General features: G+C 70.9%; 52 protein-coding genes and 5 pseudogenes (1 of these 57 cut by a window edge). 27 read left to right on the top strand and 30 right to left on the bottom strand.

The features are described from left to right. Both J7E93_RS22390 and J7E93_RS22385 read right to left on the bottom strand, forming a co-directional pair. On the bottom strand, positions 1–259 hold the 5' portion of the coding sequence (locus tag J7E93_RS22390; protein ID WP_251066909.1) for a hypothetical protein. Its footprint begins 236 nt before the window's first position; 259 of the gene's 495 nt are visible here — the first part of the coding sequence; the start codon lies at positions 257–259; the stop codon falls past the left edge of the window. 532 nt (positions 260–791) lie between these two features. Next, positions 792–1,217 (bottom strand): MerR family transcriptional regulator, encoded by a 426-nt coding sequence (locus J7E93_RS22385; RefSeq protein WP_215071715.1) that lies wholly within the window; start codon positions 1,215–1,217, stop codon positions 792–794. Between the two features lie 431 nt (positions 1,218–1,648). Here J7E93_RS22385 and J7E93_RS22380 point away from each other — a divergent pair, with 431 nt between their 5' ends. From J7E93_RS22380 to J7E93_RS22355, 6 genes are all read left to right on the top strand, one after another. Continuing rightward, a complete protein-coding gene (locus tag J7E93_RS22380; RefSeq protein WP_215071714.1) occupies positions 1,649–3,139 on the top strand; it encodes a SulP family inorganic anion transporter in 1,491 nt (496 codons plus the stop codon). A 430-nt stretch (positions 3,140–3,569) separates the two neighbouring features. Beyond that, positions 3,570–4,031: a CrcB family protein gene (locus J7E93_RS22375; RefSeq protein WP_215071731.1), complete on the top strand. Its 462-nt coding sequence runs from the start codon at positions 3,570–3,572 to the stop codon at positions 4,029–4,031. 25 nt (positions 4,032–4,056) lie between these two features. Continuing rightward, on the top strand, positions 4,057–4,389 hold the full coding sequence (locus J7E93_RS22370; RefSeq protein ID WP_215071730.1) for a DUF190 domain-containing protein: 333 nt from the start codon (positions 4,057–4,059) through the stop codon (positions 4,387–4,389). Beyond that, entirely contained in the window at positions 4,386–4,760 is a 375-nt protein-coding gene (crcB, locus tag J7E93_RS22365; RefSeq protein ID WP_215071713.1) for a fluoride efflux transporter CrcB, read from the top strand. The genes J7E93_RS22370 and crcB overlap by 4 nt, the downstream gene beginning before the upstream one ends. A gap of 38 nt (positions 4,761–4,798) precedes the next feature. After that, complete coding sequence (locus tag J7E93_RS22360) at positions 4,799–5,056, top strand: hypothetical protein (protein ID WP_215071712.1); 258 nt, start codon at positions 4,799–4,801, stop codon at positions 5,054–5,056. Positions 5,057–5,325: 269 nt separating this feature from the next. Beyond that, a complete protein-coding gene (locus J7E93_RS22355) occupies positions 5,326–6,066 on the top strand; it encodes a hemolysin III family protein (RefSeq protein WP_215071711.1) in 741 nt (246 codons plus the stop codon). Positions 6,067–6,368: 302 nt separating this feature from the next. Here J7E93_RS22355 and J7E93_RS22350 read toward each other — a convergent pair. Continuing rightward, a pseudogene (locus J7E93_RS22350) lies at positions 6,369–6,730 on the bottom strand (hypothetical protein). 300 nt (positions 6,731–7,030) lie between these two features. On the opposite strand from J7E93_RS22350, the gene J7E93_RS22345 reads away from it, so the two are divergent. Together J7E93_RS22345 and J7E93_RS22340 are read left to right on the top strand one after the other, a co-directional pair. After that, on the top strand, positions 7,031–7,663 hold the full coding sequence (locus tag J7E93_RS22345) for a carbonic anhydrase (protein ID WP_215071710.1): 633 nt from the start codon (positions 7,031–7,033) through the stop codon (positions 7,661–7,663). Next, entirely contained in the window at positions 7,660–8,304 is a 645-nt protein-coding gene (locus J7E93_RS22340; protein WP_215071709.1) for an L-threonylcarbamoyladenylate synthase, read from the top strand. The genes J7E93_RS22345 and J7E93_RS22340 overlap by 4 nt, the downstream gene beginning before the upstream one ends. 607 nt (positions 8,305–8,911) lie before the next feature. On the opposite strand, the gene J7E93_RS22335 is transcribed toward J7E93_RS22340, so the two are convergent. Then, positions 8,912–9,115, bottom strand: a complete 204-nt coding sequence (locus tag J7E93_RS22335; protein WP_019072426.1) for a cold-shock protein — start codon at positions 9,113–9,115, stop codon at positions 8,912–8,914. A 226-nt stretch (positions 9,116–9,341) separates the two neighbouring features. After that, entirely contained in the window at positions 9,342–9,680 is a 339-nt protein-coding gene (locus J7E93_RS22330; RefSeq protein ID WP_215071708.1) for a helix-turn-helix domain-containing protein, read from the bottom strand. A 914-nt stretch (positions 9,681–10,594) separates the two neighbouring features. Between J7E93_RS22330 and J7E93_RS22325 the strand changes: the two genes are divergently transcribed. Beyond that, a complete protein-coding gene (locus tag J7E93_RS22325; protein ID WP_215071707.1) occupies positions 10,595–10,984 on the top strand; it encodes an ATP-binding protein in 390 nt (129 codons plus the stop codon). Between the two features lie 466 nt (positions 10,985–11,450). Here the strand turns inward: J7E93_RS22325 and J7E93_RS22320 are convergent, their stop codons facing one another. After that, a complete protein-coding gene (locus tag J7E93_RS22320; RefSeq protein ID WP_215071706.1) occupies positions 11,451–11,825 on the bottom strand; it encodes an STAS domain-containing protein in 375 nt (124 codons plus the stop codon). A 472-nt stretch (positions 11,826–12,297) separates the two neighbouring features. Between J7E93_RS22320 and J7E93_RS22315 the strand changes: the two genes are divergently transcribed. Then, positions 12,298–12,789 carry a DUF2975 domain-containing protein gene (locus J7E93_RS22315; protein WP_215071705.1) on the top strand — a complete coding sequence of 164 codons (492 nt, stop codon included), beginning with the start codon at positions 12,298–12,300 and terminating at the stop codon, positions 12,787–12,789. Then, positions 12,789–13,010 carry a helix-turn-helix transcriptional regulator gene (locus tag J7E93_RS22310; RefSeq protein WP_054237256.1) on the top strand — a complete coding sequence of 74 codons (222 nt, stop codon included), beginning with the start codon at positions 12,789–12,791 and terminating at the stop codon, positions 13,008–13,010. The genes J7E93_RS22315 and J7E93_RS22310 overlap by 1 nt, the downstream gene beginning before the upstream one ends. Here J7E93_RS22310 and J7E93_RS22305 read toward each other — a convergent pair. The 4 genes and pseudogenes from J7E93_RS22305 to J7E93_RS22290 form a co-directional block, all read right to left on the bottom strand. Next, positions 12,952–14,384: pseudogene (locus tag J7E93_RS22305) on the bottom strand (aspartate ammonia-lyase). The gene J7E93_RS22310 and the pseudogene J7E93_RS22305 overlap by 59 nt on opposite strands. Before the next feature lie 58 nt (positions 14,385–14,442). Then, the gene (locus J7E93_RS22300) at positions 14,443–15,972 is read right to left on the bottom strand and encodes an APC family permease (protein ID WP_308368746.1); all 1,530 of its coding nucleotides are present in this window, start codon (positions 15,970–15,972) and stop codon (positions 14,443–14,445) included. A 147-nt stretch (positions 15,973–16,119) separates the two neighbouring features. Then, positions 16,120–17,466, bottom strand: coding sequence for an aspartate aminotransferase family protein (locus J7E93_RS22295; RefSeq protein ID WP_215071704.1), 1,347 nt, complete (start codon positions 17,464–17,466; stop codon positions 16,120–16,122). A gap of 91 nt (positions 17,467–17,557) precedes the next feature. Continuing rightward, positions 17,558–19,030: an aldehyde dehydrogenase gene (locus J7E93_RS22290; RefSeq protein WP_215071703.1), complete on the bottom strand. Its 1,473-nt coding sequence runs from the start codon at positions 19,028–19,030 to the stop codon at positions 17,558–17,560. Positions 19,031–19,275: 245 nt separating this feature from the next. Here J7E93_RS22290 and J7E93_RS22285 point away from each other — a divergent pair, with 245 nt between their 5' ends. Continuing rightward, positions 19,276–19,893 carry a TetR/AcrR family transcriptional regulator gene (locus J7E93_RS22285; RefSeq protein WP_215071702.1) on the top strand — a complete coding sequence of 206 codons (618 nt, stop codon included), beginning with the start codon at positions 19,276–19,278 and terminating at the stop codon, positions 19,891–19,893. 78 nt (positions 19,894–19,971) lie between these two features. On the opposite strand, the gene J7E93_RS22280 is transcribed toward J7E93_RS22285, so the two are convergent. From J7E93_RS22280 to J7E93_RS22255, 6 genes are all read right to left on the bottom strand, one after another. Beyond that, complete coding sequence (locus J7E93_RS22280) at positions 19,972–20,898, bottom strand: LysR family transcriptional regulator (RefSeq protein ID WP_215071701.1); 927 nt, start codon at positions 20,896–20,898, stop codon at positions 19,972–19,974. 47 nt (positions 20,899–20,945) lie between these two features. Further along, a complete protein-coding gene (locus tag J7E93_RS22275; protein WP_215071700.1) occupies positions 20,946–22,121 on the bottom strand; it encodes a M20 family metallopeptidase in 1,176 nt (391 codons plus the stop codon). Continuing rightward, positions 22,118–22,792, bottom strand: coding sequence for a DUF1028 domain-containing protein (locus tag J7E93_RS22270; RefSeq protein ID WP_215071699.1), 675 nt, complete (start codon positions 22,790–22,792; stop codon positions 22,118–22,120). Before J7E93_RS22270 ends, J7E93_RS22275 begins: the two co-directional genes overlap by 4 nt. Further along, a complete protein-coding gene (locus J7E93_RS22265; protein ID WP_215071698.1) occupies positions 22,789–23,259 on the bottom strand; it encodes a RidA family protein in 471 nt (156 codons plus the stop codon). The genes J7E93_RS22270 and J7E93_RS22265 overlap by 4 nt, the downstream gene beginning before the upstream one ends. 10 nt (positions 23,260–23,269) lie before the next feature. Beyond that, complete coding sequence (locus J7E93_RS22260) at positions 23,270–24,556, bottom strand: NAD(P)/FAD-dependent oxidoreductase (protein WP_215071697.1); 1,287 nt, start codon at positions 24,554–24,556, stop codon at positions 23,270–23,272. Positions 24,557–24,750: 194 nt separating this feature from the next. Beyond that, on the bottom strand, positions 24,751–25,395 hold the full coding sequence (locus J7E93_RS22255; RefSeq protein ID WP_215071696.1) for a TetR/AcrR family transcriptional regulator: 645 nt from the start codon (positions 25,393–25,395) through the stop codon (positions 24,751–24,753). A 68-nt stretch (positions 25,396–25,463) separates the two neighbouring features. On the opposite strand from J7E93_RS22255, the gene J7E93_RS22250 reads away from it, so the two are divergent. Beyond that, positions 25,464–26,297: a class I SAM-dependent methyltransferase gene (locus J7E93_RS22250; RefSeq protein WP_215071695.1), complete on the top strand. Its 834-nt coding sequence runs from the start codon at positions 25,464–25,466 to the stop codon at positions 26,295–26,297. Between the two features lie 243 nt (positions 26,298–26,540). Here the strand turns inward: J7E93_RS22250 and J7E93_RS22245 are convergent, their stop codons facing one another. From J7E93_RS22245 to J7E93_RS22235, 3 genes are all read right to left on the bottom strand, one after another. Further along, entirely contained in the window at positions 26,541–26,837 is a 297-nt protein-coding gene (locus J7E93_RS22245) for a DUF3303 family protein (RefSeq protein ID WP_215071694.1), read from the bottom strand. A gap of 174 nt (positions 26,838–27,011) precedes the next feature. Further along, the gene (locus J7E93_RS22240; RefSeq protein ID WP_215071693.1) at positions 27,012–27,278 is read right to left on the bottom strand and encodes a hypothetical protein; all 267 of its coding nucleotides are present in this window, start codon (positions 27,276–27,278) and stop codon (positions 27,012–27,014) included. 146 nt (positions 27,279–27,424) lie between these two features. Then, positions 27,425–28,003 carry a DUF5994 family protein gene (locus J7E93_RS22235; RefSeq protein WP_215071692.1) on the bottom strand — a complete coding sequence of 193 codons (579 nt, stop codon included), beginning with the start codon at positions 28,001–28,003 and terminating at the stop codon, positions 27,425–27,427. A gap of 281 nt (positions 28,004–28,284) precedes the next feature. On the opposite strand from J7E93_RS22235, the gene J7E93_RS22230 reads away from it, so the two are divergent. Both J7E93_RS22230 and J7E93_RS22225 read left to right on the top strand, forming a co-directional pair. After that, on the top strand, positions 28,285–28,773 hold the full coding sequence (locus tag J7E93_RS22230) for a DUF5994 family protein (protein WP_215071691.1): 489 nt from the start codon (positions 28,285–28,287) through the stop codon (positions 28,771–28,773). 169 nt (positions 28,774–28,942) lie between these two features. Beyond that, entirely contained in the window at positions 28,943–30,358 is a 1,416-nt protein-coding gene (locus J7E93_RS22225; protein ID WP_215071690.1) for an amidase, read from the top strand. A gap of 78 nt (positions 30,359–30,436) precedes the next feature. Here J7E93_RS22225 and thpR read toward each other — a convergent pair whose 3' ends face one another. Continuing rightward, the gene (gene thpR / locus J7E93_RS22220) at positions 30,437–31,054 is read right to left on the bottom strand and encodes an RNA 2',3'-cyclic phosphodiesterase (protein ID WP_215071689.1); all 618 of its coding nucleotides are present in this window, start codon (positions 31,052–31,054) and stop codon (positions 30,437–30,439) included. 267 nt (positions 31,055–31,321) lie between these two features. On the opposite strand from thpR, the gene J7E93_RS22215 reads away from it, so the two are divergent. The 7 genes and pseudogenes from J7E93_RS22215 to J7E93_RS38125 all read left to right on the top strand — a co-directional run. After that, complete coding sequence (locus J7E93_RS22215) at positions 31,322–31,717, top strand: hypothetical protein (protein WP_215071688.1); 396 nt, start codon at positions 31,322–31,324, stop codon at positions 31,715–31,717. Positions 31,718–31,795: 78 nt separating this feature from the next. After that, complete coding sequence (locus tag J7E93_RS22210) at positions 31,796–32,377, top strand: carbonic anhydrase (protein WP_215071687.1); 582 nt, start codon at positions 31,796–31,798, stop codon at positions 32,375–32,377. Between the two features lie 11 nt (positions 32,378–32,388). Then, positions 32,389–33,924, top strand: coding sequence for a SulP family inorganic anion transporter (locus J7E93_RS22205; protein ID WP_215071686.1), 1,536 nt, complete (start codon positions 32,389–32,391; stop codon positions 33,922–33,924). A 147-nt stretch (positions 33,925–34,071) separates the two neighbouring features. Beyond that, entirely contained in the window at positions 34,072–34,506 is a 435-nt protein-coding gene (locus tag J7E93_RS22200; protein ID WP_215071685.1) for a cyclopropane-fatty-acyl-phospholipid synthase family protein, read from the top strand. Positions 34,507–34,604: 98 nt separating this feature from the next. After that, a pseudogene (locus tag J7E93_RS22195) lies at positions 34,605–35,257 on the top strand (maleylpyruvate isomerase N-terminal domain-containing protein). Between the two features lie 610 nt (positions 35,258–35,867). Then, positions 35,868–36,134 (top strand): annotated as a pseudogene (locus tag J7E93_RS38395) (DUF4158 domain-containing protein); the annotation flags it as partial. A 274-nt stretch (positions 36,135–36,408) separates the two neighbouring features. Then, positions 36,409–36,996: pseudogene (locus J7E93_RS38125) on the top strand (recombinase family protein); the annotation flags it as partial. A gap of 178 nt (positions 36,997–37,174) precedes the next feature. On the opposite strand, the gene J7E93_RS22175 reads toward J7E93_RS38125, so the two are convergent. After that, positions 37,175–38,416, bottom strand: a complete 1,242-nt coding sequence (locus J7E93_RS22175; RefSeq protein ID WP_215071682.1) for an erythromycin esterase family protein — start codon at positions 38,414–38,416, stop codon at positions 37,175–37,177. Between the two features lie 200 nt (positions 38,417–38,616). Beyond that, the gene (locus J7E93_RS22170) at positions 38,617–39,009 is read right to left on the bottom strand and encodes a DUF6223 family protein (protein WP_251066904.1); all 393 of its coding nucleotides are present in this window, start codon (positions 39,007–39,009) and stop codon (positions 38,617–38,619) included. Between the two features lie 193 nt (positions 39,010–39,202). Between J7E93_RS22170 and J7E93_RS22165 the strand changes: the two genes are divergently transcribed. Next, positions 39,203–40,318 (top strand): sensor histidine kinase, encoded by a 1,116-nt coding sequence (locus tag J7E93_RS22165; RefSeq protein WP_215071681.1) that lies wholly within the window; start codon positions 39,203–39,205, stop codon positions 40,316–40,318. Next, positions 40,315–40,977, top strand: a complete 663-nt coding sequence (locus tag J7E93_RS22160; RefSeq protein WP_215071680.1) for a response regulator transcription factor — start codon at positions 40,315–40,317, stop codon at positions 40,975–40,977. Before J7E93_RS22165 ends, J7E93_RS22160 begins: the two co-directional genes overlap by 4 nt. A 35-nt stretch (positions 40,978–41,012) precedes the next feature. Here J7E93_RS22160 and J7E93_RS22155 read toward each other — a convergent pair whose 3' ends face one another. The 5 genes from J7E93_RS22155 to J7E93_RS22135 all read right to left on the bottom strand — a co-directional run bounded on the left by J7E93_RS22155 (position 41,013) and on the right by J7E93_RS22135 (position 49,160). Further along, positions 41,013–42,539, bottom strand: a complete 1,527-nt coding sequence (locus J7E93_RS22155) for a hypothetical protein (protein WP_251066903.1) — start codon at positions 42,537–42,539, stop codon at positions 41,013–41,015. A gap of 128 nt (positions 42,540–42,667) precedes the next feature. Next, on the bottom strand, positions 42,668–45,661 hold the full coding sequence (locus tag J7E93_RS22150; protein ID WP_215071726.1) for an NHLP bacteriocin export ABC transporter permease/ATPase subunit: 2,994 nt from the start codon (positions 45,659–45,661) through the stop codon (positions 42,668–42,670). A 13-nt stretch (positions 45,662–45,674) separates the two neighbouring features. After that, positions 45,675–47,984 carry an NHLP family bacteriocin export ABC transporter peptidase/permease/ATPase subunit gene (locus J7E93_RS22145; protein WP_215071679.1) on the bottom strand — a complete coding sequence of 770 codons (2,310 nt, stop codon included), beginning with the start codon at positions 47,982–47,984 and terminating at the stop codon, positions 45,675–45,677. Next, positions 47,981–48,787 carry an HlyD family efflux transporter periplasmic adaptor subunit gene (locus tag J7E93_RS22140; RefSeq protein WP_215071678.1) on the bottom strand — a complete coding sequence of 269 codons (807 nt, stop codon included), beginning with the start codon at positions 48,785–48,787 and terminating at the stop codon, positions 47,981–47,983. Before J7E93_RS22140 ends, J7E93_RS22145 begins: the two co-directional genes overlap by 4 nt. Before the next feature lie 121 nt (positions 48,788–48,908). Continuing rightward, on the bottom strand, positions 48,909–49,160 hold the full coding sequence (locus J7E93_RS22135) for a hypothetical protein (protein WP_215071677.1): 252 nt from the start codon (positions 49,158–49,160) through the stop codon (positions 48,909–48,911). Between the two features lie 1,018 nt (positions 49,161–50,178). Here J7E93_RS22135 and J7E93_RS22130 point away from each other — a divergent pair. Next, positions 50,179–51,360, top strand: a complete 1,182-nt coding sequence (locus tag J7E93_RS22130; RefSeq protein WP_215071676.1) for a hypothetical protein — start codon at positions 50,179–50,181, stop codon at positions 51,358–51,360. A gap of 242 nt (positions 51,361–51,602) precedes the next feature. On the opposite strand, the gene J7E93_RS22125 is transcribed toward J7E93_RS22130, so the two are convergent. After that, positions 51,603–52,019: a CBS domain-containing protein gene (locus J7E93_RS22125; RefSeq protein ID WP_215071675.1), complete on the bottom strand. Its 417-nt coding sequence runs from the start codon at positions 52,017–52,019 to the stop codon at positions 51,603–51,605. 198 nt (positions 52,020–52,217) lie between these two features. On the opposite strand from J7E93_RS22125, the gene J7E93_RS22120 reads away from it, so the two are divergent. Further along, positions 52,218–52,790 (top strand): antibiotic biosynthesis monooxygenase, encoded by a 573-nt coding sequence (locus J7E93_RS22120; RefSeq protein WP_215071674.1) that lies wholly within the window; start codon positions 52,218–52,220, stop codon positions 52,788–52,790. On the opposite strand, the gene J7E93_RS22115 is transcribed toward J7E93_RS22120, so the two are convergent. Together J7E93_RS22115 and J7E93_RS22110 are read right to left on the bottom strand one after the other, a co-directional pair. Next, positions 52,791–53,732 carry a ketopantoate reductase family protein gene (locus J7E93_RS22115; protein ID WP_215071673.1) on the bottom strand — a complete coding sequence of 314 codons (942 nt, stop codon included), beginning with the start codon at positions 53,730–53,732 and terminating at the stop codon, positions 52,791–52,793. It abuts the gene before it with no gap. After that, positions 53,729–54,292 carry a helix-turn-helix domain-containing protein gene (locus J7E93_RS22110; protein ID WP_215071672.1) on the bottom strand — a complete coding sequence of 188 codons (564 nt, stop codon included), beginning with the start codon at positions 54,290–54,292 and terminating at the stop codon, positions 53,729–53,731. The genes J7E93_RS22115 and J7E93_RS22110 overlap by 4 nt, the downstream gene beginning before the upstream one ends. 196 nt (positions 54,293–54,488) lie before the next feature. Between J7E93_RS22110 and J7E93_RS22105 the strand changes: the two genes are divergently transcribed. Next, positions 54,489–55,781: an ROK family transcriptional regulator gene (locus tag J7E93_RS22105; protein ID WP_215071671.1), complete on the top strand. Its 1,293-nt coding sequence runs from the start codon at positions 54,489–54,491 to the stop codon at positions 55,779–55,781. Positions 55,782–55,870 lie beyond the last annotated feature (89 nt).

The following is a 55,870-nucleotide window of genomic DNA, read 5'->3' as shown; positions in this document are numbered from 1 at the left end:
GCCGTGTACTGTCCAACTGCTCCTCAAGCTCCTTGACGCGCTGCTCCAGCCGCTCGATGCGGGACTTGGAGAAGCTCGCGCTACTTTCGCTTCCCGACTTGTAGCCCTCGTTCCACCCGCGTCGGTGGGCCTCGGCTACCGCTTTGTCCTGCTCGGTGGCGTGCGTGCCGCACGCCACGTCGGAACCTGATATCCGGATCTTGCAAGGGCTGCCCGAGCGGGTGGGTCGCCCACAGGTTCGGTCTGGCTGGTAGGTCACGCGTAGCAGTCCTCTCGGTTGTCCCTACTGCGTTGCGTCGCAGGTCTTGCAGCGGCTCACGGCCGCCCGCTCTGTGTTGCCCTGCGTGGCGGGGAGCGGGTAGGAGGGCGCGAGGCGACGCCATGCTCCGGGTGAGGGGGTGAGCACCCAGCCATATAGGGGTGGTCGGATGTCGGCCGGGAGGATGTGCCCGCAGCCGGGAAGGTGGGCCTTGCCGCTGACGTGGATGATGATCGCAGCCGTCGGCCACTCGTCCCATTCGCTGGTGGGCGCGCCGCTGCGAGGTGCGCGCGGGGCGCAGTCCGCACAGTTGTGCATTTCGTGGCGTTCGCAGTACTGCATCGCCCTCTCCCCGTCAGGTCCGACAACGCAGCCTACTTGTCCCGAGCTTGGCACCAGGCCGCTTCCCGGGCATGCACGCCGACATGAAGGGGAATGGTGCGGGTCATGGGAAATGAGTCTCGCGATGCGACACAGCCTCGCGCCCCTGCGCCGCGAGCGCCGCGTGGAACGGTCTCCGGTCAGGGCAGTCCTAGGTCTGGATAACTGCGGGAGCGGTCGCGACGTCGCTGTCCACGCGGGCGCGGAGGGTGGCTTCGAAGTCTTCGGCTCGGGCGAGCTGGACGCGGAGCTTGGCGACCTGCTCGGCGGCGGCCTGCTGGTAGGAGCGGACCCGCTCCAGGAGGGCTTCGCGTTCGCCGGCGTCGAGCTGGGCGTCCGCGTCGAGGCGGTCGGTGGCGTCGAGGAGGTCGCGCATCTGGTCCAGGGTGAAGCCGAGGGGCTTCATGCGCCGGATCACCATGAGGCGGGAGACGTCGTTCTCGGTGTAGAGGCGGAAGCCGCCCTGGGAGCGGGCGGAGGGGATGACAAGGCCGGTTTCCTCGTAGTGGCGGATGGTGCGCAGGGACAGCTCCGTACGCGCGGCGACCTCGCCGATCTGCATGTGCTTGCCGTCCACGCCCGTTTTCCCAGCCTTTCGCGCCAAGGGTGGGTGCATTTGCACCCATCCGTATCTACTCTAACGTTAGGGTAGAGTTGTTGGTGGTGAGAGTGACGTGCCGCTGCTCCACCGTTGCCGTGTCGGGGCCGATGGTGCCCCCGGCGGAGTTCCGATTCTTACAGGGGAGAAGCGTGCGCGAGCCCATGACGCCCGGCGCCGCCGCCTGCCCGCCGTGATGCCCCGCCCCGGGATATGAGCCCGGCGGCGGCCGCCCAAGTGCGCGGCGCCCACCTCGCTCACTCCCCGTCCGACTTCCGGCTCCGCGTCTCGGGGCCGTCCGCGGGGTGCCGGCCCGGTACCACCGCGCCCTCCCGCACGCCCCGGTCTGCCCCGACGGGTGTGCCCGAGTACGACAGGTTCTTTCTCCCTTGTCTTCTGCTGTCACCGCTGTGTCCACGGCCGCGCGGCTGCGCGGCCTGCGCCCCGACTGGCTCTCCGATGCGAAGGTCTGGCGCACCGAGGTCCTCGCGGGCCTGGTCGTCGCCCTGGCGCTGATCCCCGAGGCGATCTCGTTCTCGATCATCGCCGGGGTCGACCCCGCGGTCGGCCTGTTCGCCTCCTTCACGATGGCCGTCGTCATCTCGATCGTCGGCGGCCGAAGGGCGATGATCTCCGCCGCCACCGGCGCCATCGCCCTCGTCATCGCGCCGCTGAACCGTGAGCACGGCCTCGGCTACCTGATCGCCGCCGTCATTCTCGCCGGTGTCTTCCAGGTGATCCTGGGCGCGCTCGGGGTGGCGAAGCTGATGCGGTTCATCCCGCGCAGCGTGATGGTCGGCTTCGTGAACTCCCTTGCCATCCTGATCTTCATGGCCCAGGTACCCGAGATGCGGAACGTGCCGTGGGCCGTCTATCCGCTGATCATCGGCGGGCTGGCGCTGATGGTGTTCTTCCCCAAGATCACCACCGTGGTCCCGGCCCCGCTGGTCTCCATCGTCATCCTGACCGTCATCACCGTCGCCGCCGGACTCGCGGTCCCGACCGTCGGCGACAAGGGCCAGCTGCCGTCCTCCCTCCCCGTGCCGGGCCTGCCGGACGTGCCCTTCACCCTCGACACCCTGACGACGATCGCCCCGTACGCCTTCGCGATGGCGCTCGTCGGTCTGATGGAGTCCCTTATGACCGCCAAGCTGGTCGACGACATCACCAACACCCACTCCAACAAGACCCGGGAGTCCATCGGTCAGGGCATCGCCAACATCGTCACCGGCTTCTTCGGCGGCATGGGCGGCTGCGCCATGATCGGCCAGACGATGATCAACGTGAAGGTCTCCGGCGCCCGCACCCGGCTGTCGACGTTCCTCGCGGGCGCGTTCCTGATGGTGCTGTGCATCGTCTTCGGCCCGGTCGTCTCCGACATCCCGATGGCCGCCCTCGTCGCCGTCATGATCATGGTGTCCTTCGCGACCTTCGACTGGCACTCCCTCGCGCCGAAGACCCTCAAGCGGATGCCCGCCGGCGAGATCATCGTCATGTCCGTGACCGTCGTCTGTGTGGTCGCGACCCACAACCTCGCCATCGGCGTGGTCGTCGGCTCGATCACCGCCATGGTCATCTTCGCCAAGCGCGTCGCCCACCTCGCCAAGGTCACCGCCGTCATCGACCCCGACGGCAGCACAGTCGTCTACCGGGTCACCGGCGAACTCTTCTTCGCCTCCTCCAACGACCTCGTCGGCCAGTTCGACTACGCGAACGACCCGAAGAGGATCATCATCGACCTGAGCGCCGCCCACATCTGGGACGCCTCCTCCGTCGCCGCCCTCGACGCCATCGAGACCAAGTACGCCCAGCGCGGCAAGATCGTCGAGATCACCGGCCTGAACGACCCCAGCGCCGACCTCCACGGCAAGCTCAGCGGCGAACTCGCAGCTGGCCACTGACCGGACGGACCCTGCCTGCGGAGCAGCCCACGCCTTGCCGACGTCCACCCGGTCATCTGTAGCTTGACCAGCGGAAATGTGCCCTGATGGGGCGCTGCCCGGTGACACCTGGCTTGACTGCTGTTCACGGCTCCGAAGGGCATGTCGGCGGCCCGGGTGGGGTGCGGGGGTGCCGTCAGGCTTGAGCCCGCATGGCTGCGGGGCTCTGCGGAGGCGCCCGAGCATGGACCTGGCGCGCGTCATAACGGGCGTGGGCGTTGGCCTGGTGGTCAGCTGTGATTCGTGATCACAGCGCGGCGGTGGGGCTTGCCGTACCCCGAACCGTGGCGTCGACGCCACCGACAGTCCCTACTTGCGATGGCGTGTGCCCGCGTGCGCGCGGGACCTGCGAGTAGGAGGCGTGCGTTTCATGACAGGCCTTTATTCCAAGATGGTGGGCGCGCCCACGGATCCTGATGTTGATCTGCGTGTGCCCGCCCGACGGCAGTCCTGGCGGGCGCAGGGGCCGATCGTGGCGGTGGTGGCCCTCGGCGGCGGCATGGGAGCCGGGGCCCGCTACGGAGCCGGGTTGTTGTGGCCCACCGCGGCCGGGGCGTTTCCGTGGACCACGCTGTGGGTCAACGCTCTCGGCTGCGCGGTGATCGGTGTGTTCATGGTCGTGATCAGCGATGTGTGGGCGGCGCACCGGCTGGTGCGGCCGTTCTTCGGAACCGGCGTGCTCGGGGGGTTCACGACGTTCTCGACGTACGCCGTGGACATCCAGAAGCTCTTGGTCGGCGGGCGCCCGGGGACCGGTCTGGCGTATCTGGCCGCGACGCTGCTGGCGGCGCTCGTGTCGGTGTGGCTCGCGGTGACCGCCGCACGCCGCGTTCTGGGCCGGAGGCAGGGGTAGTGATGACGAGGCGACCGGCAGGGCTCTGCGGGTGACGGTCTTCATCGGGGAGAACGACGTCTGGCATCACCGGCCGCTGTACACGGAGATCGTGCACCGCGCACACCAGGCCGGCCTTGCCGGCGCTTCGGTGTTCCGCGGGATCGAGGGCTTCGGTGCCTCTTCGCTGATTCACACCTCCAGGCTGCTGTCGCTGAGTGAGGACCTGCCGGTGGCGATCGTGGTCGTGGACACCGAGGAGCGGGTGCGGGCGTTCCTGCCCCAGCTGGACGAGCTGGACGAGCTGGTCGGGGAGGGGTTGGTGATCCTCGACGACTGCGAGGTCATCCGGTACGTGGGCAGGGGACAGGACGCGTGAACTGGCTGCTGGTGGTGGCGGGCGGCATGATCGGCGCGCCGTTGCGGTACCTGACCGACCGGGCGGTGCAGAAGCGGCACGACACTGTCTTTCCCTGGGGCACCTTCACCGCGAACGTCGTGGGGTGCCTGGTACTGGGGCTGCTCACCGGGGCCGTGGTGGCGGGGGCGGCCTCGTCGCGGGTGCAGTTGCTGGTGGGCACCGGGCTGTGCGGGGCGCTGACGACGTACTCGACGTTCTCTTTCGAGACGCTGCGGCTGGCCGAGGACGGGGTGCGGTTCTTCGCTGCGGCCAACGCCGTCGTCAGCGTGGTGGCGGGGCTGGGGGCGGCGTTCGTCGGCGCCGCGTTCGCCCAAGCGCTCTGGGCGTGAGGATGCCGGGGGAACCGGAAGCGGTACGGCCGGTGGGGATGGGACCGTGGCGGTTCGTGCTGTGGTTCGGCACGGTCAGCCTGCTCGCGGACTTCGTGTACGAGGGTGCCCGGTCGGTCACGGGGCCGCTGCTGGCGTCGCTGGGGGCGTCCGCGCTGGTCGTCGGCGTGGTCACGGGAGCCGGTGAGACGGCGGCGCTGGGCCTGCGGCTGCTGTCCGGCCCGCTGGCCGACCGCACCCGCCGTTCTGGCACGTTGTGGCACGGCTGCGCGTGGCGCACTTCAGCGGTTCCGTGAATGCCAGTGGCCCGAGCAGCACCAGCCGCCAGCGCTCGGTGGGCGCCCAATGCGCGACTTCCATGGCCCAGTCATTGGGCGGCAGCCAGGACCCGGAATCGTGAGGCGACTGAACCGGCTATTTGCGATGAGGTGGGCCTCTGGGAATCCCGTTTCGGGCCGGTTCCTAGCATGTGCACATGGTTGCCAGAGAAACTCAGCAGTCCGATTCGGGACGGGAAGCAGTGTCCCGAGACGGCGCCGAAGCCACCCGGCCTGCTTCCGTGCCGATGGGGGAAGGACGAGAGTCCGCTTGCCCTTCCTCCGGATCGCACCGAGACAAGACCGCCGAGAGCTCCCGCCCTGTCGCGGATCTGGTCGAGCGGGCGGCCGATCTTGTGGAACCGATCAAGCCGAAACTACGTGGCTGGCTCCATGCCGGCATGGTCCCCGCGTCGCTGGCCGCGGGCATCGTCCTCATCTGCCTGGCAGGGACACCGCAGGCTGTGCTGGCCTGCACCGTGTACTCGGTCACGGCCTGGCTGCTGTTCGGGACCAGCGCCGTCTACCACCTCGGCACCTGGGGACCACTCGGCGAGGCCGTTCTCCGCCGCCTCGACCACGCCCACATCTTCCTGATCATCGCCGGCACCTGCACCCCGCTCGCCGTGCTCCTCCTCTCCCGCGACCAGTGGTCCTTCCTGCTGTGGATCGTGTGGACAGGTGCTCTGGTCGGCATCGCCTTCCGTGTCCTGTGGGTCGGGGCTCCCCGCTGGCTGTACACCCCGTGTTACCTGGCCCTGGGCTGGGCGCCTGTGCGATACCTGCCCGAGTTCCTCCACAGTGGCGGGGTGGCGGTGGTCTCCCTGATAGTGGCCGGCGGGCTTCTCTACAGCGCGGGCGCGGTCGTCTACGCCCTCCAGCGCCCCAACCCCTCACCCCGCTGGTTCGGCTTCCACGAGGTCTTCCACGCCTTGACCGTGGCAGCCTTCAGCGCGCACTACATCGCCATCTTCCTCGCCGCGTACTGAGAGGCCGTGTCTCACCGGGACATGATCGCTTGAGACACGGCTTCTGACCACACGAGGATGTTCTGGCCACCTCGCCATAGGCACCGAAGCCAAGGCAGGACGACGGAGTGCGAGGGGACGGCAACAGCGACCGACGGGCAGGAACGTACTCCGGTCTGGTCGCCTTCCTCGGCCGTCGGGAAGTTCCGCTCACAGGAATCGGCTACGGAACCGTGAGGGGCCTCAGCTGGGGATCTGAGGGCCTCTCACGGACTTCGAGCGCGTGCTGGTAGTCGGCATGCGGTCCGTGACGCGGCGCGGCGTCAGTGATCGGAGTAGCTGCAGTCGTCCATGGTCCAAGCGCTGACGTCCGCGATCGAGACGCGGTACATCCCGCCCGTCTCCGGGATCCCCACGGTGCCCTGAAGGATCCGCGCCATGTGGAAGTGCGGATACGCGGGCGGCCCGTCCCTCCGTGTCGGTGCGGTGAAGACGGCAGAGAACTCTCCCAGGTGGGCGGAGTCCCCCAGGACCTCTGGGACCCGCTGCCTCCACACCGCTTCGGGCGCCAGCCGGCCGGTGATGACAGCGCCACCGGTGACCACGGTCAGGGATATCTGAGATTGCTCTGTCCGGACTCCACCAGCGTGGCAACGTCAACGAGCAGCTCGTCACGCTTCGGCATGAGAGCCGATCCTATTCACGGGCCATCCCCGTCCCCTCAACCGGTCGTGGCACCGGGCGAGAAGGGCCGTTACCGCCTGGCCACCAGAAGCACGCCGCCTGAGCATCGAGGCATCCCAGGGGACCGCCGGCCGTCTCCTCTTCCCCTCCTGCGGGTGCTTGCTGCTGAACGTCAGCTTACGAAGGGGTGGCCAGCCGCTGACCGCGTGGCGTGGCAGGAGTGCGCCGCCACTGAACGTGATGGATGTGGGTACGGGGCCCCTCCGGTGTGTGGGCGGAGGACGGATTTTATGCTGCTGTCATGCCGAGAACTTCACCTCACGTGGCCTTCGACGCTCTCCTGTCGGGCAACAAGCGTTTCGTCGCCGGGGAACCGGAGCATCCCAATCAGGATGCCGCCCGGCGTTCGGAGCTCGCTCCCGGGCAGGATCCTTTCGCCGTTGTGCTGGGATGCTCCGACTCGCGTCTGGCCGCCGAGATCATCTTCGACCAGGGACTCGGGGACCTCTTCGTCGTCCGCACCGCCGGGCACGTCCTGGGCTCGGAGGTGCTGGGGAGCGTGGAGTACGCGACCAGCGTGCTTGGCGCCCGCCTCGTCGTCGTCCTTGGCCACGACTCCTGCGGCGCCGTCGCGGCCGCCCGCGCGGCCGTGGAGGACGGCCTGTCGGTCGGCGGCTTCGTCCGGGACGTCGTCGAGCGAGTCACCCCGAGCATCCTGGCCGCCCGCGCGGCGGGACTGACCGCCGACAGCGACGTGGACGAGCACATCCGCCACACGGTCGACCTGCTGCTCGACCGCTCACGCCTGCTCTCGGAGCAGGTCGCGGCGGGGGAAGTGGCCGTGGTGGGCCTGGGCTATCAGCTCGCCGAGGGCAGCGCCCGCCTCGTCACGTCACGCGGCGACATCACCGAAGGGGGCGAAGCAGGCTCATGACGCAGTACTTCGACTGCACCGAGCCGACGGCCCGCGCTACCGGCCTCAGGGCAGCCGTCGCGGCGGTGCGCCAGGGCCGGCTCGTCGTCCTTCCCACGGACACCGTCTACGGCCTGGGCGCCGACGCCTTCGACCCGCGCGCCGTCGCAGCCCTGCTCACCGCCAAAGGGCGAGGCCGGCACAAGCCCTCTCCAGTGCTCGTTGACTCGGCCGACGCCCTGGGGGAGTTGGTGGACGAACTTCCCCCAGGGGCACGTGAGCTGATCGAGGCGTTCTGGCCGGGCGGTCTGACTCTGGTCGTGCGCCACCGGTCGTCCCTGGGCTGGGATCTGGGCGAGACAAAGGGCACCGTGGCCGTTCGCATGCCCGATCACGCTCTCGCGCTGAGCCTGATCGCCGCAACCGGTCCCATGGCGGTCTCCAGCGCCAACCTCACCGACCGACCCTCCCCGCAGGACTGCGCGGCAGCCCGAGAGATGCTCGGCGACGCGGTCTCCGTCTACCTCGACGGCGGACAGACAGCGGGAGTGGTCTCGTCGTCGATCGTCGACCTGAGCGGCCCGGTACCAGCCCTCGTCCGGGAAGGAGTGGTAGCCGGGGCACAGCTCCGCTCTGTGCTCCCCGACCTGGTCGTGCCGTGACCTCGCCTCCCCGAAAGCTCCGGCGGACCGGTTCAACAAAGCGGTGTCACAGCAGGTTTCCTTGGCCTTCCACCTGCAGCCGACGCTCAGGTCCCCCCGTTCGGCGCGAGCCGTGACTCCGACGCTCTCGTTGTCCCTCGTGGGGAAGCACCCGAGGGACAACGCGTCGACGGGGAGAGCCTCAGCGCGCCGGGGCCCGTGGGCGGACACGCCTACTGCGCAGACCTGGCTCGCCGCGCCCGCGTACCGGGCGGCCAGGCAGCAGCGGGCCGGGGCTGGGGACTGCGCCGGGACGTCGGCCGGGTGACCAGTGGCTGACTGCCCACGCTGTCCACGCAACGCCAATGCCACCCGCAGCCAGGAGAGGCTCGTATGTCACTGCTTGAGCAGGTCGATGGCCTGGTCGGTGCCGGCCTCTTTACGGGCTATCCGGCGCAGGGGACTGGCCGTAACTCCGGCCGAGGTCTGGGGGAGTGGGGAACTCCGTAGGGCCGGCGCTCGATGGTTCACCCGATCGTGGGACATCCCGGGGGCACTCGGCCGGGGAGCGCGAAAGCATCAGCGCCCCTTGTCGGTGCCCCCGGTTCCGCGACGATGTGGGGGAAGGTCAGGCGGGGTTGATGTTCTCCGCCTGGGGGCCCTTCTGGCCCTGGGTGACGTCGAACGTGACGGCCTGGCCTTCCTGGAGCTCACGGAAGCCCGAGGAGTTGATCGCCGAGTAGTGGGCGAAGACGTCCGGGCCGCCGCCGTCCTGGGCGATGAAGCCGAAGCCCTTCTCCGCGTTGAACCACTTCACAGTTCCCGTAGCCATGTCTCATGCCTTCCAGTCGATGGACGCCTCCCGCACCCTGCGGAAGGCGGAGGTGATCGCCCTGGTTCCTGCGGCACAGCACAGCAAAACGCCCACGCCGAGGCGTGGGCAAAGGGAACTCCCGAACCACGACAGCTGACGCAGACGGTACACGCCCGCACACCCCGTCACCAGAGGAAACGTATCCGTTGGGTGAGTGCGCGGTGCCCGGCCGACGGGTGCCGTCTCAGGCTGCGGTCGGCGGATGGGCCGTTTCGGTGGCGTGGCGGTATTCGGTGTTGATGCGCTGGGCTTCTTCGAGCTGGTCTTCGAGGGCGATGATGCGGCAGGCGGCCTCGATGGGGGTGCCCTGGTCGACGAGTTCGCGGGCGCGGGCGGCGATGCGCAGCTGGTAGCGGGAGTAGCGGCGGTGGCCGCCCTCGGAGCGCAGCGGGGCGATCAGACGGTGTTCGCCCAGGGCGCGCAGGAAGGCGGGGGTGGTGCCGAGCATCTCGGCGGCCCGGCCCATCGTGTAGGCGGGATAGTCGTCGTCGTCGAGACGTCCGCGTGTGTCGTCTGCTGTCATCTGCACCTCTCTCTGAAACGCGTGGAGGGGCCCTGGTGCCTTATGGCACCAGGGCCCCGAAGGAACTTCTACACCACGTGCCGACCCTGATACCGCGCCGGCCTTTTGTGTCCGCGTACCCGACCCAGTCGCTGTCGGGCGTGCGGGGATCGCGGTTGCTTGACCGGAGACCACCTCACTATCGATGTCCTGCGGTACCCGGACTCAAGACTTCCGTCCGGGCGATCCTGATGGTGCTTCGTTCCTCCGTTCTTCCCTCGGTGATCAACTTCCTACCGTCGGGGTACTGCGTACTGCTGGTACTGCGTACTGCGGGTGATGCGAACTACTGAACGACCTGTGACGGCGTCGCTCTTCGGCAGCCAGCCCCGTTGCCCGTCCTGCGTCTGCTCTGGCTTAGAACCCCACTGCCGAACTTCCCGGTGCGCGCGTCCGCAGCCGACGCCTTCACCGAGGTACTGCTCACTGACTTCACTGCTGGGTACTACGCACTGCACTCGCGGGTACCGCGTCTGCCATGACCGCGGTCCCGCCGCCGGTGGCCCCTGATCACTGCGGGCCACCCGGTCCGGCCGTCAGTCCCGTCGCCGTCCTGCAACAACCCTGGCTTCGAAACTCCACCGCCGCACCGTCCTGCGTACTGCGACTACCTGTACTGCTGATACCGCTTGCCGGCAGTTCGTCTCTGCCCGGCCCTGCTGTCTTTCTTGGCTACGAGAGAAACCATAGTGACGCCACTATCCAATGTCTACTCCGGCCGATACAGATTTCTGTGTGTCCAGCGACGAGGTAGTCGGCCTCGAACAGTGACGCGGGTGGGTGCAGGGCGGTCGTACTGGGTTAACCGTCGCTTGTCGGGGCAGGTGCGGCGGGCAGGGAGGAACGGGCACGGGTGATCCAAACAGGGGGAACTGATGGACGCGATGAGCGTCGATGTTGCGACCGACCGCCCTGCCGGTTCCGTCGCCGTAGCACGTGACAGCGCCCGATCCTTCCTCGAAGGGCTTGCGCCGGCGCTCGCATCCGAGGCCGCCGACACCGTGGTCCTGGTGGTATCGGAGCTCGTCACCAACGCCCTGCGCCATGGCGGCGGCACCTGCACCCTCGACCTGACCGCCCACCCGGACAGCATCGAGGTGGCCGTGCACGACCACAGTCCCGATGCCCCGCGCATGCGCACACCCGACCTCGATGTCGGCACCGGAGGCTTCGGCTGGCCCCTGGTCAACCGACTCGCCACAGCGACCGCGGTCACTCTCCGGGCAACCGGAGGAAAGACCGTGAGCGCCCTCCTCTCTCGGTAGCACCAAGGTGCTGGCATCGGCTCGGGCCCACCGGTCGGCCCGGAGGCCCCCAGAGTGCTCGCTCATCACCGCTGTCGACGCGGCCGAGCTTGCCTGTGGCTGTGGCCAGGAACTGTCCTCGCCGCTCGTCGACCGGACCACACCCACGGACGCCGACCAGCTACCAGGGTGTCGCCTGCCAGGGCCCTTGCCTTGCTGGGTCGTCTCTTGTGTGACCCGGTGTACTGGAGCAGCGTCAGTACGGCGCAGCGGGTGAGTGGTGAAGGCGTGAAGGTATGGGTTGCCTGACACCGGCCCCCACACCTTCACTCTGCCTATGCCGCAGCCCCCAGAAGCGGGAGCGCCAGGCGGCAATGGATCAACGTCCTGCGAGGTGTCGGCCGGGGAAGGCATGCCGGACGGCTGTGGGGCGGCTCACGGTGCTCCCACTGGACAAGGAGAAGCGCCGTGAACATGGGGACGCAGGTCAGGAGCATGAACGTCGTGACGTGGCCGCTGCCGTCGGCGAGCCGGCGTGGACCGTCTGCCGACCCGCGGCGGCAGCCGCGTCCAGGAGGCGCTGAACGGCCCGGGAGCGGTTTGCGAGTCTGAGGCGACGTCCGTGCCTGGGCCACCGGTCGAGGACCGAGATGAAGCCGGAGTCGCAGAAGGTGACCCGGGCGGTGTCCAGCACGAGGCCGGTGCAGCCGTTGTTTGCGGCCGAGGCCAGCAGTGCCCACAGCGGGGCGGCGCTGTAGTGGTCGATCTCCCCGGTGAGGTGGATGACCAGGGTGCTGCCGAGGGTGGTGCAGGAGGCGGTGACTTTGACGCCGGGCGCGATGTCCGGGCCCGAGTCGTGCACGACAGCAGGAGCAGGAGCAGGGGAGGCGAGGGGAGCGGGCAGTATCGGGGCGGTGCTTGGAGTACTCACATCCCCATCAACGCCTCCCACCTGGGGACGGGAAACGCGCCACGCGGCCCTCTCACCCCATGTGGCCAGCATCGATCGCCGCTAAGAGGGAAAGATTTCACCTGTATGAGGCAGGCGGAGCCTGCTATCCGAACAGCGCTTCGCTGTTGCGAGGTCGCCTGAAAACAGCCTGCGGGGCGGCCAGGCGGGGCAAGGCTTCGGCGTAGTCGGATGGCGTCCGATTTGTGGCCAAGCGAGGCCGACTTCGACAAGATCAAGAATCTTCGCGTGCACGCCATGTCGAGGGAGGGGGGCGGCGGCGTCCCGCCATGGTGCGAAATCGCCGCCCGCCCTCCGACCCAGCCCTTGCTTCACCTATCGAGATTCGATAGATTCCCATCGTAGCTCGATGGAAGGGTGAGTCATGGGAAAGCTGACAATGGGTGCGCTGCGCGCCGTGCTCGTGGTGGTGCTCGCCGGCACCGTGTTCGTACAGGCAGGGATGGTGTGGACATTGGCCAGCGGGAGCGACCCGGAGGACGGGTCGCTCCCGCTGACCTCGTTCCGCGTGATCACGATCCTGGGCATGGTGTCGGTCCAGGTCGCCGGGGTCTGCGTATGGCGGCTGGTGACGATGGTGCGCCGCGGAACCGTGTTCTCCCACGCCGCCTTCCGGTACGTGGACGCCGTGATCGGCGCCATCGTGGCGATTGCCCTGCTGTGGTTCGCGGTCACGGTTCTCAATGCGCCGGGCCAGCGGGACGACCCGGGCGTCACCGTCATCATGGGCGGGATCGGCCTGGCCATCCTGGGAGTCGCGCTCATCGTGCTCGTACTGCGGATGCTGCTCGCCCAGGCCGTCACGCGCGACGTCGAAGCGGCGCAGATGCAGGCCGAGTTGGACGAGGTGATCTGATGCCGATCGCCGTCGACATCGACGTGATGCTGGCCCGGCGGAAGATGTCCGTGGGCGAGCTCGCGGACCGCGTAGGGATCACGCCCGCCAACCTGGCGGTACTCAAGAACGGCCGCGCCAAGGCGGTGCGCTTTGCGACGCTCGCAGCACTCTGCGAGGTGCTCAAGTGCCAGCCGGGCGACCTGCTGCGCTGGGAGGCCGAGGACACCGCGGGCGAATGAACCGTGCCTGCCGACGCGTCATCGCCGATCCCGCTTGCCTTTGACCAACTCCGCGAGCATCCCGGGGCCGTACTCGGGGAGATGCCGGGCCTGCTGGAGCGTCTGGCTGAGGTGCCCAACCCTCGCGATCCGCGCGACGTACGGCACCTCTGGTCGTCATGCTTGCGCTGACCGCGTGCGCGGTTCTGGCCGGAGCGACCTCCCTGCTGGCGGTGGGTGAGTGGATCACCGATGCCCCGCCGTCCGTCCTAGAGCGTCTCGGAGTACGGCCCGATCCGCTGAACGCGTTGAGCTGGAGCTGCCCCGCTTCGGCGGCCATGGTGACCGTGACGTCGTTGCCGATGACCTTGAAGGCGACCTGGTTGACGACCTCGGGCACGACGGGGTTGACCTTGCCGGGCATGATGCTGGAGCCGGCCTGGACCGGCGGCAGGTTGATCTCCGCCAGCCCGGCTCGCGGGCCGGACGACAGCAGCCGGAGGTCGTTGCAGATCTTGGACAGCTTCACGGCCGTGCGCTTGAGCCCGGACGAGAGGTGGACGAACGCGCCCACGTCCTGTGTGGCATGGACGAGGTCGGCCGCCGTGGTGACCTCGATCCCGGTGATCTCCCGCAGGCGGCGGCACACCGCCTCCGGGTAGTCCGGGTGGGCGTTGAGTCCCGTGCCGATGGCCGTTCCGCCGAGGTTGATCTCGGTGAGCTGGGCCGCGCTCTCCGTCAGCCGGACGGTGTCCTCCTCGACCGTCAACGCGAAGGCCCGGAATTCCTGGCCCAGGGTCATGGGCACCGCGTCCTGCAGTTGCGTGCGCCCCATCTTGAGCACCCCGGCGAACTCCTCCGCCCTGCCGTGGAACGCCGATGCGAGATGTCCCAGTGCGGCGTGGAGCCGGCGGACGGCGAACCGCAGTGCGATCCGCACCGCCGTGGGATAGGCGTCATTGGTGCTCTGGCTCATGTTGACGTCTTCCAGCGGGTGCAGTCGGTCGTACCGCCCGCGCGAGAAGCCGAGGTGTTCGAGAGCCCGGTTGGCGATCACCTCGTTGGCGTTCATGTTGGTCGAGGTGCCGGCACCGCCCTGGATGACGTCGACGACGAAGTGGTCGTGGAACCGGCCGTCCCGGATCTCCTCGCACGCCTTGACGATCGCCTCCGCCTTGCTCCGGTCCAGGCCGCCCAGGTCGTGGTTGGCCTGGGCCGCGGCCTGCTTGACGCAGGCCAGGGCGGCGACGAGGTCGGTGGAGGCGGCGATCGGTGTCCCGGTGATGGGGAAGTTCTCGACCGCGCGCAGGGTGTGCACCCGTAGTAGGCCTCGGCCGGAACGGGCCGGTCGCCCAGGAGGTCGTGCTCGATGCGTACGGGTGTCTTCGCGGTCACGGCGCATGCTCCGGAGAAGCGGGAGAGGAAGGGTTCGGGTTGTCGTGGGCGTCCGGCGTCATGCGTGGAGGGGCTCGGTCTCGGCGACCGGTGCTTCGTACGTTCCGGCTCGTCGGTCCTGGGCCGCGGCAAGGACCCGGCCCAGTCCGCCGACGGAGAGGAGCAGTACGACGGTTCCGAGGGTGAAGAGTTCGAAGGTCGGGCGGCTGACACCCCATGTGCCGGTGAAGTCGTACGTCACGCCCAGGAGCGGTTCGAGCGTGCCGGGGAAGAGCGCCGTCCATGATCCGAGCGCGATCCAGGCGTACACCAGGCCGGCGCAGACGAGGAAGCCGACGGTGCCGAAGGGGACGGTGTAGGGGCGCGGGACGTCCCTGTGCTTGCGTCGCAGCACGACCAGGGAGGGGATCACGACGAGGTAGGACAGCAGCAGGGTGGTCACGGCGACGGTGAGGACGACTCCGAAGACGGCCGCGGTGTCGCCGTGGACGAGGGTGGTCGCCGCGACCATGAAGAGGGTGGCCGTCACACCGGACACGAGGTTCATCCGCAGGGGGGTGCCGAGCCGGTCGTGGAAGGCGCCGAGTCCGCGGTGGAAGAAGCCGCCGTCGGCCGCGGCCATGGCCTGCATGCGGTCGCTGACGATCATCCACGCGCTGCCCTGGGTGAGCAGGGTGAAGACGAACAGGACGGCGGCCGTGGTCAGCAGGGGCGTCCCCCAGCCGCCGTAGACGTCGAAGACGAGCTTCGCGGCGTCGAGGAAGCCGCCGACGCCGGTCACCTTGTCGGCCGGGGTGACGGAGAGAATGGCGAGGACGGGCAGCAGGTAGGAGCAGGCGGCGACGGCCGCGGCGACGCCGATCGAGACGGGCACGTCCTTCTTGGGGTCGTGCATCTCGTCGCCGGCGGCGTTGGGGGCCTCGAAGCCGACGTAGGCGAAGAGCAGGATGGGGACCAGGGCGAGGAAGCCGGCGGTCGTCGGGGAGAAGTCCGCCTGGTGCAGCCCCTGGAAGCCGTGGCGCAGGCCGTAGACCAGTGCGGTGCCGGTGAACAGCAGGACGAGGAACACCTTGGCGACGGCGCCGGCCGTGGTGATCCACTTGCCCCGGCGCAGCGACACGACCGCCGTGAGGATGGAGACCCAGATGAAGACGAGCTTGAAGACGTAGTCGGCGACGGTGCCGCTGCCCAGATGGAGGACGAACCGGTCCCAGGCCTCCGTCGCCGCGAAGACCAGCGAACCGCCGAGCCAGACGGGGTTGGTGACCCAGTAGAAGAGGGTGGTGAGCGCGGCGGCGAGACGCCCGAAGGCGAGCTTCACCCAGACGTAGGGGCCGCCTTCCTGGGGGAAGGCCGCGCCGGTCTCGGCGAAGATCAGGGCGTAGGGGACGAGGAAGAGCAGGGCGAGGGCGCCGGTCCAGGTCAGGGCCTGGCCGCCGCCGGTGGCGATCTGCCCGACGACGTCGAAGGAGATCACGGCCGCGATGCCCATGGCCATGATGTCGAAGCGGCGCAGGCTGCGCTTGAGGTGGGGTACCGGGGCGGGTGCGGCGGATGGTCCTGGCGGGGTGGAGGGTGTTGCGGGCACGAGGGTCCTCCTGGCTGAGCGGTACGCGCGGGGGATACGGCGTCGGGGATGAGGGTGAGCGGGGGCGTGCGCCGACGGAGAAGCGATGCGGGGGTGGTGGGGGCGCCGGCCGGGGTCCGCGGTCACGCGCGGACCCCGGCCGGGGGTTCACGCGCGGATCTCGCCGCTGGGCAGGGTGCGTTCGAGGACCGAGCGCATGGCGCCGACAGCTTCCTTGGCCTCGGCCTCGGTCATGATGAGCGGCGGGGACAGGACCAGGCTGTGGGCGCAGTCGCGGACGATCACGCCGGTCTCGCGGCGGATGACGTCCGGCAGCAGCGGCTGGAGCATGGGCAGGGGCTCGCGGGTCGCCTTGTCGGCGACGAGTTCGACGGCGAGCATCATGCCCACCGACCGGACCTCCCCGACGATCGGCAGCTGGGAGAGCTCGCTCTCCAGCTCGCGGTGGAGGAATCCGCCGATCTCGACGGCTCGGCTCAGCAGGCCCTCGCGTTCGATGATGTCGAGGTTGGCCAGGGCCACGGCGGCGGCGACCGGGTGGCCGTTGTAGGTGTAGCCCATCGGGAAGCCGTGGTCGCGCAGCAGCACCTCGGCGACGTGGTCGCCCACGAGCAGCGCGCCGAGCGGGATGTAGCCGGAGGTGATGCCCTTGGCGGTGACGATGATGTCCGGGGTGAACCCGAAGTGCTGGGCGGCGAACCACTGGCCGACGCGGCCGTAGGCGGTGACCACCTCGTCGAGGATGAGCAGGATGCCGTGCCGGTCCAGGACCTCCCGTACCCGCGGCCAGTAGTCGGCCGGCGGTACGAGCATGCCGCCGACGCCCATGATCGGCTCACCGATCATGGCGGCGATGTTCTGTCCGCCGATGTCCGCGATGCGCTCCTCCAGTTCGCGGATCAGGAAGTCGGTCGGGTCCTCGCCGCCGTACAGCTCGCTGCGGTACGGCCACGGCGGGGTCAGGTGGGAGACGTGCGGCATCATCGGGGCGAACCCCTCGTGGTACACGGGGAATCCGGTGGCCGAGCCGCCGCCGTAGCCGATGCCGTGGTACGCCTTGTGGCGGGCCAGGATCCAGGTGCGGGACGACTCGCCCCGGCGGTGGTGGTAGTAGCGGGCCATCTTGATCGCCGCCTCGTTGCCCTCCGAGCCGCCGGACGTGAAGTAGACGTGGCCCAGCCCCTCGGGGGCGAGGGTCGTCAGGCGGGCGGCGAGTTCGATGGCGCGGTCGTTGGAGAACTCCCAGAAGCTGGTGAAGTACTCCAGTCGCGACATCTGGCCGTGAGCGGCGTCTGCCATCTCCTCGCGGCCGTGACCGATCTGGGCGAGCCAGAGCCCGCCGGTGGCGTCGAGGTAGCTGCGGCCCTCGGTGTCCGTGAGCCGGCAGCCCGAGCCCTCGGTGATGATGACCCGTTCCTCGACGCTGCCCGGCAGATACGGGTGGATGATGTGCGCGCGGTCCAGCTGGGTGAGGTCTGCGGCGTTGAGGGTCATGAGCGGTGCGTCCTTTGTCCGGTACCGGTGGTGGGTGTCGTGGCCGGGAAACCTGGTGTCGCGGCCGGGAGTTCCGTCGTCGCCGACGGGGTCAGGAGTGGGCGATCCAGGTCGTCTTCAGGCCGGTGTACTTGTCGAAGGAGTGCAGGGAGAGGTCGCGGCCGTGGCCGGACTGCTTGAACCCGCCGAAGGGGGTGAACGGGCTGAGGGCGTCGACGGTGTTGACCGAGACGGTGCCCGCCTGCAGGGCGTCCGCGACACGGTGGGCCCGGCCCAGATCCCGCGTCCACACGGACGCGGCCAGGCCGTAGGCGGAGTCGTTGGCCAGGCGGACCGCCTCGGCCTCGTCGCGGAACGGCAGCACCGTCAGCACGGGGCCGAACAGTTCCTCCCGTACGAGTGGGGCGTCCGGTCCCAGGCCGGTGACGACGGTGGGTTCGAGGTACGCGCCTTCCCGGTCCGGGCGCGTGCCGCCGCACACGAGCGTGCCGCCCGACGCCTCCAGAGCGGCGAGGATGCGGTCCACCTGGGCCTCGTCGACGAGCGGTCCGAGCCGGGTCGCGGGATCGAGCGGGTCGCCCGGCAGCCAGGTGCGGGCGTGCTCGGCGACCCTGGCGGTGAACTCCTCGGCGATGCGGGCCTCGACGAGCAGCCGGGTGTTGGCCGAGCACACCTGCCCGGCGTTGTAGGCGAAGCCCCAGGCGGCGCGTTCCGCGGCGGCCTCCAGGTCGGCGTCGGCGAAGACCAGGTTGGGGCTCTTGCCGCCGGCCTCCGGCCAGACCTGCTTCATGTTCGACTCGGCCGCGTAGGCGAGGAACCGTCGGGCCACGGCTGTGGAGCCGGTGAAGACCAGGGTGTCCACGTCCGGGTGGAGACCGAGCGCACGTCCCGTGGTCGCCCCCGGGCCGGGGACGACGTTCAGCACTCCATCGGGAAGGCCGGCCTCCGAGGCGAGTTCGGCCAGTCGCAGGGCCGACAGCGGTGACTGCTCGGCCGGCTTCAGTACGACGCTGTTGCCCGCGGCCAGAGCGGGCGCCAGCTTCCAGCTCGCCAGATCGAGGGGGAAGTTCCAGGGCACCACCGCGCCCACGACACCCAGCGGAGCACGGCGTACGAGGGCGAGATTGCCGGGCGGGGCCGGAGCGATCTCGTCGTAGAGCTTGTCGACGGCCTCGGCGTACCAGGCGAACACGCCGGCCGCGCCGGGCACGTCGGTGCCGTGGGACTCCGCGATGGGCTTGCCCATGTCCAGGGTGTCGCAGAGAGCGAGTTCCTCGCCGTTCTCCTCGATGAGGCGGGCGAGGGCGAGCAGCACCCGCTTGCGTTCCGCCGGTGCGGTGCGCGACCAGCGGCCGTCCTCGAAGGATGCACGGGCCGCGCTCACGGCCCGGTCGACGTCGGCGGCCGAGCCCGCCGCCACGCGGGCGGTGGTCCTGCCGGTCGCCGGGTTCACGGTGGGGAACCACTGCTCGTCGGCGGGGTCGGTCCACGCTCCGTCGATGAAGAGGCGCGTGCGGGGCACGAGGTCTGAGGCGCGCTGCCGCCAGTGGGAGTACGTCTGCATGCTGTGGCCTTCGATTGCGTCGTGGGACGTGGGCGAACCGGTGCCCGTCGGGAACTCGTGCGGGCCGGGCCGTCTCAGGGGCGCTGCGGTCGAAGCAGCGGGCGCGGAGGGGCGAGGTGACCTCGCGGTGCGCGCCTGCGCCGGTTTCTTTGAGTCGGTATTCAAACAATAGGTGAACCGGCCGTCAATGCTCCGGGCGGGAACTTCTTGCGGAGATTGATGCGGGTATCAGAGAATGGGGCACCATGAGGAAAGCGGGCAGACCACGCAACCAGACCGCACGCAGGCAGGCTCTCGTCTCCGCCGCGGGGCAGGCCATCACGGAGCGCGGACTGGAGGGCCTGCGCATCAAGGACATCGCGGACGCGGCGGGCGTCTCCCAGGGCTCGGTCCTGTACTACTACCCCGAGCTCGACGACCTCGTCCTGGAGGTGCACCGGGGCGCGGTCGAGAGCTACCTGGCCTCTCGGCAGCGGTCCTACGACGAGGCGCCCGCCGAAGATCCGGCGGCACGGCTGCGGGCCCTGCTGCACAGCGGCCTGCCGAGCATGACGGACGATCCGGTCCACGCGCTGCTGTACGAACTGCACCGGCGCGCCGGCCGCAGTCCTGGCCACGCCGAGCTGATGACCTCCCTCTTCGCCCGGGAGATCGCGCTCTACACGACCGCCCTCGAGGTCGGCGCCGCGACCGGTGCGTTCTCCCTCGCCGCGTCCGCGCAGGATCTGGCGCACGGGCTGGTGGCCCTGGAGGACGGCTACGGTCTGCACATCGTCAGCCGCAACGTGGCTCTTCACCCCGACAGAGCCCGCGAGCTGATTCTGGCCCATGCCCGCGTGGTGACGGGCTGCGCCGAACTGTAGAGCGCGACGGCCACCGCTCGGGCGTTGCCCGGTCCGACGGCCACCGCTCGGGTTCCTCCCCGGTCGGCGGCTGCCGGCTCAGGCCTCGGCGGACCCGGCGGCGACCTCCCTCAGCAGGTCCATCACCGCCAGGGCGCGGGCCGTCTGGGTCACGCCCTCCACCGAGGCGATCCTGACGTCGAGCGGGGGGCCGCCGTCCCGGAGCCGGAGCTCGGCGATCTCGCCGCCGCCGTAGGTCTGGCTGGTCGCCGGCCGCTGGTTGAGCACGGAGTAGCCGAGGCCCCTGGCGACCAGGGAGCGCACGGTCTCGTAGCTCTGTGTGCGGTAGCGGACGTCGGGCGCGGTACCGGTGGCAGCCACCAGGGAGCGGAAGTAGTCGCGGCTGTGGGGGAGGTCCAGCAGGACGAGCGGTTCCGTGGACAGTTCGGCCAGCTCCACGCTGCCCTGCCCGGCCAGCGGGTGATCGGCCGAGACGATGACGTACGCCGGGGCGCGGGCGATCGTCTCGCTGTGCAGGGCGGGTTCGGCCGACAGACCGAGGTCGTAGGTGAGAGCGAAGTCGACGCGTCCCGCCGTCAGGGCGTGGACGAGCTGGTCCGCCTCGGCCTCCACCACATCGATCTCGATGCCCGGATAGCGTCTGGTGCACTCGCTGAACAGGGACGGCAGGTAGTAGGGGGCCAGGGTCACGAAACAGCCGACGGCCACCGGCCCGGAGAGGGTTTGGCCGTCTCCCCTGGCCTCCCTTTCGACCTCGCGGGCGCGGGCGAGCAGATCACGCGCCTGCTGCCGAAGCCTCTCCCCGGCGGGTGTGAGGGTGAGCCCCCGGCCCCGTCGGCGGATGAACAGCTGCACCTGCAGGTCCCGCTCCAGGTTGTAGACGGCCGTGGACACGGCGGACTGCGCGATGTGCAGCTCCGCCGACGCCTCGGTCATCGAACCGCGTTCGGCGGCGACGAGGAAATAGCGGAGCTGAACGAGCGTGAAACCCACTGGTGACGTCATGCCGGTACGTGTCCCTGTGCGCCTGGTGATCCGTGTCGATGCCGACCTTATGCGGCGCCGTCACACGGCCGCCCCCCGCTCGCCGTTCCCCTCGCCGCCGCGCTTCGGTCCACGCCGGTCCAGGCCAGGGCGATCGCCCCGTCGAGCAGGGCCCGTTGCGCCGTCCCGCCCACGCAGTACGCGGCGAACTCGTGCTGGTGGTTGGTGGCGGGCAGGGATCCGATGCCGATGTAGGGGTGGATGGCCGGCACCACCTGCGAGACGTTGCCCATGTCGGTGGAGGCCCGGTTCATCCGCACGGCCTGGCCGGGCGGCGCGAACTCCCGTCCCAGGGCGAGGGCGTTGGCGCGGTAGTGCCCGAGCGCCGTCCCGTCCGTGCGGAACTCCGCGTACGGCTTGCTCTCCGGCTCGATCTCCAGCGCGCAGCCGGTCGCGAGGGCGCCCGCCTCGAACGCCCGCATGATCCGTGGCTCCAGCTCGGCCAGTTCGGCGAGCGTCTCAGCCCGCACGTACCAGCGGCCGGTCGACCGCTCCGGAATAGCGTTCGGCGCGTCCCCTGCATGGGTCACCACACCGTGCACCCTGGCGGAGGCCGGCAGCTGCTGACGCAGCAAGCCGATCGCCACCTGGGCCACGGTGAAGGCGTCGGCCGCGTTGACCCCGCTCTCCGGGTAGGCCGCGGCGTGCGCGGACTTCCCGGTGTAGGAGATCCTTGAGTGGCTGACCGCGAAAGGGCGCGCCTCGGCGACGTCGACCGGCGCAGGGTGGACCATCATCGCGAGATCCACTCCGGCGAAGGCGCCCCGGTCGAGCATCTCGATCTTGCCGCCGCCGCCTTCCTCCGCCGGTGTGCCGTAGACCTCGACGGTGAGGCCGGCGTCGTCGGCGACGGCGGCCAGGCCGAGCGCGGCCCCCACCGAACTCGCCGCGATGAGGTTGTGCCCGCACGCGTGGCCGAGGCCAGGCAGCGCGTCGTACTCCGCGCACAGCGCGATCCGGACGGGCCCGCTCCCGTACCGCGCGAGGAACGCCGTCTCCAGGCCCAGGTAGGACGAAGTGACGTCGAAACCGGCGCGGTCCAGCAGTTCCGGTACGGAGGCAGCGGCCCGGTGTTCCTCCCAGGCGGTCTCCGGGTCGGCGTGCAGCCGCTCGGAGAGGCCGATCAGCTCCTCGGCACGGCGGTCGACCGCCTGCCGGGCCGCCTCTTTCAGTGCGCCCGTCACAGGTCCCCCGGGACGCCGTACGAAGGAGCGGAGGCGGGGTCGAGTCCGCGCCGGACGTAGTCGTCCCGCTGCGGCAGCCAGACGTCGAGGAGTTCGCCGAGCCGGTCCACAGGATCATCGGCCCAGTCCACGCGCAGGTCGGTCACCCGCCAGTCCACGTCCGCGACGACCGCCAGGCCCGCGGAGCGCACCGGCCCCTCCTCTCCACCGGCCGCGACGGCGGCCTTCAGGGCGGTGAGCAGCCGCTCCTCGAGCTCCCCGCCGGCGGTGGCGTAGGCGTCGAGGAGAACACCGGGGATGTGCTCGCCGGACAGCATGTTGCCGGCGGCCACCGCACCGTCCGCGGTGGCCGAGGCATGCGTGCCCAGCGTCCGCGAGCCGCTGTGGGCGAAGCCGGCGCCGGAGCGGCCCAGCACGGTCAACTGCCGGTACGCGATGGTCTCGGCGTTCCGCGCCGCGCCGGTGACATCGGCCAGGGCGCGTTCGGCGTCGCCGTGCTCCGCCAGTCGCTCCAGAAGGCTGGTCCCGAGCGTCGGGTCGGTGACGTTCTGCGAGGCCGCCGCGCCGACCCCGGGCCGCAGATGGACGACCCGGGCGGCGACCGCCGGACTCGACGAGCTGGCCACGATGCCGAACCGCTCACCGTCGCGTACCACCAGGGAGAAGGTCATGCCCGCTCCTCCTCGGGGATCACAGCGATCACGTCGATCTCGCACAACCACTCCGGGCGGGCGAGGGCGGAGACCACCAGGCCGGTGGAGACGGGGTGCACGCCCTCGGTCCAGCGGCCCACCGTGCGGTACACCGCCTCGCGGTAGCGCGGGTCGATCAGGTAGACGGTCAGCTTGACCACGTGCTCCATCCGGCTGCCCGCTTCTTCGAGCAGCATCTTGATGTTGGCCATGGCCTGCTCAGCCTGGGCCTCGGCATCGCCGATGCCCACGGACTCGCCGGTGTCGAGGTTCTGGCCGATCTGGCCCCGGACGTACACCGTGCGGCCGGCGACGACGGCCTGGCAGAGGTCGTTGTCGAGGTTCTGTTCGGGATAGGTGTCGCGCGTGTTGAACGGACGGATCCGGGTGTGCCCGCCGACGACGATCGGGGCCTTCACCTGACGGCCCTCGCTCGTGGACGTCATCATCTGCTCCTCAGTTCTTCCGGGTGGCCGGCGCGGCGCCGGGCCGGTCGGTGGTGCCGTACGCGAGGTAGCGCCGCTGGGTCGTGATGTGGTCGGCGACGTACCGGGCGTCGTGCCACACCCCCCAGATGAAGCTCGATCCGCGGCGCGACAGCCAGGGCAGGCCCAGGAAGTAGACGCCGGGCTCGCAGGACACTCCTCGTCGTTGGTCGGGCCGGCCGTTCACGTCGAACGCGTCGACCTCCAGCCAGCTGTAGTCGGTGGCGAAGCCCGTCGCCCAGACGATCGAGGTGACGTCGGCCTCGGCCAGGTCGAGCTCCAGGCGCGGACCGGTCACGCAGTCCGGGTCCGGCCCGAGGATGTGGGCCTGCGGCTCCTCCGGGAGGCCGAGCCCATTGCGCTCGACGTACGCGTCGGCCGCCCGGAGGAACTCCAGGTACTTGGCGTCTCCGAGCGCGATGTTCGTGGCGAGATCCGGCGCGAAGCGCAGTACCCCGTCGTCGTAGGACGCGGTCAGGCCGACGAGCTCGACGCCGGCGGCCGCCAGGGCACGGAAGTCCACGGTGTGGCCGCCGCGGGCGCCGCTGACCGCGATGGTGACATGTCCGGCGCCCTCGGGAGGCGTCTGCGCGTCCCAGATCCCGAGCACACCGAGCCACCAGCAGAAGTCCCGTCCGCGGTACGCGCGGGGAGGACGGTCGTGCGGACCGACGGAGAGGAAGACCTGCCGGCCGGACCGGCGCAGCTCGTCGGCGATCTGGACCCCCGAGGAGCCGGCCCCGACCACGAGGACCGCGCCCTCGGGCAGTTGCTCCGGGTTGCGGTACCCGCTGGAGTGGATCTGCAGGGGGACGGCGCCCTCCGGGACGACGGGCGGGATCACGGGCCGCTGGAACGGTCCGGTCGCGGCCACGACGAAGCGCGCGTCGATGGAGCCCTGCGACGTGTCGACCCGGAAGCCGGGCCGGCCGGTGTGCCTGCGCACCGAGGTCACCTCGACACCGCACCGGATCGGGGCGCCGATCTTCTCGGCGTACGCGACGAGGTAGTCCGCGACCTGCTCCTTCGAGGCGAAGGCATCGGGGTCGACGTCGGCGAACTCCAGCCCGGGGAACCGGTCGTGCCACGCGGGCCCGTTGGCGACCAGGGAATCCCACCGCTCCAAGCGCCACCGCTCGGCGATGCGGCGCCGCTCCAGGACGATGTGCGGTACGCCCTGGGCTCCCAGGTGCTCGCTCACCGCCACGCCGGCCTGGCCCGCACCGACGACGACTACTTCGGTCTCTTCACTCGGCATTTCCGCCTCCACTCAGGCGGCAGTCCATCCCTGTGTCGCATTGACTGGCTGCCGCACGAGTCATCCTCGGAGGCGCCGGAAAACCTGTCCAACAGAAGTTTCCGGTGAAGGCGATCTGATTTTTAGATCCAACGCGCGCCGGGTGAGGTACGGGTGGGGGCCGGCCGGTGAACGGCGATGAGCCCGCGCTGGTCTCACTCGCGGTCGGGCTCGGCCGGGGCGAGGAGCTGGGTGGCGAGGGTGTCGGCCGCCCAGCGTTCCCATGCGGCGGGCGTCCAGGCGCGGTCGCGGGTGAGGATGAGGAACAACTCGGGGCTGAGCAGGGCGTAGAGGATGTCGGCCGCCTCTTCGACGGTCAGGCCGGGGCGGGCGCCGGGCTTGTCCAGCAGCGCTTCGGCTGCCGCGGTATGCACGGTGTGGCGCGGATCCTGGCGTTCGGGCCACACGTCGCGCAGCTCGGGATGGGCGGCGGCTGCGGCGCGGACCATCTCGGAGACGGCGGCGGCGCGCTCCAGGACGGTGCGGCTGCCGGCCACGAGGGCGGCCAGGCCGCTGCCGGCGTCCGGCGCATCCACCACCTGCGCGAACCACGGCCGGTCCATCGTCGCCACCGGCGCATCGTCGCCCGCGATGGCGACATCGACCAACTCCTTCAGCAGCCCGGGCTTGTTCCGGAAGGTGAAGTAGATGGTCTGGACGGCCACGCCCGCCTGGTCGGCGACCTGTTGGAGCGTGGTTGCGCCGTAGCCGTTGAGCAGGAACAGCTCGGTGGCGGCGGCGATGATCCGGCGACGTGTCCCCTTGGCCCGGTCGGACCGGGAGCCCTTGACATCACTCATGGCTAGAGCTTACCTCTAGAGCTGAACACTAGAGGTCAACTCTAGAAGCCTGAGTGAGGGGAACCGCTATGTCGGCGATCGCCAACCACCAGCAAGCCAAGGCGTGGAACGACTGGGAGGGCCGGCTCTGGGCCGACCACCCCGAGCGCTACAACGCGATGATGGACGGCTTCAACGCGCCGCTGTTCGCCGCGGCCGACATCGCCGCCCACCACACCGTCCTGGACGTGGGCTGCGGCACCGGGCTCACCACCCGCCTGGCCGCCCGCCGCGCCCACCGCGGCCACGCGCTCGGCGTCGACCTGTCCGCGGCCATGCTCGAGCGGGCGCGCCGAGACGCGGCCGCCGAGAACCTCGCCAATATCGCCTTCGAGCAGGGCGACGCGCAGGTCCACCCCTTCGCCGGACCGGGCTTCGACACCATCATCAGCCGCGGCGGCGTGATGTTCTTCGCCGACCTGGTCGCGGCGTTCACCCACCTGCACGACGCGCTGGTACCGGGTGGGCGCCTGGCCTTCCTCGGCCCGCAGCCCGCCGGTCCCCACAGCCCCTTCGCCCGGGCGACGGCGGCGCTCGCGCCCTACATGCGCGAACCCTCACCCGCGGCGCAGGGCATGGGTTCCCTGCTCGACCCGGCTCGGATCAGCGAGGTGCTCACAGCAGCGGGCTTCCACGCCATCGAGATCGCCCCCGTCCACGCCGACATGGGCTTCGGCAGGGACGCGCACGACGCGACCGACTTCGTCTTCACGATGGGACCCGCGCACCACAACCTGCGTGACGTGGACGCGGCCACGCTGGCCGCACTGCGCACCCAGGTGCAGGACGCCCTCGGCGAGTTCGAGACGCCGCAGGGCGTGCGCATCCCCGGTGCCGTCTGGATCGTCACCGCCACACGCTGAGGCCCGACCGGCGGCGGCCGTGTGCTGTCGACGGGCGGGGTGGAGGCCAGTCCGGGTTGTCGACGGTGCCGGGCAAAGGTCACCGCGTCATGCCCGCAGGTGCGGCGTGGGGCGGCCGCGTGTACGGCATAGGCCGCCCTACGCCGACCTCAGGGGCACGTGCGCGCCCTGGCGGTCCAACGCTCCCGCGCGCGCATCGCGACCTCGGGTCACCGGACCGGGCGTTGTGGGCGGCCGAAGAGGTCAGCCCCTCTGCAGGGCGGCAAGACCCTTCTGCAAGTCTTCGCTGTTCATCACCGGCTGGATCTCGATCTTCGCGCCGAGGCCCTGGAGCAGCGGCTCCGCGATGGTGGGCAACTGTGAACTGTCCTGCATGTCGAATACGAAGGTGCAGTGCCGCCCGCCCTCGCAAGGGCCGAAGTAGGCCGCCTCGGGCTTGAGCCGTTCCGTCACCGTCTGCACGAGCTCCTGCAGCGTGCCGTTCTTGATCGCTTCATTCGAGATCTGGGTGTCCAGACGCGCTCTCAGCATGACCCTCATTGCACCGCTCCTTCCGTCCACCACGACCGGCGCGGTCCCGTCCGCGCTCGCTGAGACCCGGTGACGTTGCGCTCAGCCTCACCTCGGGTGATCAGGGCGGCAACATCTTGTCCTCCGTCCGTGCCGCCGTGGACGCCTGTGGTGCGGGCGTTTCCGCTCAGGTCCTGCCGCCTGTCAGACCTCGTCCACGTGAGTGCCGTTGCCGACGGACGGTCTACTGGTGGTGAGCCAGGAGAGGGCGGGTTCTGCGGCGCACTCGGTGTCCACGGTCAGGCGGAGCCGGGTGCCGCCTTCGGGGCCGGGGTAGCTGCGCTGTTCTGTCCCGGCGAAGGCGCGGCGGATCACTTCCGCGACCGCGCGGGCGGCGTCGGGGGTGGCAGCGACGATACGGATCTCGGCGTGTCCTGCCTGCGGCAGGGGGTCGTTCTCGACGGCGTACAAGACGGTGTGTTCCCTTCGGGGCCGAAGCGAGAGGCCGGCGGGTGGGTTGTCCCGGGTGTCGGGTGCCCCACCCGCGGCCTTCGGTCGGAGAAGTGGTCCGAGGTCAGGGCCAGGTGCCCGTGAGCGTGATCAGGGTCTCCATGCCGTCATCTGCGCATGTTCCCCGGCAGGGGGATCATCCGTGCTCCGACGACCGGGTGCCGGACGGGCGACGGGAAGGACCCGCCGTCGGTCTCCCAGGAGTCCTCGCCGCTCCGGGCGTCCCGCATACGGCGGCCGGTCGCGGCTTCGTCGGACAGCAGGACACCGGCGGTGAGCACACTGCCGGGGACGGCGGCGGCGGTCATCAGCCGGGCGGCCGCGGCCGGGTCGGTCTCGGGAGGGATCACCAGCAGATCGCAGCGGCCGACGGTGTAGGAGAGCAGGATCATCTTGTCGAGATCCTGTTCGGTGAACCAGCCCACGTGCACGGTGTGCCCAGTGACGGCAACCTTGTGCGGGACGACGGGCCAGCGGACGGGGTTCACCGTGACGCGCGTGATGCGTCCGAAGCGCCCGCGCAGCGCGTTGACCAGTGGTGGGAGCTCGGCTTCGAGGTCGCGCGAAAAGGGCCACCAGGAACCGTCCAACTGGCCGGCGAGGGCGGTCTTCGGCGTCAGGGAAAGCCGCGTCGGGAGCGGGGTGACAGGCGCCCCCGCCACTGCGCGTTCGACGATCGTGGCCATGATGCGGACCCGTCTCCGGGCCGCCCTGCAGGGCGGCCCAGCGTCTTGACCGCCCGAAACGACGTCCGCGTGGGGCCGGGTGTACGAGTTACTCCCGGTACCTTCGGCGTACTGCGCCCGGTGGTCCGACGAGCGGCGTCCGACCAGGCGGCTTCCCGTCGGGGACACCGCCGGGCCGATGACCGCAGACGTGACCGCGGGCGCGCGGAGTACCGTGGGACCACGGCGGTTTCGCGCCGGCCATGAGGTGTCGGCGGCCCCGCGCAGGGAGGCGGACCACCATGGCCGAATCAGGCGCTCCCACCTCGCGGAAGCTCCTTCCGGACGAGATCCACCGAGCGGTGAAGCCCGGCGCGGCCCTGCTCCGGCTGCAGACGACGCACTCCCGCGAAGGCGTCCTCGACGGTGCGTGGTGGCCCCGCTCCCGGGACGTCGCGACCGAGTTGCCCGCCCTGGTCCAGGCGCTCACCACGCACCTCGGCCACATCACGCGGGTCGGCCTGGACACCGCCGCCTGGGAGGAGGTCCCGACGCGTCTGGTGGTCGACGACTGGGTCGTGCACCTCGACTCCTTCCCCGTCGGCGACGACACCGTCCTCATCACACGCGGCGACAACGACCACTTCGTCCTCTTGGTGGTGCCCCCGGACACGGCACCTGACGCGGCACGTGATGCCATGGCTCGTGCGGTCGACGCCGGTAACGTCACCCAGGCTGCCGAGATCCTTGTCGCCACCCTCCCGGTGACTGACCGCGAGGAGCCGACATGATCCGGACGGGGGCCACCACCCCCGCTCCCACCGTCACGTGGTGACACGCCCGTCCGTCATCCGCGCCTCAAGCTGGTTCGCACTGGCGAAACCGCGGACCCCTCGCGTGTTACCTGCCGGTAAGGAATGATGGCGGGCAACCATCCAACGGTCGGGGGCTGAGGCAGCGGTGACGACTTTCGAGGAACGGACCAGGGTGCACGCCTTCCGGGACGACGCCCTGGGCGAGCACGACGCCGTCGGTCTCGCCGAGGCGGTGCGGCGGGGAGAGGTCGGCGCCGACGAGGTCGCCCGTGACGCGGCCGAGCGGGTACGGGCGGTCGAGGCACGGCTCCACGCGGTCCAGGCGCATGTCGAGATCCCGGCACACGCCACCGGGGCGGGCGGGGCGTTCGCCGGTGTGCCGACCTTCGTCAAGGACAACACCGACTACCTGGGACTGCCCACCGGACACGGCAGCGCGGCCTTCACCCCGAGGGCCGCGCGGCGGCACGCGCCGTTCGCCGGGCAGTTCCTGAGCAGCGGTGTCACGGTGCTGGGCAAGACCCGGCTGCCCGAGTTCGGGTTCAGCCCGACCACGGAGTACGAGAGCGGCGAGCCGGTGCGCAATCCGTGGAACACGGGCTACTCGGCGGGTGGTTCGTCGGGCGGCAGCGCAGCGCTCGTCGCTGCCGGGGCGGTGCCGATCGCGCACGCCAACGACGGCGGTGGCTCCATCCGGATCCCCGCCGCCTGCTGCGGACTCGTCGGTCTCAAGCCGACCCGCGGCCGGGTCGTGGCGAACGCCCAGAGCCGTCAACTGCCGCTCGACATCGTCTCCGACGGCATCGTGAGCCGTTCCGTGCGGGACACCGCCGCGTTCCTCGCCGCCGCAGAGACGTACTGGCGCAACCCGAAGCTGCCGCCCCTGGGCCTGGTCGAAGGCCCGTCGGGGCGGCGACTGCGCATCGGGTTCCTGCTGGACTCGCCCAACGGCGTTCGCTCCGACGGCGCCACCCGGGCGGCCGTCACGGAGACCGCGGCGACCCTCGAACGGATGGGTCACACCCTGGAGCCGGTGGAGCTGGCCATCGACCCCCAATTCACCGACGACTTCCTCACCTACTGGGGCCTGCTGTCGTTCCTCATCGGCGCCACGGGCCGGACCCTCGGCGCGGGCTTCGACCGGCGCCGCATGGACGGCCTCAGCCTGGGGCTGCGCGAGGCGTACCTCAAGAGCTGGCGGAGCACTCCGGGGGTGCTGCGGAGGCTGAAGCGTACGAGGGAGGCGTACGCGGCGTCGTTCCGCGGGCTCGACCTCATCCTCTCGCCGGTGCTCGCCCACACCACACCGCCGATCGGCCACCTCAGCCCGACCGTTCCGTACCCGACACTGATCGAACGCATCCTCGCGTACGTCGCGTTCACACCGATCAACAACGTCGTCGGCACACCGTCGATCTCGGTGCCCGCCATGAGTGCGACGGAGCACGGGCTGCCGATCGGCGTCATGTTCTCCGGCCGCCCCGGCGGTGAACAGACGTTGCTGGAGGTCGCGTTCGCGCTGGAGGCGGACCGCCCGTTCCGGCGTATCCAGGACGTGTGAGACGGCTGGTGGCGGGCGCCTGACGCCGGCCGCCGGTGAGCCGGCCCGACCAGGGCCGGAGCCCGGGACCGGGTGCGGTCAGCGCGCTTCGAAACCCCATGACTCGATGTCTCGGTAGAGGATCGGCCCCGGACTGCGGCCGAAGTCGCTGCCGACCAGGTGCAGACGTGCCGCGCGCCACGGCCGGCCGGCGAAACCCGAAAGACCGGTCGCCGCCGCCGCCACGCTCGACGTGTCGACACGTCGGGCGCGGGCGAGGGTGAGATGCGGCCGCAAGGGCCGTCCCGCGAAGGGGACACCGCACTCCTCGACCACGGCGCGTACGTCGGTGGCGAGCGTATGCAGCCCGTCCAGGTCCCCGTCGATCCCGCTCCACAGCACCCGCTCGTCGAAATGGCCGCTGCCGCGCAGTGCCAGTTCCAAGGGCGGGCGGGTCGCCGCCAATTCCGCGAGGGGCGGGCGCAGCGACGGAACGGTCGTGGCGGGCAACTCCCCGAGGAACGCCAGGGTGATGTGCCAGTCCTCGATACGGTTCCACCGCATGAGCGGGTACGCCTCGTACGCGGGGCCCAGTGCGCGCGCCAGCTCGTCCTTCGCCTCGTCGGGCGGGGCGAGCGCGATGAACACACGTATCGTCGCCGCCGGCGGCTGTTCGTCCGCGCGGGACTCCGTTTCGTGCCTGGACTGTTCGGTCATCGTCGCTTCCCTGCTCGCGGCGCGGCCGGTACGGGACACGCCATCCGGTGACACGCCCGCCCGCCCTCACTCCCGTTCCTTGCCGATGAGGCTACGCGGTGTCCCGGGCGCCCCGTCGAGGCGCCCTGCGCGTCGTTTTCGGGCTCTCTTCGGCTCGTAACGTTCGGTTAACCCTGCAAACGGCTTTGCCGAGTTATCGTCTTCCTTGACCGGTCGTTGACCAACCGTTGACGTGCAGTAGACCTAGAGAACGCCAGGAGGGGGCCCATGCGCCGAAGTGCGACGGCCCGGAGCGTGTTCTCGATCCTCGCCGCCGTTCTGGTCGCCCTCCAGCTCCTCACCCCCACGACGTCCTTCGCGTCTGCGCATACGGCACGTCATGCCGTGGCCAAGGCTCATGCCGGAATCAACCCCTCCGGTCAAGCACTGCGCGCGGAGATCGCCACCTGCCCCGACGCCGACCGGCCCGGGGATCCGACCGGCCCCCTCCGCACCCGCGACCGGCAACGCACCGCCGACAACCCGGGCATGTCCGAACGCCCGTCGCCGGCCCACCCGACCTCGGCCGCGCCCGAACCGGCCACCCCCGGATCAGTGCGCCACCACGCGCCGAGATCGTCGAGATCACACTCCGCGGCCGCACTCCAGGTGTTCCGCTGCTGACAGCAGAGCAGCCCCCCACGCGCATCTGCCCTGCACACAGACGCGTCCCCACGACGCGCCAGGAGGAGTCACCACGCCATGCAGCCCCTCATCGACAACGCCCGCACCTTTGGACAGCGCCCTGAGGAGTTCGCCAAGCTGGCCGAAGGCCAGTCCCCCGAGGTCCTGTTCATCACCTGCGCCGACTCCAGGGTCGTACCCGCCCTGATCACCGGCGCCCGGCCCGGCCAGCTCTTCGAGCTGCGCACCGCCGGCAACATCGTCCCGCCGTACGGCTCCGGCACCCCCACCGGCGAGGCGGCCACCATCGAGTACGCCGTGGAGGTCCTCGGCGTCCAGCACATCGTGGTCTGCGGCCACTCGCACTGCGGCGCCGTGGGTGCGGTGGTGCGCGGCGACGACCTGAACACCGTCCCCGCCGTACGCGACTGGCTCGCGCACGCCGCGGAGGAGCCCCGGTGCACGGACCCCGCCGACCCGACGGTCGCCGAGGCCGTACAGCACCACGTCCTGACGCAGCTGCTGCGGTTGCGCTCCTACCCCTGCGTCGACAAGCGGCTGGCGGCGGGTGAGCTCCAGCTGCACGGCTGGTACTACGAGGTCCACACCGGAGCCGTGCGCGAACACCGCGCGGACACCGACCTGTTCGAAGCGCTGTGAGGGAGACCGGCATGAGCAAGTTCCCTTACCTGCGGCAGGACTTCGCCGCCTCGATAGTCGTGTTCCTGGTCGCCCTGCCGCTGTGCGTGGGCGTCGCCGTCGCCTCCGGTGTCCCGGCCGAGCTCGGACTCGTCACCGGCATCGTGGGCGGCATCATCACCGGTCTGATGCGCGGCAGCAGCCTGCAGGTGTCCGGGCCGGCCGCCGGCCTGACCGTGCTGGTCTTCGAGGCGGTCGCCGAGTTCGGGCTTCCCGCGCTCGGCGTGATCGTGCTGGCCGCGGGGCTGCTGCAGCTCGCCATGGGCGCCCTGAAGCTGGGGCGCTGGTTCCGGGCGATCTCCGTCTCGGTCGTCGAGGGCATGCTGGCCGGCATCGGCCTGGTGATCATCGCCGGTCAGCTGTACGCGGCGGCCGGTCTGCGGGCTCCTGCCTCCGGCATCGACAAGATCCTGGGGCTGCCGGTGGCCGCCGTCGACGCGTTCGGCAGCACCGAGGCGCTGGCCTCCCTCGCGGTCGGCGCGGGCACCATCGCGGTCATGGTGGGATGGAAGAAGCTGCCCAAGAAGGCCCGGACCGTGCCGGGCGCGCTCGCCGCGGTGATCCTGGCGACGGTGCTCACACCCGCGTTCGGCCTGCCGGTGGCCACCGTCGAGGTGAACGGCCTGATCGACTCCATACGGCTGCCCGGAGCCGCCGCCTTCGGCGACATGGCCACCCCGGCCGTCATCGGCACGATCCTCGCCTTCGCCCTGATCGCCTCCGCCGAGAGCCTGTTCAGCGCGGCCGCGGTGGACCGGCTGCACGACGGTCCCCGCACGCAGTACGACAAGGAGCTCATGGCGCAGGGCGCGGGCAACGCGGTCTGCGGTGCGCTCGGCGCCCTGCCGATGACCGCGGTCATCGTGCGCAGCTCCGCCAACGTGGCGGCGGGCGCCAGGACCAAGGCGTCCCGGGTCCTGCACGGCGTGTGGCTCCTGCTGTTCGCGGCGCTGCTGCCCTGGGCGCTGGCGCTGATCCCGCTGCCCGCGCTCGCCGGCATCCTGGTCCACGCGGGCTGGAAGCTGATCCCCTTCCGCGAGGTCGTCTCGCTGTGGCGGGCACACCGCGGCGAGGCGCTGATCCTGGTGGTCACGGCCGTCGCGATCGTCGCGGTGAACATGTTCGAAGGCGTGCTGATCGGACTGGCCCTGTCCGTGATCAAGACCGCCTGGGAGACCTCACACGTCAAACTGGAGGTCATAGACAAGGGCGCGGGCCCGATCCAGGCGTATCTGTCGGGCAACGCGACCTTCCTGCGGCTGCCGAAGATCCTCGACAGCCTGGAGGCGCTGCCCCAGGACCGGCCGGTCGAGCTGGACCTGTCCGGCCTGCACCACCTCGACCACGCCTGCCGCACGGCCCTGGAGACATGGGCCGAACGGCACAGCACGGCCGGCACGGAACCCGTGAAGGTCACCGAGCCGGCGAAGGCCACCGTGCGGGGGAGCACGACCGGGCCGACGACGGCCACCGAGCCGGAAAGGGTCACATCCACCGAGCCGGTGTGAAGGCCGCCTCACCGCAAGCACCCTGAGGATCGGTAGGGATCCGCCGCTGCCCGGCCGGAGGCCCGACCCGAGCCCCCGGCCGGGCGGCACCGGGCGACGTGTGTCGTCGCCCGGGCCCCCGGTCCGACCGCCGCTATCGTTTTCAGCGTGTCGCCACGTCTGTCGCCCCGCCTCGCCGCGATCGTCGAAGCCCTTCCCCTCCAGCCGCACTTCCGCGTCCTGGAGATCGGGTGCGGGCCTGGAGCGGCCGCGCGCGAGGTCGCCGCCCGACTCACCACCGGCCACATCCTGGCCATCGACCGGTCCGCCTCCGCAGTCGCCCAGGCGCGAGCCGCCGCTGTGGACGAGATCGCGTCCGGGCGCATGAGCGTCCGACGGGTCGCGGGCGAGGACTTCGTCCTGGAAGCTCAGGAGGAGCCGTTCGACCTGGTGTTCGCCGTACGCGTCGGCGCCCTCGACGGCCGCCATCCAGAGGCCGGCCGGCGTGTGTTGCGGCGCATCGCCCTGGCGACGAAGCCGGGCGCGCGGCTCTTCGTCGACGGCGGCGATCCGCTCCGCGAACTACCCCTCCCGCGGCCTTAGACCACGACCACGCGGGCGTTGCCGTTGTCCATGTGCTGCCGTGACGGATCGGGCGGCGGGTGCTTGTCCGCCGTTCCGGTTCGGCATTACCGTGCCGCATGGATCTCTTCTCACGCTCATGGACGGCGTTGCGCGCGGCGGTCGCCGACCTCCGGCGGAGGACTTCGAGCGGCCCTCCGGCTGCACCGGTTGGCTCGTGCGGGACCTGGTGTGCCATCTGGTCATCGATGCCCAGGACGTCCTGATCACCCTCGTCACGCCCGCCGAGAACGAACCGACCGTGGACGCCGTCACGTACTGGCGGCTCGTCGAACCCCCGACCGGCAAGGACCCGCTCGACGCGCTGATCCCCCGGCTCGCCGCCGCGTACGGCGAGCCGCGGTGGCTCACGTTCCACCTCGACGACGTCGGTTCCGCCGCGGGCCGCGCCGCCGAGCTCGCCGATCCCACCGTCCGCGTCAGCACCCGCGACGAGGTGCTGACCGTCGGCGACTACCTGTCCGCGTACGTACTCGAATGGACCCTGCACCACCTCGACCTGATCGCGCATCTGCCCTCGGCCGCCGAACCGCCCGCCGAGACCCTCGCGGCGGCACGCGCGTCGCTGGAGAAGATCAACGGGAAGCCGTTCCCCGTCTCGCTCTCCGACAAGGACGCCCTGCTGATCGGCACCGGACGCCGCACGCCGACCGATGCGGAGAAGGCCACGCTGGGCGATTCCGCCGCGAGGCTCCCGCTCGTCCTCGGCTGAGCGGCCCCCATCGGTCGGTCACCCGGCGCGCCCCCAGCGGATGGTTCCGGAGGAGACGGTCCGGGTGGCACGGGCCGCGTTTCTGAAGGGCAGCCGCGCCATGCGGATCCGTGACGAGCTGGGCGAGCTGTTCCCGGACAGACTTCGCCATCGACTGGGAGAGCCGGCAGGTGACCTGTTCCAACGGCGCGACCAGCAGCCGTTGGGCCGAAGACCGCTCCCAGGAGGGGACAGCCGTTGTCCGAGCACGCTTCCCGCCGGCTGCCTGCCGTCCCTGCAAGACCCGAGAGCAGTGCACCCGTTCCAACGGTCTGGCCAAGGCCCGGCTTCAGCACCAGCTCACAGCTACCGCGGTGAACGTCCGTCGCCTCAATGCCTGGTGGACGGAAACTCCGCGAGCCCGCACGCGAACGTCTCGCCTGGCAGCCTTCCGGGTCGATGAGGGAGGCCAGCCGGAATATGCCGGAAACAGGCAATAGGCCGATGAGGGGTGCCCCGTCCGGGTGGACGCCGTAGAGGCTGCCGTCCCGATTTCTGCCCAGGTGGTGCGGGGTTCACCGGCCGCAGGGCAGGGGAGGCGTCAGCTCCGTCTGGGTGGCTGGCCGGGATCATGCGGCGCATGGCTTCGCTGGAACGCACCGCGTACGCGCGGTTCAAGCGCACGGTCTCCTCTCGCGAGTTGCATGAGTCGCTTACCCCGGAGCCGTCCGAGGTGGCGTGGGTCCGGGGGAAGACGCGGTCGGCGGAGCATGTGCTGGCGCTGGTGGTGTTGCTGAAGAGCTACCAGAAGCTGGGCTGGTTCCCGTACTTGGCCGAGGTGCCGGAGCTGGTGGTCGGGCATGTGCGCGGTCTGCTGGGGCTGAGCGAGGAGGTGGCGCCCAGAGTGGGCAGTTTGGTGTCGATGTCACATGAGGTGACACCTCGGCTCGGCGCTCTGTTCGGGAACGGTCGTCTGCGGAACATGATCAACATTAGGCGACGCGCCGCCGAAATCATGTTCCAAAACTCGTGTCCGGAAACTAGTACCGTCAACGAGGGTTTGCGGCTCACTTGTTGCCCAGGGGTGACGCGTACAAGATCGGGTATGGGCGACTGTCCATGCTCGACCGGAACCCCGACTCGCAAGCCGACAACTCACCGCGGCCGGCTATACCGGCGGACACATCTACGTCGACAAGGCCACCGGCAAGCACGCCAACCGGCCCGAGCTCCGCACCGCGCTCAAGGTGCCCCGCAAGGGCGACGAATTCACCATCACCAAACTCGACCGGCTCGGCCGCTCCATCCGCGACCTGTACGAGATCGCCGACTCGCTCGCCGAGCGCGAGGTGCGCTTCACGATCACCGACACCGGGATGACGGTGACCTTCAACGACCCCTTCGGGAAGATGTTCTTCGGGCAGCTGGCCCTATTCGCCGAGTTCGAGCGCCACCTGATCGCCATGCGCACCAACGAGGGCCTGGCCGCCGCCCGCGCCCGTGGCCGCACCGGCGGGCGCAAGTCCAAGCTCGCCCCGGCCGCCATCGGGCAAGCACGGCTGATGTACGAAGCGAAAGACGCCAAGGGCAAGGGGCTGCCCACCGTCGCCGAGATCGCCTCCGCCTTCAATGTCACCCGCGGCACCATCGACCGCGCCCTGAGAAGACCGACAAGGCCCCCATCCCAGCGCAGCTGTCGCCACTGCCCTGCGGCTCCGTGGTCACGGGCCCCGTACCCGCCAGCCATCTCCAGGGCCTGACCGACCTGCTCAACGCAGGCGCCAAGCCGGATCAAGAGGAGAACTGACCGCCGTCCCGCCTGCTGCCTGTTTCTCCCGTACTCCGGTTGTCCTCCATGAGTAGGCGTTGTTACAGCGGATCAGCGGCCCGCGCTACTTCCGCAGACCGCTTTTGAGCTGGCTCCGGGGGCGGAGGGCGTTAGGAGGTCGGGAGAGGCTGGGAGCCGGTCGAGACTGCGACATAGGCCAGTCCGTCGTACTCCTCGGCCAGGGAGACAGGGCTCAGGTTGAAGCGATAAGTCCAGCGGGGCACGATGGCGCCGAAGTTTCGCATGCCATGCCGACCGTTGAGCCACTTCCGTACTGGCGTCGATGCGGTGACTGCGCTGCGCAGGTCCACGAGGTGGTTGCCCGGATTGGCGGTGGCGAGTTGGGCTTCCACGGTATCAGGGCGGGCGGGACCGATCCGGTTGGTGACCAGGGCGCTGGCTCGGGGACGAGACCAGGGGCCAGGCCGCATCCGACGGGCGCGAAAGGAGCCGCTGCCGAACAGTAGACCGAGTGCGTAGTAGGCGTCGCCGTACCGTGTATGCAAGTGCTGTCCCATCGCTGGTACCGCGCCACCGTGACGGCTCTTGGTGATGTGCCCGTTGTGAGCCCACAGGGCGATCTTGGTGGATGGATCATTGAGGAGTTCTCCGACGGCCTCGGCCATATACCGATCGCGTGCGGCGAAGACGGTCTGGTCCGGGTCTTTGTGCTGCCTGGCTCGCGTCACCAGGTCGGCGGCCTGTACCAGAATTCGGGCGTGGCGGAGAGCGTCGACCGCTTCGGGGGCGCGTCCACGGAGGAACTCCAGCAGCGCTTCTGCATCGTGAACCAGGTGCCGTTGAGGATCAGGTTGCGATCCGGGATATGCCCTGGCGAGCATGCGGAGCGGGGAGAGAAGTCCGGCCTCACGATCCGGTGCCGCCTTACGCAGGAAGGAGCCGAGCACAGCCAGGGAGCCGCCGCACTGTTGTGAGTCGATACCCGCAAAACGCACCTTTTGGTCTTCTGGGCGCCCCCGGTTGTACGCACGCATCCACTCGATCATCATGAGCACCTCATGGGTCCGCCAGGTCCAGAACCCCAGCCCGGCAAGCACCCCTGCGGCGTCACCGACGCCTTCACGGACGTAGGCATCGACTGCTGGGCCAGCCGATGCGCTGGCCTCCATGGCCAGAACCGAGAATCCCAGCTCTGTGACGAGGAACTCCAGCAGGCGGTGCTTGAGCTGAAAGAACTCGCGCGTCCCGTGGGTAGCCTCCCCCAAACCCACGATCCGCACGCCGTCGAGGATGCCCTTCAGCGGCTGAAGATCAGCCGTGGACCCGCCTGCGGTCAGGCCGCTCAGCGGTAGAGCGGTCCGGGCCAACCAACTCGTCACCTCATCAGCCACGGCCTTCCCTCTCCTTAGTGCCCGATGACAATACCCATGTCGTCATGCACTCAGATCATCCTGGAGAGCGGTACGGCAGGGCTGGCGCACGAGCGACCCATTGAATTCGCCAGTGTCGACGAAGTGCCCGGGGGCGCCCTCCGTTCGGCCCTCCCCGTTCCGCCGGTGGCGCCGGTCATCGCTCGGTGCGTGCGCCGCGATCAGCCCGTGCGGTGGGAGCGGGCCAGCGCCAACCCGCCGAGGGCGGTGCCTATCACCCCCAGCACCAGGGCCACGATGGCCCCGCCCAGCCCGTTGCCGGTGCCGATGGAACCGTCCGAGCCGGCGGCGACCAGCCCGCCGAGGACCATGCCGAGCACCCCGGCGGCAAGCGCCACGACGGCCCGCGGCCGGCCGGCCCGGCGGTCGGAACGGCCGGCGGAGCGGGCCAGAGCCAGGCCACCGACGACCACGCCGGTCAGCGCAGTGAGGGCGGCCACGATGGCCCCCACTCGCCCCGCGCTCAGGGTGTCGACAGCGGCGGCGGCCGGCTGGGCCGCGAGATCCGCCGGTGCGGCGACCAGGAAGTGGACGGACATGAACGGAACGGACATGAAGTGCTCCTTCTCGTGCGACGGGACGTCCCGCGATCGTGTCCGCCGGACCCCCCTCCGGTCGTCCGGCGGACGCGGACAATGCGCGCTACCACGGACGCCGCAGGAGCCGCCCACATACCGCGTGTGCGGTAGTCGGCCGCTCCTTCGCGCGCAGGACTCGCCCGCCCCGACGTCCGGCTAAGGTGCGCCCATGGGCAGGGGACTGATCGGTGTCAAAGACTGGGCGACAGCAGCCGCCATGGCGGTGATCCTGCTGGTCACCGGGGTGTCCCGGCAGCACTCCGCCACGGACCTCGGCCTGCTCGGCCTGGTGCTCCTGACGGCGGGCGGCCTGGCGCTGGCCGCGCGCCGCCGCGCACCGGTTCCGGTCCTGGCCGTCACCGGGGTGTGCGCGGTCGGCTACCAGGCGGTCGGTTTCGATGTGCCCGCCGTCGCCTACCTGTTCGCGGTGTACGCGGCCGTACGGGCGGGGCACCGCACCCTCACGGTGGCGGCGAGCGTGGTCATGCTGGCAGCGCTCCCCCTCGCGGCCCTGGCCTCCGGCCTGCACGACACCGGCGAAGCCTTCGCGCAGGCCCGAGGAGCACTTGAACTGGCCTGGCTGATCGCTGCAGGCGCCGCCGGCGAAGCACTGCGGCAGGCCGAGCGGCGGGCGGACGAAGCCGAGCGCACCCGGGAGGAGACGGCCCGGCACCGCGCCGACGAGGAGCGGCTGCACATCGCGCGCGAGCTGCACGATTCGCTCACCCACCAGATCTCGATCATCAAGCTGCAGGCCGAAGTCGCCGTACACGTCGCCCGCAAGCGTGGCGAAAAGGTGCCGGAGGCCCTGCTCGCGATCCAGGAGGCCGGACGTGAGGCGACCCGGGAGCTGCGCGCCACCCTGCAGGCACTGCGCGACGACGACACGACCCCGCCGCGTGGGCTCGACCACCTCCCTGAACTGGTGGAGCGGGCCCGGATGACCGGCCTGGAGGCGACGCTGACGATCGAAGGAGCGCACCACGACGTACCGGCCGCGCTGGACCGGACCGTCTACCGGATCGTTCAGGAGTCCCTCACCAACATCGCCCGTCACGCGGACGCCGCCACGGCCTCGGTCCGGATCGACTGCGGTCCCGACGCCCTGACCATCCGCGTCGACGACGACGGCAAGGCCGCGCCCGACACCGCCCCGACGCCCGGCGTCGGGCTGCTCGGAATGCGCGAACGCGTCACCGCCCTCGGCGGCCGGCTCCGCGCGGAACCGCGTACCGAGGGCGGTTTCACCGTCCAGGCCGAACTCCCCGTGGGGCAGACGTCATGATCCGTGTCCTGCTCGTCGACGACCAGCCGCTCATCCGCAGCGGATTCCGCGCGCTCCTCGACCTCGAGGACGACATCGAGGTGGTGGCCGAGGCCGCCGACGGACAGGAGGGCCTGGCCCTGGCCCGGGAACACCTGCCCGACATCGCTCTCATCGACATCCAGATGCCGGTCCTCGACGGCATCGAGGCGACCCGGCGCATCGCCGCCGACCCGGCCCTGGCCTCCCTGCACGTCGTCATCCTGACCAACTACGGCTTGGACGAGTACGTCTTCGACGCCCTGCGCGCCGGCGCTGCCGGATTCCTGGTCAAGGACATCGTGCCGGAGGACTTCCTGCACGCCGTACGGGTCGCCGCGCGCGGCGACGCCCTGCTCGCCCCCTCGATCACCCGCAAGCTCATCCAGCGGTACGTCACCCAGCCGCTCCGCACCGGTGCCACCACGGGGCTGGAAGAGCTGACCAACCGCGAACGCGAAGCCGTCGCCCTCGTCGCGCAGGGCCTGCCCAACGACCAGATCGCCGACCGCATGGTGATCACCCCGATGACCGCGAAGACCCACATCAACCGGGCCATGACCAAGCTCCATGCCCGCGACCGCGCTCAGCTCGTCGTCCTCGCATACGAATCCGGCCTGGTGGTCCCGGGCACCTCCTGACCTCCTCCTGACCTCCTCCGGGCCGGCGCGGCGCCTCAGCGGCCCGTGTCGGCCGGCCGGGCGCCCGAGACGTAGGCGCGCAGACCCGTCCAGTCGCCGAGGTCGGGCAGCGGATGGGCGGACCACGTGGCCGCGTACGGCGGAGGCCGACGCCCGTGCGACAGCAGAATCGCGACCGGCTGGTGGAGCGCCGTGGCGACGAGCTGCCCCGGCGTGATGCTCTCGTCGTGGCCGCTGGGCTGGCGGGAGGCGCAACCGGTGCGGAACGCGACGCGGATCGCCTCCACACCACTGACCACGCACGGCGGGCGCACGCCCAAGGCGTGCAGCTCGGCGGCGACGCGCCCGAGATCGGCCGTGTCGCGACGCACCCGGTCGGCCGTGCTGTCGACCATCCGGTACTGGATCGCCCCATGCGCCGTCACGGCCACGGCCACGAGCCCGACCACCAGCCGGCGCCCGCGCGGCCGCGGCCGGCACGCCCGGACCAGGCCGTAGGCGACGGGCAGGGCGAGGAGCGCGTAGGCGGGCAGCAGGAAGCGCGGTGCCGCGTAGCCGACCGTGAACAGATAGGGCACGGCCAGGGACGCCCCGACCTCGGTGGCCACCACCAGCTCCGTGCGGTGGCGGCGGGCGCGGACGGCGGCCCACACGCCCGCCGCCACGAGCAGCGGCAGAGCGAAGAACCACAGGGCGGCGACCGGATACCGCCAGGGCACGTCGCACGGCCGGCACAGCAACCGCCCGCCGAGGGCGCGCACATGGTCGTCGACCGAGAAGTACCAGCCGAGCCGACCCTGGATCTCGCTGGCCCGGTCCAGCCGGGCGGCGAGACCGCCGTACGAGACGTACGCCTCGACGACCCAGGCCGCGCACCCGGCGGCCAGGCCCGCGGCGAGCACGGCCGCCACCAGCAGCCACCTGGCCCTCATCGCCACGGTCGCGACCGCGAGCGGCAGGGCGAGCCACACCGCGTCCGTGGGCCGCATCAGCGCGGCGAACGCCACCCCGGCGGCCGTTCCGGCCCGCGCCCACCGGTCGCCGGGGTCCCGTGCGACCCGCAGGAGACAGCCGACCGCGGCGAGCGCCCCGTAAGCGACCCAGAGGTTGGGCATCGCCTGCGAGGCGTAGAACATCGTGATCCACAGGGAGGCGAACAGCCCGCCGGCGACACCCAGCACGGGCGCGGGCAGCAGCCGACGCCAGACCCACAGCGCCAGGAACAGTCCGCACCCCGCCAGTACGGCCATGTAGACGCGCAGCGCCATGACGGAGCTGGTCAGCGTGGTGACGGGGGCGACGAGGTAGGTGATGCCCCGGGCGCGTGGCGCGCTGAAGAACGCCGCCGGTGCCTGAGGGCTCACCTGACTGACGTACACCGTCTCGTCCCAGCCGAGCCCGAGACCCGGAGCGATCAGCGCGAGATGGACGAGTGTCAGGGCAGCGGACACACCGGCGAGCCACGGCAGCGGGTTCCCGGTGGCCGTCCCGGCGGGCCGGCTCTGCCACGCCCCGCCCGCCGCACCGGCTCGCGCCTCGCTGATCACGCCGTAGTCCCGCATGGCAGCCACGCTGCCGCCGGCCGCCGCCGGGCGCCCGGGCCGGCGCGGCACTCGGCTCAACGCGGGTTCCGTACGGGTGAGCCCTGCCATGGGGTGGGCTGCGCCCGGCTGTGACGGGTGGTGGCGCGTCAGCGGAGCTGGCGGCGGACCAGCTCGTGGAACAGGCCGTTCGTGTCGGCGAGCAGCTCGGCGGGCGGGCCCTGTTGGACGATGCGCCCGTCCGACATGACGATCACCCGGTCGGCGTCCATGACCGTCGACAGCCGGTGGGCGATCACGATGCGTGTCGCACGCAGCGCCCGCGTGGACTCGATGACCACGCGCTGAGCCTCGTTGTCCAGAGCGCTGGTGGCCTCGTCGAAGAAGAGGATGCGGGGCTTGCGGATGAGCGCCTGGGCGATCATCAGCCGCTGGCGCTGGCCGCCCGAGATGGTGCCCCCGCCGTCGGACAGCATGGTGTGCATGCCCATGGGCATGGCCTTGATGTCCTCGGCCAGGCCCGCCATCGCGGCGGCCTCCCACGCCTCCTCGAGCGTGAACGCCTCGGCGCCGCGGATGCAGTCGAGGATGGAGCCGGTGAGGGGCTGGGCGTTCTGCAGGACGACGCCGCACTGGCGGCGCACGGCCGCCTGGTCCAGGGCCGACAGGTCCTGACCGTCGTACAGCACGCTGCCCGTGGAGGGCTTGTCGAAGCCGATGAGCAGACGCAGCAGCGTCGACTTGCCGCAGCCGCTGGCGCCGACGATCGCGACGAAATCCCCCTGCCCGACCCGGAAGTCGATGTCGTCGAGGACCAGTGGGCCGTCCTCGGTGTAGCGGTAGGACAGCTGACGGGCCTCGACGGCGCCGCTGAGCACGCCCGGCCGGGCGGCGGCGTGGCGCACCTCAGGAGTCTCTCGCAGGATCGGCTTCACCTCCTCGAACAGCGGCAGCACGGCCGCGGCCGACAGGAGTGCTCCGGTCACCTGCGTGACCGACGCCAGCAGCAGGGTCACGGCGGTGCTGAAGGTGAGGAACTCACTGGCGGTCATGGTGCCGCGGGCCGGTCCGGCCAGCAGCATGAACATCACCAGCGTGCACAGCGGAAGGTAGACCGCGTTGAGGACGGTGATGACGTTCTGCAGCCGGCCGGCGCGCTGCTGGAGCACACGGGTGCGGGCGAACTCCCGGGCCCAGGCGGCGTAGGCGAAGCTCTCGGCCGCGGCGACGCGCAGTTTGGGCAGCCCGCGCAGGGTCTGGAAGGCCTGGTTGTCGAGGCGGTGGCTGATCTTGATCAGACGGCGCTGGTAGCGCAGTTGCCACATCCCCAGGCCCAGGAAGACCACCGCGATGACGAACAGCATGCCCAGGGCCGCCATCGCCAGCGGCACGCTGTAGACGAGCAGCAGCGTGAGGTTCATCGTGCCGACCGTGCCCGCCTGCACGCAGACCGATCCGATGCCGGACAGCAGGCGGCGGATGGAGCTGATGCCCATGGCCGCGCCGGCCAGTTCGCCGGTCGAGCGGCCCGCGAAGAAGGTGGTCGGCAGTCTCAGCAGCCGGTCCCACACGGCGGGCTGCAGCGTGGCCTCGATGCGTCCCTCCATCCGCAGGATCGAGGTGTTCTGCATGAGCATGAAGGCGGCCGAGATCACGCTGGCCGCGATGAGGGCGATCGCGGTCTGCACGATGAGGCCGCTCTCCGCCGCCGGTACGTACGTTCCGAGCACCGTGCCGGTGGCGATGGGCACCAGCGAGCCGAGGACCACCGCGACCAGGCCGCCCAGGACGATGCCGCGCAGCTCCCGGCGGGTTCCCCGCACACTGAAACGCAGCAGCGAGAGCAGGCTCAACCGGCCGTCCGGCAGCGGGCGGTAGAACATGACGGCCTGCCGCGCGTAGGTGACGGCCTCGTCGGCGTTGCCGATCCGCTCGCGCGTGCCGGTGGCGGGGTCGACCGCCACATAGCCGCCGCGCCGCCACAGCAGCGCGACCGGCGCCCCGTCCTTCTCGCGGCGGCCCACCAGGGGCCCGCTGTCCTCACGCCACCAGCGCCCTCCGAGTCCCACGACGCGGGTCCGGATCCGGGAGGCGAGCGCGATGCGTTCGACCGGATCCATCCGCTCGGCCTCCGTCCCCGTCTCCGCCGGGGCCGTCAGGGTGATGCGCGCGTCCTCCGCCACCAGGCGGCAGGCGGCGAGGGTGGCGTCCACGCCCACCCCTCCGCGCGCACCGCCGCCGGACCGGCCGATGGAGGCCAGCAGCGTCTGGTCCGCCTCCGTACGAGCGGTCAGCCCGGCCTCGGCACCCGCCGCCGCACGGTCCTCGTGGGCGCGTTCGCGCTGCTCGATCCAGCGGCCCAGGGCGTGCAGCAGCCGCAGCTGCTGCTCGACCATGCTGTGCCACAGGGCCGGATCGACGAGCAGGGTGCCGGTCGCCTCCGCCTCGTAGGCGGCGCCGTACTGGACGCTGCCGGGCGTGACCTGGATCCACACGATGTCGTCGTCGGTGCCGCCCTGCCCGCCGCCGGCGGAGCCGTCGCCGCCGGCGGGGCCGTTGACGGGCACCTCGTACAGCACCCGCAGTCCGCGGCCGACGCCGTGCGCGAAGGCGGCCTCGAGCGGGCTCAGGTGCCCGGCCGTGCCGTACGTTCCCTCGTCGGCGTACCACTGGCCGTCGTACCACTGCCCGGAGTACCACTGTCCTTCGTACCACTGCCCCTGCTGCGCCTGCTGTGCCAGTTCGCGCAGCTCGATACGGCGCAGCAGGCATCCCCGCGAGGGGCGGCCGACGAGGGTGTGCCCGGCGCCCTCGGCGGGGCCGAGCAGCAGCGCGCCCGCCTCCAGCCGGCCCAGGAAGTGCCAGTGCCCGAGCTGTGCGGCGTCGACGGCGAACAGGTCCAACTCGCCGTGCGCGACGAGCCACAGCACGGACGGGCCCTCCAGGGACAGGCTGGACAGACCGGCGCAGTCGACCGGTGAACCCAGTCCGCCCAGAGCCGTGACGACCGGGTCCTGGGGCTCGACGACGGGGTGCGGGGGCTCGACGGCCGGGTGCTGGGACGCGACGGCCGGGTACGGGGACGCCTCGGTCGGATACACGGACGCCTGGGTCGGGTGGGTCGGGTGGTACGAAGGTGTCATCTCGGAGCTCACGTCAGTGCTCCTTGACGAGGTCGGCGTACGGGCCTCCCGCGGCCACCAGGTACTCGTGCCGCCCGCGTTCCACGACCGCGCCCCTGTCCAGCACGAGGATCTCGTCGCTGTCGCGCACCGTGCTGAGCCGGTGGGCGATGACCACGCAGGCGCAGCCGCGACGGCGCAGGTTGTCGATGACGACCCGTTCGGTCACCGCGTCCAGGGCGCTGGTCACCTCGTCGAGCACCATGACACTGGGGTCGCGCACGAGCGCCCGGGCTATCTCCAGGCGCTGACGCTGGCCGCCGGAGAAGTTCCGGCCGTCCTGCTCGACGCGGCTGTGGATGCCGCCGGGGCGGCGGGAGACCACATCCAGGACGGCGGCGTCCTCGAGCGCGGCGACGACGGCCTCGTCCGTGATGGACGGGTCCCACAGCGCCACGTTGTCGCGGACGGTGCCCGCGAAGAGGAAGACGTCCTGGTCGACGAAGGAGACGGAGGCGGCCAGCGCGCTGCGGGGGATGTCGTCGAGACGCATCCCGTCGATGCGGATGGTCCCCTCCCAGGGGGCGTAGAGCCCGGCGATCAGCCGGGAGACGGTGGACTTGCCGCTCCCGGAGCCACCCACCAGCGCGACCTGCTGCCCGGGGCCGACCGACAGGGAGAAATCCTTGAGCAGCGGCGCGTCCAGCGGGCTGTAGCCGAACGTGATGTGGTCCAGCTCCACATGGCCGGAGAGCCGGCGGGTGCCGGCGGCGGGCTCGCGCCGCGCGTGGACCGGGTCGACGGGGAAGTTCTCGACGTCCTTGAGTCGCGCGACGTCGGCCGCGAAGTCCTGGATCCGCCCGGCGACGCCGTTGAGCCGGGTGATCGGCGTGGTGAAGCTGGTGACCAGGGCCTGGAAGGCGACGAGCAGACCGACGGTGAGATGTCCCTCCACCGCCCGCAGGCCGCCGATCATCAGGATCAGCGCGCTGTTGAGCGCGGCGAGAGTGGGGGCGACGATCGCCAGCCACGCGCTGGGCACGCCGAGCCGCTGCTGCACGTCGAGGGTGATCGCGTGCTGCCCGGCCCAGCGACGGAAGAAGCCGTTCTCGCCGCCGGTGGCCTTCATCGTCTCGATGAGCTGGAGACCGCTGTACGAGGTGTTGGTCAACCGAGCGCTCTCCGCGCGCAGCTTCCGGGTGTCGGTGGCCCTCACGTGGATCACGATCCGCATCGCCACCACGTTGAGTAGCGCGACCAGCACGCCGAGGACCGTGAGTTGCGGGTCGTACGTCCACAGCAGCACGGCGTAGAGCACGACCACGACGGCGTCCACGCCGGCGGCGGACAGGTCGCGGGCGAGGGTCTCGGCGACCGCGTCGTTGGACCGCAGCCGCTGGACCAGATCGGCCGGATTGCGCTGGGCGTAGAAGGTGACGGGAAGTCTGAGGAGGTGCCGCAGGAACCTCGCACTGCCCAGCGTGGAGGAGATGATGCGCCCGCGCAGCAGGTTGGCCTGCTGCAGCCCGGTGAGCGTCGCGGTGAGGACCAGGGTCGTCGCCATGGCGGTGAAGAGCACGCCGAGCAGGGACGTCTGTCCGCCGATGAGGAACATGTCGATGTACGTACGGCTCAGCGCGGGCACGGTCGCGCCGACGGCCACCAGCAGCAGGCTGGAGACCACGGCGGCGGCCATGGTGCCGGAGGTGCCCCGCAGACGGGCCGGCATGGCCCCCAGGACGCTGGGCTTGCGGCCGCTGCGGCGGAAGCCCGCGCCGGGCTCGAAGGTGAGCACGATGCCGGTGAAACTGGTGTCGAACTCGTCCATGGGGACGAACCGGCGGCCCTTGCCGGGGTCGTTGACGTACACGCCCCTGCGGCCGAAGCGGCGGCCCATGCCGTCGTAGACGACGTAGTGGTTGAACTCCCAGAACAGGATGGCCGGGGCGCTGACCTCGGCGAGCGCCGCCAGGTCCATCTGCATGCCCTTGGCCTGGAGCCCGTAACCGCGCGCCGCCTTGAGGAGGTTGCTCGCACGGGAGCCGTCCCGGGAGACGCCGCAGGCGATGCGGAGCTCTTCCAGGGGGACGAAGCGGCCGTAGTGACCGAGCACCATGGCCAGCGCGGCGGCGCCGCACTCCACCGCCTCCATCTGCAGCACGGTGGGGGTGCGTACGGTACGGGGCCTGCGGCCCTGGGGAGCGGGGCGGCGGCGCCGGCGCCCGGCGGGCGGGACTCGCCGGGCCTCCGACCGGGACGGGGCGTGGGCCCGGGAGGAAGCGGGCGCGGGGGCCTGGGCATGGACCTGGGCCTGGGCCTGGGCGGGGTCGTGGGGGGCGGTCACGGGAGGAGCCAGTCGATGGGACGTTCCGCGGAGAGATGGACGGCGCCGGTGACCGGCGTCCCGGAGTCGAGGGGCTGCGGGGGCCCTTCGGCGGAGGTCCAGGCGAAGCCGGACCTGGTGGTGGAGGAGCGCTCCAGCGTCACGAGCACCGCGACGGGGTTGCCCTGCCGGGAGAACTGGGCGGCGAGCCCGCTGTCGCCGAGGAAGCCGGCGATCTGCGCCTCCGTCTGGTGGGCGCGGCCCACGGCCTTGACGCGGCCCCGCAGCACACCGAACTGGTTCCTGGGGACGGACTGGACGGTCAGATCGACCGTGGCGCCGACCGGGACCGTCGACGCGCTGCTGCCCGGCACGTACAACATGGCTACGAGCGGGTCGTCGGGATGCGTCACGCGCTCGATGGTCGCCACGTCCGCGCCGGTCGCGACGACCGAACCCATCCGGGCGAAGAGAGTGGTCACCCGGCCGCCCGCCACCGCGCGCACGGGGCGGTCGCCCTGGTCCGTACGGACCGTGAGGAGGGGCGCACCGGCGGACACCTGCCGGCCCTCCTCGACGAGGACACCGGTCACCTGTCCGGCGACAGGGCTCTGCAACAGGTAACTGCCTTCAGCATGGGTGAGGACGCCGGGCGTGCTCAGCTTGGAGGACACCGTGCCCGTGAAGGCCCAGAATGTCGCGGCGGCCATGACGACGACGGTGACGACGAGGACGAGGCGCCCCTGTGGTCGCGCGAAGCGCACGGGCACATCGAGTTCTTCGGGGGATTGCAGCTTGGAAAGTGCCTTTTGGCGGAACTGCACGGACTATTCCTTCTGCTGCATTCGTTGCATCCGCTGCATTCGTCGTATGCGCTGCGGCCGGGCGCGGGGGTGACCATGAACCCCGCAGCTGGAGGCCCCGGGGTTCATGGTCAAATTCCACTCAGAGACCGGCGAGACCGGTGACGGCGGAGGCGTTCACCGAGACACCGGTGATGCCCGAGGCCAGGCCGGGGACGCCGGTGGCGAGGCCCTCGACGCCCTGGACGGTCTGGAGGGAGCCGACGGTGCCGAGGACGTTGGCGACATCGCTGGTCGCGGCGCCGGCGAGACCGCCGGAGACGGTGACGAGACCGCCGGAAACGGCGTCCAGCTCGGCGTCGGCGATCTCACGGGTCTCGAGGTTGTCACGCATGATGCGCACCCTTCATGTGTTTGGGGGGAATCCATTCCTGCGGCGTCCGACGGCCGTCGGGCCCGAAAATCGGCCGGTGTTTCTCTGGGCGCCGCAGTGCGCAAGATCAAAGCATGCGAACGGGTGACCCGGCTAATTCGGTTGACGCGCCTGCGCGGGCGAATGTGTCCCTCGGATGACCGGCCTGCAGCTAATTTCACCGGATGGTGACAGCTTCTCCGCAAGACCGAGTAACACTTACGAGGCATCGGTCACGCGGCGGGAACCTAAGGGGTGAATCGCCACCAATCGGCGAGGGTCGGCCGTGAGGAACGGGGAGGGGCGGGGGAGGCCGGTCCGTGGTGCCCGCACAATGTGCAGGTTTTCGGCAGGTGCCGTGCAGTGACGGGGAGTGGTCGTGGGGGCGCGGTGCGCGGTTCGCGGTGCGGTGCACGCAGTTCGCGGTGCGGTACGCGCGGTTCGCGGTGCGGTGCACGCGGTTCTGTGCGAGGGGTTCCGTGCGGTGCGCCGAGGTAAGCGGGCCGAGGGGAGCGGTGGGTTCCGTCGGTGAGGACAGCCGCAGAGCCGGCGTGTCTTCCCTGTCTCCATGCCTTCCCTGTCTCCCGTGCTTCCCGTGCTTCCCGTGCTTCCTGTGTCAGGGGGTGCCGCAGGGGTAGCCGCCCTCTGCGAGTCGGCGCGTCTGTGAGCAGGAGACGCGGCAGGGCGCACGGCCGGAGACGCACCAGGAGGCGAGGCGACCATGGGCACCCCTCCCAACGATCCCGTACCACCCAGTCCCACCCCGGCGCCCGGACCGGGGCCCGGGCCGCAGCCGGGCCCGGTGCCCGGTCCGGTACCGGGGCCGGGCGGGCCCGATCCCGTACCGCCGGCGCCGCCGCAACCCGAACCCGATCCCCAGCCGCCCCCCGCCCCGCGGCCCGGTCCCCGCCCGCAGCCCGGCCCCCTTCCCGGCCCCGTACCGGCCCCCGAACCCGTCACGTGAGACGGCGGACCGTCACTCCTTCTCCCGGAGGACGCCGTGAAGCTGCAGTTCCTCACCCCGCTCTACGACCATCCGGGCCCCGTCGCCTCCGTCTACCTGGACACCTCCACGGACCTCGGCGATCCCGCCCGGGCCGTCGAGCTGCGCTGGCGCCGCCTGCAGCGGCGTCTGCTCGCGCACGACGCCGACGAGCCGACCGTCGAGGCCGTCGAGGAGGCGATCGACGCGGACAGCGAGGTGGCCGGGCGCCACGGCCGGGCGATCTTCGCCACCGACGGGCGCCTCGTCCTGTCCGAGCGCCTGCCCGAGCCGCCCGTCCGCGACAGCGCCCGGTACGGCATGCTGCCCGACGCGCTGCCCCTTGCCCTTCAGCGGGCACCGGACATCCCGTATGCGGCCGTCGTCGTCCACCGGGTGCACGCTCCCCGGCCACACGGCCCCCGGGTCCACGGTCCTCGCGTCCATGGTCCTCAGGCGCACGGGACGGAGCCGGGCGGCGCCGAGGACGTCCTGGAGGTCACGTACGAGCCCGGCAGATGGCCGACGAGTCGCGTCGCCTCCGCGCGCCGCTCCCACCATCGGACACCGGTGGAGGACTGGCGGAGGGAGGCCGGCCGGCTCCTGGCCCGACTGACCGACGGTGTGCACACCGAACGCCCCGAGGTGATCGGGCTCTCCGGCGACCCCTGGGCGGTCAACAGCCTGATCGGACTGGCCCCGCGCCACCTGCACGGCCATGTCGTCAAGCTCAGGGACGCTCACCCACGGCGACCGGATCCGGGACGCGCGCTGTTGGAGGAGGAGCTCGGTGCCTTGTTCGCCGACAGGCTGTCCGAGCACGACCGGATCCAGGTCGACGCCTACCTCGGCCGACGTGCCCGCGACGCCGGGCGCGTCGAAGGTCTCGCGGCCACGGTCTCCGCGCTCCAGCGCGGTCAGGTCCGCACCCTGATCCTCAACGAACCGCTGAGCCTCCCGCAGCCGCTGTGGGCAGGAACCGCCCCCACTCATCTCGCTCTCTCGGGTGAGGACCTCAATGCGTTCGGAGTGGCCGACTACTGGGAGGAGCCGGCCGCGGGCGCCGCCTTGATCAGGGCGGCCGCGGGGACGCACGCCGAGCTGGTTGTCGTACGCCGGGAAGACCTGGACCTGGCGGACGGCCTGGCGGTCCTGCTGCGGTACACGCCTGAGGCGGAACGCCGGAAGCACGAAGCATGAGCGGAAGACCGCAGCGCAAGGCCGCGGTGGTGCAGGTCGCAGCACCAGGCCGCAGTACAAGATCGCAGTAGTACAGGACCGCAGTACAAGACCGCAGCCCAGGGCCGCGGTACACGGCCGCGGTACACGACACAAGGCCGGGCCTGCGGGCTTTCGCCGCAGGCCCGGCCCGTCGACGGCCCTCGCCGGCCGGGCCCCGCCGGCCGGCCCTTACCAGGCGGCCTTGCCGGGGCAGCCGTCCGTCAGTTGGAGGACAGCGACTCGAGCAGATCGCCGACCTGCGGGTCGGGCAGCGCCCGTGCCACGTCGGCCTGGGCGACGATCCCGACCAGGACGTGGCCGTCGATGACCGGCAGCCGACGGACCTTGTGCTCGCTCATGGTGTGCAGGATCTGCGAGACGTCTTCGTCCGCACCGACCGTGATGATCTCGTCCTGGGCGAGGTCACCGGCCTTACAGGTGGCCGGGTCCTTGCCTTCGCCGAGCACCTTCACCACGATGTCGCGGTCGGTGAGCATCCCCTTGAGCTTCTCGTCCGGGCCGCAGATCGGCAGCGCTCCGACGCCCAGCTCGGTCATCTTCTTCGCGGCGTCGAGGACGGTCTCGTTCCAGCGGACGCACGTGGCGTCCGGCGTCATGATGTCGCGTGCGGTGGTCATGAGGATCTCCCTGCTCGTTCTCGGCATGTCCGGGTGGCCCTGCAGAGCGCGTGCCCGGTCTGCCGCCGGACAATCCACCGCGTACGGTGCCGACCCGGACGTGACGGCGGTGACACGGATCGTGTTCGCAGCCGGCCGGTCCGGCCGGGGCCGCAGCGTAGAGTGGGCGTGGGCGCGGCGTGATCATGAGGAGAACGAGTGACTGCGGTGAGCCTCGAGCACGCCACCGTCCCCGCCGACACCGGTGAGGTGACCCTGCTGATAGCCCGTCGGGTGGAGCCCGGCCATGAAGCCGCCTTCGAGCGGTGGGCGAAGGGCATTCTCGACAGCGCTGCGGGATTCCCCGGCCATCTCGGCTACGGGTTCTTCCGCTCCTCCGGGGGCGACGCCCCCTGGTTCCTGGTCCATCGCTTCCGCGACGCGGAGGCGTGCCGTGCCTGGCAGGAGTCGCCGGAGCGGGCGGCATGGTTCGCGGATTGCGAGGGGCATCACCACACCGAGATCGCGCGGCGCGAACTGACCGGCATGGAGACCTGGTTCGCCGAACCGGGCTCGACGCAGCCGGCGCCCCCGCGGTGGAAGATGGCGATCAGCGCGACCCTGGCGATCTACCCCATCTCCCTCCTCGGGAGCTACTTCCTGGTGCCCCGGCTGACCGCGCTGCCCCTGGTGCTCAGCAGCGCGGTCCTCGCCTGCGTCTTCAACGTGCTGATGACGTACGTGGCGATGCCGGCCGTCAGCAGGATGTTGAGAGGGTGGCTGCGCGGCTGACTAGCCGCGGCCGGCCTCGGCGCCGGCCATGACCCGCCGCTGGTGGACGCGCAGGTGAAGGGTGGCCAGGTCGAGGAGGGGCGTGGCCACCGACAGGGCGCGCGCACGGTCCACCAGGTCCCCGAAGAGGTGCTCGACCTCGGTGGGCCGCCCGGCCGTCAGATCGCGGTACAGGGAGGGGACCATCGAGGAGCCGGTCGCGGTCACGATGCCGAGCGTCGCCTCCCGTTCGGACTCCGGTACGGGATGGCCTGCCGCGGCCGAGACGGCCGCCGCCTCCGCCAGGACCGCCGGGCCCAGGTCCGTTCCGCCCGGGACGGCGTTGACCTCCCCGACCGTTCCACGCATGAGGCTGGTCACCGCGCCGAAGGTCGTGATGAAGACCCACTTGTGCCACATAGCGGTGATCACGTCGGCGGGCACCAGGACATCGATCCCCGCCCCCTCCAGTACGTCCCGGATCTTCTCCACGCGAGGAGACGGCGAGCCGTCCTGCTCGCCGATCGTCAGATGGGCGAGCGGTGCGAGACGGACGATGTCACCCTCGTCGTCGAGAGTGGTGACCACCTTGGCGACCCCGCCGAGGACCCGCGGGGCGCCGAACCGGGTGTTCAGGGCGTCCAGGTGGGCGAGGCCGTTGAGCAGCGGCACGATCGCCGTGTCCGGGCCCACGGCCGGGGCGATGTCCTCGATCGCCTGCTCCAGCGCCGTGGACTTCACCGAGAGGAGGACGAGGTCGTACGGCGTGGTCAGCGCGTCGGCCGTGACCAGCCGGGGCTCCAGGGACCATTCCTCTCCCCGGCCGGTGAGGCGCAGACCGCGCTCGCGCAGGACGGCCGCGCGGCGGGGACGGACCAGGAACGTGACGTCCTCTCCCGAGCGGGCGAGCAGGGCACCGAAGTACCCTCCGGTGGCTCCGGCGCCGACGACCAGGATCTTCATGGGTGCGAACCTCTCTTGGGGCGGGGTGTGCGGGCGGGGTCGAGCAGGGGCCGGAGCAGCCGGTGCGGGCGGGCGAGCGCCCGCGTCACCGGGTCGTCGTCCTCGGCGGCGGGAGCGAGCCCCGGGCCGGGGGTGACCAGGATGTCGCCGACCTCGACCGGTCTCCCGCAGTCGGTGCAGCGGCCGTCGTCGCCGATCGGGGCGTCGTCGGTGGCGTGGCGGAAGACGCGGCGCGGCCCGCCTGCGACCCCGTGGAACGCATCGCCCCAGGTGGTGAGTGCGCGGACGGCGGGCCAGAGCGCGATGCCCTTGGGGGTCAGGCCGTAGACCTCGCGCCGCCCGGTGTCCGGCAGGCGCTCCAGGACACCGGCGTCGATGAGGGTGGTGAGGCGGTCGGCGAGGACCGCCCGGGGGAGGCGGAGATGGGCGGCGAACTCGCCGAAACGGCGCACGCCGTAGAAGGCGTCCCGCACGATCAGCAGCGTCCAGCGCTCGCCGATGACCTCCATCGAGCGGGCGAGGGCGCAGGTCTGACCGCTGTAGTCGCGCGGAAGGGGCATGGCGCTGACGATAGCGTAAAGAGTTCGGTGGTTGAACTGTTTTGAGGTGTGGTCAGAACCCCCCTGTCCCCGAAGGCAAGCCGTGGAAGAGAGCCATGGGGGAGAGCCATGGGGGAGAGCCATGGAGGAGAGCCGTGAGGGGAGCGGGGTGAGGGCGGGGTGAGAAGCGAGAAGGGGGGATTAGGCTCGGCGCACGATGAAGAAGACTCCGCGGACCGGGGGAGCGCACCCCGGGGAACCCAAGGCCGACAAGGCGAGTGTGCGCCGGCACAACCTCAGCCTCGTCCTGCGGACGGTCCACGAGGCCGGCGAGACGACACGGGCGTCGGTCGCGGCGCGCGTCGGTCTGACCCGCGCCGCCGTCTCCTCGCTCGTCGAACAGCTTCTGGAGCACGGTTTCCTGGTCGAGTCGGGCAAGACCTTCAGCGGGCAGGCGGGGCGGCCGGGAACGGTGCTCAAGGCCGCCGACACGGGCCCGGCCGGCCTCGGGGTCGAGATCAACGTCGACTACGTGTCCGTGTGCGTCGTCGATCTGGCGGGCGCGGACCGCGTCCGCGTCACCGAACCGCTCGACAACCGTACGGCCGGGGCCGCGGAGGTTCTGGAACGGGCCGCCCGGGTCGCGGCGGGTGTCCTCGGGAGCGCGGCGGAACGGGATCTGCACCCGGTGGGCGTACGGCTCGCCCTGCCCGGCCTGGTCTCCGCCGGGACCGTCCACCAGGCCCCCAACCTGGGCTGGAACAAGGTCGACGCCGACCGGCTGTTCGCCTCGGCGCTGGGCGTCTCGTGGCCGGAGCCCGGAGGAGCGGGGCAGCCGGGCCTGCCGGTCGCGTCCGACAACGAGGCGAACGTGGCGGCGCTGGCGGAGCTGTGGTTCGGCGCACTGGGCGAGGTGCGGAGCTTCCTCCACCTCACGGGCGAGATCGGCGTCGGCGGCGCGATCGTCGTGAACGACGAACTCCTGCGCGGTGCACACGGTTTCGCGGGCGAGATCGGCCACATGGCCGTCGACGAGAACGGGCCCCTGTGTCGCTGCGGATCACACGGCTGTCTGGAGCAGTACGCGGGCCAGTCGGCGCTTCTGCGGGCGGCGGGGCTCGAGGACGGGAAGCGGCCCGGGCGCGGTGGGGCGGCGGCGACGGCCGGCGGGATCTCCGGAGTGGAGGAGCTGGCGCGCCGCGCCGACGCCGGTGAGGCGCGGGCGGTGGCGGCCGTCGAAGAGGCGGGGCGCAAGCTGGGAGTCGCGCTCTCCGGCGCGGTGAACCTGCTCGATCCCGAGGTGGTCGTCCTGGGCGGGATCTACCCTCGCCTGATGCCCCGTCTCGGGCCCGCGGTCGACGCCGAACTGGCCCGCCGCGTCGTCTCCGGCCTCTGGCACCCCACCGCCGGCCGACTGCGCCCCGCGTCCACGTCGGCGGACGCGGCACGCGGAGCGGCGGCCGTCGTCATCCGCGAGGTCTTGGCGGACCCCCTCGCGTACAGCCCCTGACCCCGGCCCCTGCCCCCGGCCCCCCGGCTCCCGCGGTCCTCTGTCCCCGGCCCCCCTGACCCCCTGACCCCCGGCCCCTGACCCCCGGC

Source organism: Streptomyces sp. ISL-36 (assembly GCF_018614205.1).
GTDB lineage: Bacteria > Actinomycetota > Actinomycetes > Streptomycetales > Streptomycetaceae > Streptomyces.
Note: the sequence above shows the minus strand (reverse complement) of the source record. Positions and strands in the feature narration are given on the sequence as shown.

Excerpts from the sequence above, each read along its gene's own strand:
- J7E93_RS22375 (WP_215071731.1), top strand. The coding sequence starts at position 3,570 with ATGGTGGGCGCGCCCACGGATCCTGATGTTGATCTGCGTGTGCCCGCC.
- J7E93_RS22360 (WP_215071712.1), top strand. The coding sequence starts at position 4,799 with ATGGGACCGTGGCGGTTCGTGCTGTGGTTCGGCACGGTCAGCCTGCTC.
- J7E93_RS22355 (WP_215071711.1), top strand. The coding sequence starts at position 5,326 with ATGGGGGAAGGACGAGAGTCCGCTTGCCCTTCCTCCGGATCGCACCGA.
- J7E93_RS22345 (WP_215071710.1), top strand. The coding sequence starts at position 7,031 with ATGCCGAGAACTTCACCTCACGTGGCCTTCGACGCTCTCCTGTCGGGC.
- J7E93_RS22340 (WP_215071709.1), top strand. The coding sequence starts at position 7,660 with ATGACGCAGTACTTCGACTGCACCGAGCCGACGGCCCGCGCTACCGGC.
- J7E93_RS22335 (WP_019072426.1), bottom strand. The coding sequence starts at position 9,115 with ATGGCTACGGGAACTGTGAAGTGGTTCAACGCGGAGAAGGGCTTCGGC.
- J7E93_RS22330 (WP_215071708.1), bottom strand. The coding sequence starts at position 9,680 with ATGACAGCAGACGACACACGCGGACGTCTCGACGACGACGACTATCCC.
- J7E93_RS22325 (WP_215071707.1), top strand. The coding sequence starts at position 10,595 with ATGGACGCGATGAGCGTCGATGTTGCGACCGACCGCCCTGCCGGTTCC.
- J7E93_RS22315 (WP_215071705.1), top strand. The coding sequence starts at position 12,298 with ATGGGAAAGCTGACAATGGGTGCGCTGCGCGCCGTGCTCGTGGTGGTG.
- J7E93_RS22310 (WP_054237256.1), top strand. The coding sequence starts at position 12,789 with ATGCCGATCGCCGTCGACATCGACGTGATGCTGGCCCGGCGGAAGATG.
- J7E93_RS22295 (WP_215071704.1), bottom strand. The coding sequence starts at position 17,466 with ATGACCCTCAACGCCGCAGACCTCACCCAGCTGGACCGCGCGCACATC.
- J7E93_RS22290 (WP_215071703.1), bottom strand. The coding sequence starts at position 19,030 with ATGCAGACGTACTCCCACTGGCGGCAGCGCGCCTCAGACCTCGTGCCC.
- J7E93_RS22285 (WP_215071702.1), top strand. The coding sequence starts at position 19,276 with ATGAGGAAAGCGGGCAGACCACGCAACCAGACCGCACGCAGGCAGGCT.
- J7E93_RS22280 (WP_215071701.1), bottom strand. The coding sequence starts at position 20,898 with ATGACGTCACCAGTGGGTTTCACGCTCGTTCAGCTCCGCTATTTCCTC.
- J7E93_RS22270 (WP_215071699.1), bottom strand. The coding sequence starts at position 22,792 with ATGACCTTCTCCCTGGTGGTACGCGACGGTGAGCGGTTCGGCATCGTG.
- J7E93_RS22265 (WP_215071698.1), bottom strand. The coding sequence starts at position 23,259 with ATGACGTCCACGAGCGAGGGCCGTCAGGTGAAGGCCCCGATCGTCGTC.
- J7E93_RS22260 (WP_215071697.1), bottom strand. The coding sequence starts at position 24,556 with ATGCCGAGTGAAGAGACCGAAGTAGTCGTCGTCGGTGCGGGCCAGGCC.
- J7E93_RS22255 (WP_215071696.1), bottom strand. The coding sequence starts at position 25,395 with ATGAGTGATGTCAAGGGCTCCCGGTCCGACCGGGCCAAGGGGACACGT.
- J7E93_RS22250 (WP_215071695.1), top strand. The coding sequence starts at position 25,464 with ATGTCGGCGATCGCCAACCACCAGCAAGCCAAGGCGTGGAACGACTGG.
- J7E93_RS22245 (WP_215071694.1), bottom strand. The coding sequence starts at position 26,837 with ATGAGGGTCATGCTGAGAGCGCGTCTGGACACCCAGATCTCGAATGAA.
- J7E93_RS22235 (WP_215071692.1), bottom strand. The coding sequence starts at position 28,003 with ATGGCCACGATCGTCGAACGCGCAGTGGCGGGGGCGCCTGTCACCCCG.
- J7E93_RS22230 (WP_215071691.1), top strand. The coding sequence starts at position 28,285 with ATGGCCGAATCAGGCGCTCCCACCTCGCGGAAGCTCCTTCCGGACGAG.
- thpR (WP_215071689.1), bottom strand. The coding sequence starts at position 31,054 with ATGACCGAACAGTCCAGGCACGAAACGGAGTCCCGCGCGGACGAACAG.
- J7E93_RS22215 (WP_215071688.1), top strand. The coding sequence starts at position 31,322 with ATGCGCCGAAGTGCGACGGCCCGGAGCGTGTTCTCGATCCTCGCCGCC.
- J7E93_RS22210 (WP_215071687.1), top strand. The coding sequence starts at position 31,796 with ATGCAGCCCCTCATCGACAACGCCCGCACCTTTGGACAGCGCCCTGAG.
- J7E93_RS22205 (WP_215071686.1), top strand. The coding sequence starts at position 32,389 with ATGAGCAAGTTCCCTTACCTGCGGCAGGACTTCGCCGCCTCGATAGTC.
- J7E93_RS22170 (WP_251066904.1), bottom strand. The coding sequence starts at position 39,009 with ATGTCCGTTCCGTTCATGTCCGTCCACTTCCTGGTCGCCGCACCGGCG.
- J7E93_RS22165 (WP_215071681.1), top strand. The coding sequence starts at position 39,203 with ATGGGCAGGGGACTGATCGGTGTCAAAGACTGGGCGACAGCAGCCGCC.
- J7E93_RS22160 (WP_215071680.1), top strand. The coding sequence starts at position 40,315 with ATGATCCGTGTCCTGCTCGTCGACGACCAGCCGCTCATCCGCAGCGGA.
- J7E93_RS22155 (WP_251066903.1), bottom strand. The coding sequence starts at position 42,539 with ATGCGGGACTACGGCGTGATCAGCGAGGCGCGAGCCGGTGCGGCGGGC.
- J7E93_RS22150 (WP_215071726.1), bottom strand. The coding sequence starts at position 45,661 with ATGACACCTTCGTACCACCCGACCCACCCGACCCAGGCGTCCGTGTAT.
- J7E93_RS22135 (WP_215071677.1), bottom strand. The coding sequence starts at position 49,160 with ATGCGTGACAACCTCGAGACCCGTGAGATCGCCGACGCCGAGCTGGAC.
- J7E93_RS22125 (WP_215071675.1), bottom strand. The coding sequence starts at position 52,019 with ATGACCACCGCACGCGACATCATGACGCCGGACGCCACGTGCGTCCGC.
- J7E93_RS22115 (WP_215071673.1), bottom strand. The coding sequence starts at position 53,732 with ATGAAGATCCTGGTCGTCGGCGCCGGAGCCACCGGAGGGTACTTCGGT.
- J7E93_RS22110 (WP_215071672.1), bottom strand. The coding sequence starts at position 54,292 with ATGCCCCTTCCGCGCGACTACAGCGGTCAGACCTGCGCCCTCGCCCGC.
- J7E93_RS22105 (WP_215071671.1), top strand. The coding sequence starts at position 54,489 with ATGAAGAAGACTCCGCGGACCGGGGGAGCGCACCCCGGGGAACCCAAG.